63 protein-coding genes (2 of these 63 cut by a window edge) are annotated in these 54,363 nt (G+C 57.8%); 30 read left to right on the plus strand and 33 right to left on the minus strand.

The window, feature by feature from the left end; genetic code table 11:
• From ACRZ96_RS16245 to ACRZ96_RS16265, 5 genes are all read left to right on the plus strand, one after another.
• Positions 1-49 carry the 3' end of a MarR family winged helix-turn-helix transcriptional regulator gene (locus ACRZ96_RS16245; RefSeq protein ID WP_170636552.1) on the plus strand. 401 nt of this gene lie to the left of the window's left edge, so 49 of the gene's 450 nt are visible here — the last part of the coding sequence; the start codon falls outside the window, past its left edge; it ends in the stop codon at positions 47-49.
• Position 50: 1 nt separating this feature from the next.
• Positions 51-692 carry a cysteine hydrolase family protein gene (locus tag ACRZ96_RS16250; RefSeq protein WP_480706477.1) on the plus strand — a complete coding sequence of 214 codons (642 nt, stop codon included), beginning with the start codon at positions 51-53 and terminating at the stop codon, positions 690-692.
• 96 nt (positions 693-788) lie between these two features.
• Complete coding sequence (nth, locus tag ACRZ96_RS16255; RefSeq protein WP_170598366.1) at positions 789-1,433, plus strand: endonuclease III; 645 nt, start codon at positions 789-791, stop codon at positions 1,431-1,433.
• Positions 1,430-2,419, plus strand: a complete 990-nt coding sequence (locus ACRZ96_RS16260) for an adenosine kinase (RefSeq protein ID WP_170466608.1) — start codon at positions 1,430-1,432, stop codon at positions 2,417-2,419. Before nth ends, ACRZ96_RS16260 begins: the two co-directional genes overlap by 4 nt.
• Positions 2,420-2,502: 83 nt before the next feature.
• The gene (locus ACRZ96_RS16265) at positions 2,503-3,840 is read left to right on the plus strand and encodes a serine hydrolase domain-containing protein (protein WP_480706479.1); all 1,338 of its coding nucleotides are present in this window, start codon (positions 2,503-2,505) and stop codon (positions 3,838-3,840) included.
• Between the two features lie 6 nt (positions 3,841-3,846).
• Here the strand turns inward: ACRZ96_RS16265 and ACRZ96_RS16270 are convergent, their stop codons facing one another.
• On the minus strand, positions 3,847-4,332 hold the full coding sequence (locus ACRZ96_RS16270; protein ID WP_170426121.1) for an RNA pyrophosphohydrolase: 486 nt from the start codon (positions 4,330-4,332) through the stop codon (positions 3,847-3,849).
• A gap of 137 nt (positions 4,333-4,469) precedes the next feature.
• On the opposite strand from ACRZ96_RS16270, the gene ACRZ96_RS16275 reads away from it, so the two are divergent.
• The 3 genes from ACRZ96_RS16275 to ACRZ96_RS16285 all read left to right on the plus strand — a co-directional run bounded on the left by ACRZ96_RS16275 (position 4,470) and on the right by ACRZ96_RS16285 (position 7,231).
• Positions 4,470-6,497: an FAD-dependent oxidoreductase gene (locus ACRZ96_RS16275; RefSeq protein WP_480706481.1), complete on the plus strand. Its 2,028-nt coding sequence runs from the start codon at positions 4,470-4,472 to the stop codon at positions 6,495-6,497.
• A gap of 96 nt (positions 6,498-6,593) precedes the next feature.
• Entirely contained in the window at positions 6,594-6,845 is a 252-nt protein-coding gene (locus tag ACRZ96_RS16280; protein ID WP_480706483.1) for a hypothetical protein, read from the plus strand.
• Complete coding sequence (locus tag ACRZ96_RS16285) at positions 6,842-7,231, plus strand: hypothetical protein (RefSeq protein WP_480706485.1); 390 nt, start codon at positions 6,842-6,844, stop codon at positions 7,229-7,231. The genes ACRZ96_RS16280 and ACRZ96_RS16285 overlap by 4 nt, the downstream gene beginning before the upstream one ends.
• A gap of 26 nt (positions 7,232-7,257) precedes the next feature.
• Here ACRZ96_RS16285 and ACRZ96_RS16290 read toward each other — a convergent pair whose 3' ends face one another.
• On the minus strand, positions 7,258-7,698 hold the full coding sequence (locus ACRZ96_RS16290) for a DUF4399 domain-containing protein (RefSeq protein WP_170819197.1): 441 nt from the start codon (positions 7,696-7,698) through the stop codon (positions 7,258-7,260).
• 228 nt (positions 7,699-7,926) lie between these two features.
• On the opposite strand from ACRZ96_RS16290, the gene ACRZ96_RS16295 reads away from it, so the two are divergent.
• A complete protein-coding gene (locus tag ACRZ96_RS16295; protein ID WP_170394766.1) occupies positions 7,927-8,832 on the plus strand; it encodes a LysR family transcriptional regulator in 906 nt (301 codons plus the stop codon).
• A gap of 67 nt (positions 8,833-8,899) precedes the next feature.
• Here ACRZ96_RS16295 and ACRZ96_RS16300 read toward each other — a convergent pair whose 3' ends face one another.
• The 5 genes from ACRZ96_RS16300 to ACRZ96_RS16320 all read right to left on the minus strand — a co-directional run bounded on the left by ACRZ96_RS16300 (position 8,900) and on the right by ACRZ96_RS16320 (position 12,772).
• A complete protein-coding gene (locus ACRZ96_RS16300) occupies positions 8,900-9,715 on the minus strand; it encodes a DUF2189 domain-containing protein (protein ID WP_170514036.1) in 816 nt (271 codons plus the stop codon).
• 148 nt (positions 9,716-9,863) lie between these two features.
• A complete protein-coding gene (locus ACRZ96_RS16305; RefSeq protein WP_480706487.1) occupies positions 9,864-10,763 on the minus strand; it encodes an OmpA family protein in 900 nt (299 codons plus the stop codon).
• Positions 10,760-11,332 carry a peroxidase-related enzyme gene (locus tag ACRZ96_RS16310; protein WP_480814843.1) on the minus strand — a complete coding sequence of 191 codons (573 nt, stop codon included), beginning with the start codon at positions 11,330-11,332 and terminating at the stop codon, positions 10,760-10,762. The genes ACRZ96_RS16305 and ACRZ96_RS16310 overlap by 4 nt, the downstream gene beginning before the upstream one ends.
• A gap of 10 nt (positions 11,333-11,342) precedes the next feature.
• Complete coding sequence (locus ACRZ96_RS16315; RefSeq protein WP_170598347.1) at positions 11,343-12,053, minus strand: GNAT family N-acetyltransferase; 711 nt, start codon at positions 12,051-12,053, stop codon at positions 11,343-11,345.
• The gene (locus tag ACRZ96_RS16320) at positions 12,050-12,772 is read right to left on the minus strand and encodes a molybdopterin-binding protein (RefSeq protein ID WP_170515093.1); all 723 of its coding nucleotides are present in this window, start codon (positions 12,770-12,772) and stop codon (positions 12,050-12,052) included. Before ACRZ96_RS16320 ends, ACRZ96_RS16315 begins: the two co-directional genes overlap by 4 nt.
• A 51-nt stretch (positions 12,773-12,823) precedes the next feature.
• Between ACRZ96_RS16320 and sfsA the strand changes: the two genes are divergently transcribed.
• Positions 12,824-13,525: a DNA/RNA nuclease SfsA gene (gene sfsA / locus ACRZ96_RS16325; protein ID WP_170426107.1), complete on the plus strand. Its 702-nt coding sequence runs from the start codon at positions 12,824-12,826 to the stop codon at positions 13,523-13,525.
• 109 nt (positions 13,526-13,634) lie between these two features.
• Positions 13,635-14,447 (plus strand): type I methionyl aminopeptidase, encoded by an 813-nt coding sequence (gene map, locus ACRZ96_RS16330; protein WP_170394785.1) that lies wholly within the window; start codon positions 13,635-13,637, stop codon positions 14,445-14,447.
• Here the strand turns inward: map and ACRZ96_RS16335 are convergent.
• The 4 genes from ACRZ96_RS16335 to ACRZ96_RS16350 are packed head-to-tail and all read right to left on the minus strand — an operon-like array spanning position 14,435 to position 17,042.
• Positions 14,435-14,614 (minus strand): hypothetical protein, encoded by a 180-nt coding sequence (locus ACRZ96_RS16335; RefSeq protein ID WP_170394788.1) that lies wholly within the window; start codon positions 14,612-14,614, stop codon positions 14,435-14,437. The two genes, map and ACRZ96_RS16335, sit on opposite strands and share 13 nt — an antisense overlap.
• A gap of 25 nt (positions 14,615-14,639) precedes the next feature.
• Complete coding sequence (locus tag ACRZ96_RS16340; protein ID WP_170408526.1) at positions 14,640-15,275, minus strand: HAD family hydrolase; 636 nt, start codon at positions 15,273-15,275, stop codon at positions 14,640-14,642.
• Position 15,276: 1 nt separating this feature from the next.
• Entirely contained in the window at positions 15,277-15,834 is a 558-nt protein-coding gene (gene rsmD / locus ACRZ96_RS16345; protein WP_480706497.1) for a 16S rRNA (guanine(966)-N(2))-methyltransferase RsmD, read from the minus strand.
• The gene (locus ACRZ96_RS16350) at positions 15,831-17,042 is read right to left on the minus strand and encodes an FAD-dependent oxidoreductase (RefSeq protein ID WP_170394796.1); all 1,212 of its coding nucleotides are present in this window, start codon (positions 17,040-17,042) and stop codon (positions 15,831-15,833) included. Before ACRZ96_RS16350 ends, rsmD begins: the two co-directional genes overlap by 4 nt.
• Positions 17,043-17,141: 99 nt before the next feature.
• Here ACRZ96_RS16350 and ACRZ96_RS16355 point away from each other — a divergent pair, with 99 nt between their 5' ends.
• From ACRZ96_RS16355 to ACRZ96_RS16370, 4 genes are all read left to right on the plus strand, one after another.
• Complete coding sequence (locus ACRZ96_RS16355; protein WP_170408529.1) at positions 17,142-17,627, plus strand: peroxiredoxin family protein; 486 nt, start codon at positions 17,142-17,144, stop codon at positions 17,625-17,627.
• A 103-nt stretch (positions 17,628-17,730) separates the two neighbouring features.
• Complete coding sequence (locus ACRZ96_RS16360; RefSeq protein WP_170466621.1) at positions 17,731-17,976, plus strand: glycine zipper 2TM domain-containing protein; 246 nt, start codon at positions 17,731-17,733, stop codon at positions 17,974-17,976.
• A gap of 11 nt (positions 17,977-17,987) precedes the next feature.
• Positions 17,988-18,335, plus strand: coding sequence for an EF-hand domain-containing protein (locus ACRZ96_RS16365; protein ID WP_170394805.1), 348 nt, complete (start codon positions 17,988-17,990; stop codon positions 18,333-18,335).
• 28 nt (positions 18,336-18,363) lie between these two features.
• Positions 18,364-18,672, plus strand: coding sequence for a hypothetical protein (locus ACRZ96_RS16370; protein WP_480814844.1), 309 nt, complete (start codon positions 18,364-18,366; stop codon positions 18,670-18,672).
• On the opposite strand, the gene ACRZ96_RS16375 is transcribed toward ACRZ96_RS16370, so the two are convergent.
• The 4 genes from ACRZ96_RS16375 to ACRZ96_RS16390 are packed head-to-tail and all read right to left on the minus strand — an operon-like array spanning position 18,655 to position 21,412.
• A complete protein-coding gene (locus tag ACRZ96_RS16375; RefSeq protein ID WP_170466627.1) occupies positions 18,655-18,960 on the minus strand; it encodes a 4a-hydroxytetrahydrobiopterin dehydratase in 306 nt (101 codons plus the stop codon). The two genes, ACRZ96_RS16370 and ACRZ96_RS16375, sit on opposite strands and share 18 nt — an antisense overlap.
• Positions 18,957-20,144, minus strand: a complete 1,188-nt coding sequence (locus tag ACRZ96_RS16380) for a GNAT family N-acetyltransferase (RefSeq protein ID WP_480760978.1) — start codon at positions 20,142-20,144, stop codon at positions 18,957-18,959. The genes ACRZ96_RS16375 and ACRZ96_RS16380 overlap by 4 nt, the downstream gene beginning before the upstream one ends.
• A gap of 45 nt (positions 20,145-20,189) precedes the next feature.
• Positions 20,190-20,960, minus strand: a complete 771-nt coding sequence (locus ACRZ96_RS16385; protein WP_170515125.1) for a glycerophosphodiester phosphodiesterase family protein — start codon at positions 20,958-20,960, stop codon at positions 20,190-20,192.
• Positions 20,957-21,412: a RidA family protein gene (locus tag ACRZ96_RS16390; RefSeq protein ID WP_170394820.1), complete on the minus strand. Its 456-nt coding sequence runs from the start codon at positions 21,410-21,412 to the stop codon at positions 20,957-20,959. The genes ACRZ96_RS16385 and ACRZ96_RS16390 overlap by 4 nt, the downstream gene beginning before the upstream one ends.
• 297 nt (positions 21,413-21,709) lie before the next feature.
• Between ACRZ96_RS16390 and ACRZ96_RS16395 the strand changes: the two genes are divergently transcribed.
• Positions 21,710-22,525, plus strand: a complete 816-nt coding sequence (locus tag ACRZ96_RS16395) for an MlaA family lipoprotein (protein WP_170408533.1) — start codon at positions 21,710-21,712, stop codon at positions 22,523-22,525.
• Complete coding sequence (locus ACRZ96_RS16400) at positions 22,515-23,123, plus strand: MlaC/ttg2D family ABC transporter substrate-binding protein (RefSeq protein WP_170408534.1); 609 nt, start codon at positions 22,515-22,517, stop codon at positions 23,121-23,123. The genes ACRZ96_RS16395 and ACRZ96_RS16400 overlap by 11 nt, the downstream gene beginning before the upstream one ends.
• Before the next feature lie 59 nt (positions 23,124-23,182).
• Here ACRZ96_RS16400 and ACRZ96_RS16405 read toward each other — a convergent pair whose 3' ends face one another.
• The 5 genes from ACRZ96_RS16405 to ACRZ96_RS16425 form a co-directional block, all read right to left on the minus strand.
• Positions 23,183-23,992: a methyltransferase domain-containing protein gene (locus tag ACRZ96_RS16405; protein ID WP_480814845.1), complete on the minus strand. Its 810-nt coding sequence runs from the start codon at positions 23,990-23,992 to the stop codon at positions 23,183-23,185.
• A 108-nt stretch (positions 23,993-24,100) separates the two neighbouring features.
• Positions 24,101-25,198, minus strand: a complete 1,098-nt coding sequence (locus tag ACRZ96_RS16410) for an ABC transporter ATP-binding protein (RefSeq protein WP_480814846.1) — start codon at positions 25,196-25,198, stop codon at positions 24,101-24,103.
• Between the two features lie 5 nt (positions 25,199-25,203).
• Positions 25,204-26,103 (minus strand): carbohydrate ABC transporter permease, encoded by a 900-nt coding sequence (locus tag ACRZ96_RS16415; protein WP_170466642.1) that lies wholly within the window; start codon positions 26,101-26,103, stop codon positions 25,204-25,206.
• A complete protein-coding gene (locus ACRZ96_RS16420; RefSeq protein ID WP_039543053.1) occupies positions 26,096-26,968 on the minus strand; it encodes a carbohydrate ABC transporter permease in 873 nt (290 codons plus the stop codon). Before ACRZ96_RS16420 ends, ACRZ96_RS16415 begins: the two co-directional genes overlap by 8 nt.
• Before the next feature lie 57 nt (positions 26,969-27,025).
• Positions 27,026-28,270 (minus strand): ABC transporter substrate-binding protein, encoded by a 1,245-nt coding sequence (locus ACRZ96_RS16425; RefSeq protein WP_170514081.1) that lies wholly within the window; start codon positions 28,268-28,270, stop codon positions 27,026-27,028.
• A 217-nt stretch (positions 28,271-28,487) separates the two neighbouring features.
• Between ACRZ96_RS16425 and ACRZ96_RS16430 the strand changes: the two genes are divergently transcribed.
• Entirely contained in the window at positions 28,488-29,225 is a 738-nt protein-coding gene (locus tag ACRZ96_RS16430) for a response regulator transcription factor (protein ID WP_170514084.1), read from the plus strand.
• Positions 29,222-30,664 carry a sensor histidine kinase gene (locus ACRZ96_RS16435; protein WP_480706514.1) on the plus strand — a complete coding sequence of 481 codons (1,443 nt, stop codon included), beginning with the start codon at positions 29,222-29,224 and terminating at the stop codon, positions 30,662-30,664. The genes ACRZ96_RS16430 and ACRZ96_RS16435 overlap by 4 nt, the downstream gene beginning before the upstream one ends.
• Here the strand turns inward: ACRZ96_RS16435 and fliP are convergent, their stop codons facing one another.
• From fliP to fliF, 4 genes are read right to left on the minus strand one after another with little or no spacing between them, the layout of a single operon-like run.
• Positions 30,665-31,393, minus strand: a complete 729-nt coding sequence (gene fliP / locus ACRZ96_RS16440; RefSeq protein ID WP_480706516.1) for a flagellar type III secretion system pore protein FliP — start codon at positions 31,391-31,393, stop codon at positions 30,665-30,667.
• On the minus strand, positions 31,390-31,677 hold the full coding sequence (locus tag ACRZ96_RS16445) for a FliM/FliN family flagellar motor switch protein (protein WP_170566901.1): 288 nt from the start codon (positions 31,675-31,677) through the stop codon (positions 31,390-31,392). The genes fliP and ACRZ96_RS16445 overlap by 4 nt, the downstream gene beginning before the upstream one ends.
• A complete protein-coding gene (locus tag ACRZ96_RS16450) occupies positions 31,670-32,266 on the minus strand; it encodes an ABC transporter ATP-binding protein (protein WP_480706520.1) in 597 nt (198 codons plus the stop codon). The genes ACRZ96_RS16445 and ACRZ96_RS16450 overlap by 8 nt, the downstream gene beginning before the upstream one ends.
• Positions 32,266-33,855, minus strand: coding sequence for a flagellar basal-body MS-ring/collar protein FliF (gene fliF, locus ACRZ96_RS16455; RefSeq protein ID WP_480706522.1), 1,590 nt, complete (start codon positions 33,853-33,855; stop codon positions 32,266-32,268). Before fliF ends, ACRZ96_RS16450 begins: the two co-directional genes overlap by 1 nt.
• A gap of 119 nt (positions 33,856-33,974) precedes the next feature.
• On the opposite strand from fliF, the gene ACRZ96_RS16460 reads away from it, so the two are divergent.
• The 5 genes from ACRZ96_RS16460 to ACRZ96_RS16480 are packed head-to-tail and all read left to right on the plus strand — an operon-like array spanning position 33,975 to position 38,644.
• Positions 33,975-34,472, plus strand: coding sequence for a flagellar basal body-associated FliL family protein (locus tag ACRZ96_RS16460; RefSeq protein WP_480591566.1), 498 nt, complete (start codon positions 33,975-33,977; stop codon positions 34,470-34,472).
• 9 nt (positions 34,473-34,481) lie between these two features.
• Positions 34,482-34,994, plus strand: coding sequence for a hypothetical protein (locus ACRZ96_RS16465; protein ID WP_480706524.1), 513 nt, complete (start codon positions 34,482-34,484; stop codon positions 34,992-34,994).
• Positions 34,991-35,584: a MotE family protein gene (locus tag ACRZ96_RS16470; RefSeq protein WP_480771857.1), complete on the plus strand. Its 594-nt coding sequence runs from the start codon at positions 34,991-34,993 to the stop codon at positions 35,582-35,584. The genes ACRZ96_RS16465 and ACRZ96_RS16470 overlap by 4 nt, the downstream gene beginning before the upstream one ends.
• Before the next feature lie 46 nt (positions 35,585-35,630).
• Positions 35,631-36,500, plus strand: coding sequence for a flagellar motor stator protein MotA (gene motA / locus ACRZ96_RS16475; protein WP_170408548.1), 870 nt, complete (start codon positions 35,631-35,633; stop codon positions 36,498-36,500).
• Positions 36,497-38,644 carry a tetratricopeptide repeat protein gene (locus tag ACRZ96_RS16480; protein WP_480706527.1) on the plus strand — a complete coding sequence of 716 codons (2,148 nt, stop codon included), beginning with the start codon at positions 36,497-36,499 and terminating at the stop codon, positions 38,642-38,644. The genes motA and ACRZ96_RS16480 overlap by 4 nt, the downstream gene beginning before the upstream one ends.
• 680 nt (positions 38,645-39,324) lie before the next feature.
• Here ACRZ96_RS16480 and betB read toward each other — a convergent pair.
• Entirely contained in the window at positions 39,325-40,779 is a 1,455-nt protein-coding gene (gene betB / locus ACRZ96_RS16485; RefSeq protein WP_480771859.1) for a betaine-aldehyde dehydrogenase, read from the minus strand.
• 191 nt (positions 40,780-40,970) lie between these two features.
• Between betB and ACRZ96_RS16490 the strand changes: the two genes are divergently transcribed.
• A complete protein-coding gene (locus ACRZ96_RS16490) occupies positions 40,971-41,300 on the plus strand; it encodes a hypothetical protein (protein WP_170394874.1) in 330 nt (109 codons plus the stop codon).
• 6 nt (positions 41,301-41,306) lie between these two features.
• On the opposite strand, the gene ACRZ96_RS16495 is transcribed toward ACRZ96_RS16490, so the two are convergent.
• Positions 41,307-41,807 carry a potassium channel family protein gene (locus tag ACRZ96_RS16495; protein WP_480706532.1) on the minus strand — a complete coding sequence of 167 codons (501 nt, stop codon included), beginning with the start codon at positions 41,805-41,807 and terminating at the stop codon, positions 41,307-41,309.
• 64 nt (positions 41,808-41,871) lie between these two features.
• The gene (trhO, locus tag ACRZ96_RS16500) at positions 41,872-42,777 is read right to left on the minus strand and encodes an oxygen-dependent tRNA uridine(34) hydroxylase TrhO (RefSeq protein WP_480706534.1); all 906 of its coding nucleotides are present in this window, start codon (positions 42,775-42,777) and stop codon (positions 41,872-41,874) included.
• A gap of 96 nt (positions 42,778-42,873) precedes the next feature.
• On the opposite strand from trhO, the gene pncA reads away from it, so the two are divergent.
• Entirely contained in the window at positions 42,874-43,467 is a 594-nt protein-coding gene (gene pncA, locus ACRZ96_RS16505) for a bifunctional nicotinamidase/pyrazinamidase (RefSeq protein ID WP_480814847.1), read from the plus strand.
• A 3-nt stretch (positions 43,468-43,470) separates the two neighbouring features.
• On the opposite strand, the gene ACRZ96_RS16510 is transcribed toward pncA, so the two are convergent.
• The gene (locus tag ACRZ96_RS16510) at positions 43,471-44,001 is read right to left on the minus strand and encodes a hypothetical protein (RefSeq protein WP_480771860.1); all 531 of its coding nucleotides are present in this window, start codon (positions 43,999-44,001) and stop codon (positions 43,471-43,473) included.
• 164 nt (positions 44,002-44,165) lie between these two features.
• Between ACRZ96_RS16510 and pncB the strand changes: the two genes are divergently transcribed.
• Positions 44,166-45,458, plus strand: coding sequence for a nicotinate phosphoribosyltransferase (gene pncB / locus ACRZ96_RS16515; protein ID WP_170394888.1), 1,293 nt, complete (start codon positions 44,166-44,168; stop codon positions 45,456-45,458).
• Here the strand turns inward: pncB and ACRZ96_RS16520 are convergent.
• From ACRZ96_RS16520 to ACRZ96_RS16540, 5 genes are all read right to left on the minus strand, one after another.
• Positions 45,455-46,906 carry an aldehyde dehydrogenase family protein gene (locus tag ACRZ96_RS16520; RefSeq protein ID WP_480706538.1) on the minus strand — a complete coding sequence of 484 codons (1,452 nt, stop codon included), beginning with the start codon at positions 46,904-46,906 and terminating at the stop codon, positions 45,455-45,457. The two genes, pncB and ACRZ96_RS16520, sit on opposite strands and share 4 nt — an antisense overlap.
• A gap of 36 nt (positions 46,907-46,942) precedes the next feature.
• Positions 46,943-48,541, minus strand: coding sequence for an ABC transporter ATP-binding protein (locus ACRZ96_RS16525; RefSeq protein WP_480814848.1), 1,599 nt, complete (start codon positions 48,539-48,541; stop codon positions 46,943-46,945).
• Entirely contained in the window at positions 48,538-49,353 is an 816-nt protein-coding gene (locus tag ACRZ96_RS16530) for an ABC transporter permease (RefSeq protein WP_170408556.1), read from the minus strand. Before ACRZ96_RS16530 ends, ACRZ96_RS16525 begins: the two co-directional genes overlap by 4 nt.
• The gene (locus ACRZ96_RS16535; RefSeq protein ID WP_480706541.1) at positions 49,350-50,297 is read right to left on the minus strand and encodes an ABC transporter permease; all 948 of its coding nucleotides are present in this window, start codon (positions 50,295-50,297) and stop codon (positions 49,350-49,352) included. The genes ACRZ96_RS16530 and ACRZ96_RS16535 overlap by 4 nt, the downstream gene beginning before the upstream one ends.
• Positions 50,298-50,452: 155 nt before the next feature.
• On the minus strand, positions 50,453-51,940 hold the full coding sequence (locus tag ACRZ96_RS16540) for an ABC transporter substrate-binding protein (protein WP_170408558.1): 1,488 nt from the start codon (positions 51,938-51,940) through the stop codon (positions 50,453-50,455).
• Positions 51,941-52,111: 171 nt separating this feature from the next.
• Between ACRZ96_RS16540 and panB the strand changes: the two genes are divergently transcribed.
• From panB to glpK, 3 genes are all read left to right on the plus strand, one after another.
• Entirely contained in the window at positions 52,112-52,951 is an 840-nt protein-coding gene (panB, locus tag ACRZ96_RS16545; protein WP_480706543.1) for a 3-methyl-2-oxobutanoate hydroxymethyltransferase, read from the plus strand.
• The gene (gene panC / locus ACRZ96_RS16550; protein ID WP_170514138.1) at positions 52,948-53,799 is read left to right on the plus strand and encodes a pantoate--beta-alanine ligase; all 852 of its coding nucleotides are present in this window, start codon (positions 52,948-52,950) and stop codon (positions 53,797-53,799) included. The genes panB and panC overlap by 4 nt, the downstream gene beginning before the upstream one ends.
• A 70-nt stretch (positions 53,800-53,869) precedes the next feature.
• Positions 53,870-54,363, plus strand: partial view of a glycerol kinase GlpK gene (gene glpK, locus ACRZ96_RS16555; protein WP_480706545.1) — the start only. 985 nt of this gene lie beyond the right edge of the window; the window shows 494 of its 1,479 coding nt (coding positions 1-494); it begins with the start codon at positions 53,870-53,872; its stop codon lies beyond the right edge, outside the window.

A 54,363-nucleotide genomic window follows, 5' to 3' on the forward strand; every position in this document is an offset into this window, starting at 1 on the left:
TCAGCTGGCCCTGACCCGCTATTTCGCAGAACTCGCCAAGGAGGCCTGACATGACCGTCCTTTGGATAATGGCGGCAAGCATCATGATCGCCGTGTTGTACATCCTCTTGCAAATCCGAAAGATTGGCACTCCGACAACCGGAGCCAAAATAGACCTGGCATCGCGGCCTGAAACGGCGCTGCTGGTGATCGATATGCAAACAGATTTTACCTCGATACCCACCTGGGATGACGCACAAATTGAAGGTGTCTTGTCGACGATCCGGTCAACGACGGACAGCGCCCGCCAGTCTGACTGGTCCGTGATTGCCATCCGTCATGAATTCAAGGGACGGCTGGCGAACTTGCTGAACGGGTGGTTCAATCAGGGGCGCGGCAACGCAGGTTCCGACGGAGTTGGGTTGGATCCGCGTCTTGCGCTGAATCCCGATGCCGAGTTTGTAAAATCCGTAGGTGACGCCTTTTCTTCGCCGGGCTTTGAACGGTTCCTGCAAGACAAACGGATCGGAACGCTGGTTCTGACAGGGTTGGACGGGTGTCATTGCGTGAATAAGACCGCGCAGGGCGCGCTTAATCGAGGATATCGGGTTCAGATCGATCCGGCGGCTGTACTGGCAGCTGATCCGAACCGGTGGCAGGGGATCAGGGATCAACTTGCAACGGCGGGGGTGGATTTCCGACTGCAGACGTGAGGCATAGGGATAAATCGACCAAGACCCGCGCCTAGGCAAAACCAAAACGCACCTTTTCAATTGCGACCGCTTGTCTGGCAGGGCATTAAGGCTCGGATGGCCAAACAACTTGGATACCACAAGATCCGCGAGATCTTTACGCGTTTTCACGACGCCGACCCTGAACCCAAGGGCGAGTTGGAGCATGTAAACGTCTATACTCTGGTCGTTGCCGTCGCACTGTCAGCGCAGGCGACCGATGCCGGCGTCAACAAGGCTACGCGCGCGCTATTCAAGATCGCCGACACGCCGCAGAAGATGCTGGATCTGGGCGAAGAAGGTCTGATCGAACATATCAAGACCATCGGCCTGTTCCGCCAGAAGGCCAAGAACGTAATCAAGCTGAGTCGCATTCTGGTCGAAGACTATGGCGGTGAGGTGCCCAACTCCCGCGCGGCGCTTCAATCGCTACCGGGTGTGGGGCGCAAGACAGCCAATGTTGTCCTGAACATGTGGTGGCGATATCCGGCGCAGGCGGTGGACACGCATATCTTCCGCGTCGGTAACCGCACCGGCATTTGTCCGGGCAAGAATGTGGACGCCGTCGAACGCGCCATCGAAGACAACATACCGACCGACTTTCAGCTGCATGCGCATCACTGGCTGATCCTGCATGGCCGCTATCACTGCAAGGCACGCAAACCGCAGTGCCCTACCTGTATCATCCGCGATCTCTGCGAATTTGAGGACAAGACTCTATGAAAACCTACCAACTGACCGGCATCGGAAACGCCGTTGTGGACGTGATTTCCCAAGCCGATGACAGTTTCCTTGAGCTGATGGGCATCGAAAAGGGCATCATGCAGCTGATCGAACAGGAACGCGGCGAGGTACTGTACGCCTCGATGGAAGGCCGGGTGCAGACTCCGGGTGGCTCGGTTGCCAATACCATTGCGGGTGCGGGTGCACTGGGTCTGGATTCGGCGTTTATCGGGCGGGTGCATGATGATGCGCTGGGCCGTTTCTATGCCGATGCGATGAACGAAGACGGGGTGGATTTTGTGAACCCGCCGGTGCCGGGGGGCGAGCTGCCAACCTCGCGTTCGATGATCTTTGTCTCACCGGATGGCGAGCGGTCGATGAACACCTATCTGGGTATTTCGTCCGAGCTGTCTTCTCGGGATGTCTCGGAAGACGTCGCGGGCAACAGCCAGATCATGTTCCTCGAGGGCTATCTGTTCGACAAGGAAAAGGGCAAAGCCGCGTTCCTTGAAGCCGCGCGCAACTGCCATAAGGGTGGCGGCAAGGCGGGCATCGCCATTTCTGACCCGTTCTGTGTAGAACGGCACCGGGTCGATTTCCTGCTGCTGATCGAGAATGAGCTGGATTTTGTAATCGGCAACGAGGCCGAGATCAAATCGCTGTTCGAAACCGACGATCTTGAGGAGGCGCTGGCGAAAACGGCCGAGATTTGCCCTCTGGTCGTTTGCACCCGGTCGGGCGACGGGGTGACTGTTCTGAACGGCAACGCGCGCATCGATGTACCGGTTGAAAAGGTCGTACCGGTGGACGCGACCGGCGCGGGCGATCAATTCGCCGCCGGATTCCTGTTCGGCATGGCGACGGGCCGCGATTACGAGACCTGCGCAAAAATTGGCAACGTCTGCGCACGCGAAGTCATCAGCCATATCGGCCCCCGGCCCGAGGCGAATATGCAGGAATTGCTGCGGGCTGAGGGATTGCTCTGATCCCGCGAAACGCAACGTAACGCTGGTGCGTCACATTTCGGGATGGCTACCCTTTTTTTGGATGTAAGGGGGGGAGCCAATTCATGTTGGGCAGAGCACTCAGGATCACCGCAGGAACATTGGCGTTGGGGCTTGTGGCCGGCGTTGGGTACCTGCTGATCTCTCCGCCCGACCTGTTGCGAGTCGGGACCAACTATTCGGCCAAGATCGTCTGTTCTAACGTGTTCATCGCCGGGCGGGATGCGCAAGAGGTTCTGGCGGTTGATGTGCAGGCGCCCGGGCATCCGTTGCTGAAACACGTCTCGGTCTCGGTTGACCCCGAGGCGCAATCAGTATCTGCAAAGCTACTCGGGATCTTCGCCCCTGCGACCAGCCAATATCGCGAGGGGCTGGGATGTGCGAATACGCATGAGGCCCAACCGGTCAACACCCAGCTAAACACTCTGCCCGCGCTGTCTGATGCACTTTGGCCGGAAGGCACCACAGTGGCCCCAACGCAGAACTCCAAATTGGCAATGGTTCTGTCGGACCCGACCATTCTGGGAGAGGGCTTCCGCGCCGTAGTTGTGGTGCATGATGGCCGGATCATTGGTGAGGCTTATGCGGATGGATTCGACGAAAATACCCCTCTTCTGGGCTGGTCAATGACCAAAACCATAACCTCTGGATTGATTGGAACGCTGATAAAATCCGGTCAGATGAAGTTGACGGATACACTGGTCGACTCATTTCCCGATTGGGCAGAGGACAACCGGCAACACATTACCGTCGAGGATATGTTGACCATGTCCAGCGGCCTGCGATGGAACGAAGGCTATGGTGACGTCTCGGACGTGACTCGGATGTTATATCTGAGCGACGACATGGCGGGGTTTGTCACTTCGCTTGAGGCCGAGGCTGAGCCAAATACTGAATTCAACTATTCGTCGGGCACATCCACCGTCTTGGCGCGGGTCTGGCAGGATCAGATCAAAGATGACAGCTTGTCCTATCCGCAGCGCGCACTCCTGCTGCCACTGGGCATGACCTCGGCCATACTTGAAACTGATGTTTCTGACACCTTTGTCGGCTCAAGCTATATGTACGCCACAGCGCGGGATTGGGCACGATATGGGCAATTCCTGCTGCAGGGCGGCACATGGGAAGGGCAGCAAATTCTGCCCGAAAGGTTCACTGACTGGATGTTCGAACCGGTTGCTGTCTCGGGCGGGGCATATGCCAAAGGTCACTTGTGGCGCGACGTGCCGGGTGGAGAACCCCCGTTCGAAGATGCAGTCTGGATGGCCGGACATGATGGGCAATCGGTCGGGATATTCCCTTCGCGTGATTTGGTGATCGTGCGATTGGGGCTTACACCGTCCGATACCGGTTATTCCCCGCTGCCGCTGGCCAAAGCGGTGATTACGGCGCTTGGTTCCTAACCCGAACTACCCGAGATGCGGCTGAAACGCAGAAAGCACCTGCTGGTAGACGTCCTTTTTGAACGGCACGATCTCATCGACCAGCCGCGTCGTGGTCTGCCATTTCCAGTGGGTGAACTCGGGGTGCTCGGTTGCGATATCGATCTGATCATCCCGGCCTAAGAACCGCATCAGGTACCACTTCTGCTCCTGTCCGCGATACCGGCCCTTCCAGATTTTCGGCACAATGTCATGCGGTAGGTCATAGGGCAGCCAGCCGTCGGTCTCGGCGATGATGTCGACCAGATCGCTGGTTACACCAGTTTCTTCCCAAAGCTCGCGCAGGGCCGCATCGCGCGGGTCTTCGCCCTTGTCCACGCCGCCCTGAGGCATCTGCCAGGCGTCCTTGTGGCGATCATTGCGCTGACCGACAAAGATCAGACCCTCGGCATTCATCAACATCAGTCCCACGCAGGGGCGATAGGGCAGTTTGGCGATTTCATCAGGGGTCATGCGCGGCCTCGTGATTAAGCTTTGCTGCGTCTCTAGCAAGCGCCGCAGTAAAGGCAAAGGGAATGACGTTAGGTTTCGCGTGACAAAGGTGACGCGAAGGTCAATCTGACGGTCAAAGTCGGGAGGGAGAGTTTGCCATGACTGCGTACCCAAACATGCTGGCCCCGCTGGATCTGGGCTTTACCACGTTGAAGAACCGCGTGCTGATGGGCTCGATGCATACCGGGCTGGAAGAGACTGGCGATTGGAATCGGGTTGCTGAATTCTACGCAGACCGGGCGCGCGGCGGTGTGGCGCTGATGGTGACCGGTGGGATTGGCCCAAACCTTGAAGGCTCGGTGCTGCCGGGGGCTTCGATGATGACCAACGATACAGAGGTGGCGAACCATTCCATCGTCACCCGACGCGTGCATGAGGCTGGCGGCAAGATCGCCATGCAAATCCTGCATGCGGGGCGGTACGCCTATGGGCCGAAATGCGTCGCCCCCAGCCCGGTGAAATCTCCAATTTCTCCGTTTCCGCCGCATGAGCTGGACGAAGAGGGCATCGAGAAGCAGATCGGCGATATCGTCAACGCGGCTGTTCTGGCCCAGAAGGCGGGCTATGACGGGGTCGAGATCATGGGCTCCGAGGGGTATTTCCTGAACCAGTTCCTCGTGACCCACACCAACAAGCGCGAGGATCGCTGGGGTGGGTCATACGAGAACAGGATGCGTCTGCCCATTGAGGTGGTGCGCCGCACGCGGGAAGCCGTGGGGAGCGATTTCATCATCATCTATCGCCTTTCGATGATTGATCTTGTGCCCAATGGGTCGACCCATGACGAAGTCGTTGAACTTGCGCAGCGGATTGAGCAGGCCGGGGCAACGATCATCAACACCGGTATCGGCTGGCACGAGGCGCGGATTCCAACGATTGCCACCAGCGTTCCCCGTGCTGCATTTGCGTGGGTTACCAAGAAGCTGATGGGTAAAGTCGGGATTCCAGTGATCACCTCGAACCGGATCAACACGCCTGAGGTTGCCGAAGAAGTTCTATCGACCGGTTGCGCCGATATGGTGTCTCTGGCGCGGCCCATGCTGGCCGACGCGGATTTCGTGAACAAGGCGATTGCGGATGAGGCCGCGAAGATCGCCCCGTGCATCGCATGCAATCAGGCCTGTCTGGACCACACTTTCAGCGGCAAGCTGACCTCATGCCTGGTGAATCCGCGCGCCTGTCATGAGACTGAATTGGTGATCGGCAAGGCCGAGACACGCAAGACAGTGGCCGTTGTCGGCGCTGGCCCTGCAGGTTTGTCCACCGCGATGACAGCTGCCCAGCGCGGCCATGATGTAACCCTGTTTGATCGCGCGGCCGAGATAGGCGGGCAGTTGAACATGGCCAAACAGGTGCCAGGGAAAGAAGAGTTCTGGGGACTGGTCGACTGGTACCGTACCATGATGGACGACCTAGGCGTGACGGTCGAACTGAACCGCGAGGTCAGCGCGGATGATCTGACCGGTTATGATGAGGTGGTCATCGCCACCGGTGTCACTCCACGTGATCCACAGATTCCCGGCCAGGATCGGGACAATGTGCTCAGCTACATCGACGTGCTGCGCGACAAGGCCGAGGTCGGCAGCACCGTCGCCGTGATCGGGGCCGGAGGCATCGGGTTCGATGTCTCCGAATTTCTGCTGGAAGACGGTCACAGCCCAACCACGGACCTTCCATTGTGGATGAAGGAGTGGGGCGTGACCGACCCCGCAGAACACCGCTCGGGCCTGGCCCCCGAGGGCCCGCAGCCCGAAGCACCAGCACGGCAGGTCACGCTGCTGCAGCGCAAGGCGCAGCGTCACGGCAAGGGGCTGGGAAAGACAACGGGCTGGATCCACCGCGCGACGCTAAAGATGAAGGACGTCAGTTTCGTTGGTGGTGTGAATTATGAGCGCATCGACGAGGACGGCCTGCATGTCAGCTTTGGTGAAACCCGCGATGATCCAACCGTGATCGCAGCCGAGTCGATCGTCCTATGTGCCGGGCAGGTCTCGGACCGATCGCTGGCGGATGAGCTGATCGAACGTGGAATGACCCCGCATGTGATTGGTGGAGCAGATGTGGCAGCTGAGCTGGACGCCAAACGTGCGATCAATCAGGGCACACGTCTGGCAGCAGCGTTCTGACGTTGTAATGCCAGTGCGCTGGAGAAAGCCGCCCCGGAAGAGGCGGCTTTTTTCGTTTTCCTTGACTCAGTTGTTATCAATATACATATGTACAACATGAGTCAGAAAATAGAACGCACCCAAACAGGAATTCGAATCGAGAAGCGGCTTCTGAAAGTTCTCAAAGGGCTGGCAGAATCGCTGGACATGACCCTTGGCGACCTGATTGAGGGCATCGCGCTGCACAGCCTTGAGAACAAGCCAGCCTTCTCTGAAGAGACACTGAAGAAGATCAAACAGCTCAAAAGTGTCTACGACTTCGATTGGACAGCCGAAGACAGCCACCGTTTCAAGGAGGATGAAGAATGAGCGCATCGCGATACGCCGACGTCACCATCGCATTTGAAGCACACGCAATCGACAACGCAACGTTCGGACACGCCGAACATGTGCAAGTCGCTTATGACCTGCTACACAAGTATGATTTCATCGATGCCGCAGCGATCTACGCTAAGGGAATTCGCACGTTAGCAGCGAACGCAGGCGCACCGGACAAGTTCAATCTGACAATCACCTACGCATTCATGAGCCTGATCGCAGAGCGGCTGGCCAACACGCAAGCTACTGACTTTAAGAGTTTCGCACAGGAAAATTCCGACCTGATGGCCAAGTCAGTACTCAACCAATGGTATTCTGCGGAACGTCTCAACATGCAGCTTGCCCGCGATATATTCCTGCTGCCTGCCGCCGCATAATCGTGTTTTGCGGCGAAGGTGAATTGTTACTCTACAGTGATCGTAATCACCTCGGACACAATGGGCGTCGCATGAGGGACGTGGCCTGCATCCCCAAGCACCAGCTGCAAAGTATGCTCACCCGCAGCAAGTTCCAAAGTCACCTCGGTCTGACCGCCACCGAAATGAATGTGATTGTCGTCTGCGGGCAGACCGTATGACAGTTCGTCCGCACCGTCTTCTCCCTGACCAAGTGGTGGGCGATCAATCAGGAGGTGATGGTGCCCTGTATTTTCCTTCTCGGTTCCTGCAGGGGCAACGCCCATACCGCTGAGGCCAAAGACTACGGTCACAGGTGATTGCACGGTGTCCCCGTCAGACAGGTTGACGAAATAGACCTTCGCATCTGGATTCGATGGTGTTTCCCCTCCGGCCCACGCAAGGCTGGCGGTCAGACACAGGGTAATGACAGCAAATAGGGCTTTCATAGTCTCCTCCGTGGTCACAAAAATGCCATTCTCATCATAGCACGATTGGAAAAAAGTCCAGAAAACGGGGTTTTGTATCGAAAGGCATGGTCCGCGGCATATAGGCCCGGGCGTTTCCTAGTTGCAAACGATCCGATTCAAAACCCTGATATTATCCCATGTCTGCCCAGTTCTTGCCCAGATTGATCGCGATAAAGAGACAACGAACGGAAGACCTGGGGAACGAGAATGGATCGACTAACTGAAATGGAGGCCTTTTCCAACGTGGTGGACCAGGGTGGTTTCACCGACGCGGCCAAGAAAATGGGCATCTCCAAATCAGCCGTGTCTAAACACGTCTCGAGCCTCGAGGCGCGGTTGGGGGCAAGGCTTTTGAACCGGACAACGCGCCGGGTTTCGCCAACCGAGATCGGGTTGGCCTATTATGATCGCGCCCGTCGCGTGCTGAACGACGCAGGCGAAGCGGATGCGCTGGTGACTTCGATGCAATCTGCGCCTTCTGGTCTGCTGCGGATCTCTGTGGCAACAGATTTTGGCGTCAATCACCTGTCGCCGGTCCTGTCGGACTTCCTATCGGCCTATCCGGACATCACCGTGAACATGGTTCTGAACAACCGCTATGTTGAGCTGATTTCCGAAGGCTTTGACGTGGCCGTGCGCATTGGCGAGCTGGAAGACAGCACGCTGCGCGCCCGTAAGCTGACCGAAACAGTGAAACGCATGGTCGCGTCGCCGAGATATATCGAGCAGTTCGGACGCCCGCAGAAGATCGACGATCTGAACGAACACAAACTGCTGCATTACTCCAGCCAATCCTCGGGCAGCGTGTGGAAGCTGACGGCGCCTTCGGGCGAGAAGCGTCAGGTCCGCACTGCTGGCTGGCTGAGCGTAAATGATGGGCAGTCGCTGCTGAACGCCGCGATCTCGGGGCTTGGGATCGCGCATCTGCCCAGCTATCTATATGCCGAAGCACTGAAATCGGGCGAGGTGGTAGACGCCATGCCATCGCTGCCGGATGAGGTTCAGGGCGTCTATGCGGTCTACCCGCCGGGCCGGTTCACCCAGCCCAAGGTGCGGGCTTTCATTGATTTTCTTGTCGAGTCCTTTGCCGAAAAGGGTCCGATGGATTGGTAGAATTCTCCCTGTGGCACCTAAACGGCCCGTGCTGAATAGCACGGGTCTTTTTTTGTCTAGCGATGCATCAGTTAGTCTCTGGTGATACGGCCCGCTGATACAGGTGCCACGTGGTGTGGCCCAGGATCGGCAGTGTGAAAATCAGCCCCAGAAACGCCGGAACCAGCGACAACAGCATGGTGACCGAGATGATCGCCGCCCAACTGAGCATTACCACCGGGCTTTCAGCGACCACGCGAATGGACGTGAGCATGGCGGAAACAAAGTTGGTTTCCCGATCCAGAAGCATGGGCATGGCCACCACAGTCACCGAGAACAGGACCGCCGACAAAAAAGCGCCGATACAGGTGCCGACCGCCAGAAAGGTCCAGCCTTGCGGTGTGAAGAAGATGGTGTTCATGAACCCTTCGAAATCCGAGAAGGACGCCTTTTGCAGGATGATCGCCAGCCAAAGGCGGATTTGGTAGGTCCATACCCAGAAAATGAACAGGGTGACAAAGGCCATCCAACCCATCTCGCGCTTGCGTTGATGGGCCATGACGCTGAGGATTTCGGACCAACCGAAGCTTTCTCCTTTCTGCATCCTACGGGACATTTCATAAAGCCCGGCGGCCGCAAATGGGGCAACCAGCGGAAAGCCTACGGCGGCAGGAATGATCATCCAGATCTTGCCAAGCCCGACCAGGCACCAAACGAACAGGATGCCGAAAACCGCGTAGAACAGGCCGAAAAAGCCGCTCATGACCGGGTGTGCGAGGAAGTCGGAAAACCCGGCCTTCAGCGATGCGGTAATATCCTCGGCCGTCAGCCTGTTAACCTCGGGCATGGATTGCTGTGGGACCGTGTTATCCGGCGGAGTGGTATCTTCGGTTTTGGATGCCATGACGCATTCCTCCCAAAGCATGGTGACTGGTGGGACTGCCTGCCAACAGGCCTGATGGCAAGACAGACGCACCGATTAGCTGCAAGTGTGCATCAGGCCGCGCCATCAGGGCAAGGGGGACACAGGGCGTCCGCGGTGCTCGCGCCTGTTAGTTGACCAGCAACACCGCCTCGACCCGGCGATTGAGATCGCGGCCCTCGGGCGTAGCGTTAGAGGTGATGGGCGCAAGATAGCCTACGCCCTGCGCCTCGATCCGGTCGGCGGCAACACCGTGCGCTTCGATCAGGCGCGCACGCACGGCTTCCGCCCGTTTGGTGCTGACCGCAATATTGGCCTGCAATGCGCCCGTATCATCCGTGTGCCCTACCAGCGCCAAACGGGTCGAAGGATTGTCGGCCAGATAGCCCGCAAGCAGCGCAAGCGAGGCAAACGGCCCTTCGCCCAGCGCGACTTCGCCGGTGCGAAAGTGCAGGTCATCAAGGATGACATGTCCGGTACTGCTGAGATCGTTTAGCAATCCGGCAGGGCCCTCAACGGTTTCCTCGATCACAAGTGGCTGCGCAGGCTGCGTACCTTGCGGGGTTACCCGGATCATCTGCACATAGCCATCCGGCGGGTTGCGACTGACTAGCAGGCTTAATACCTCCGCGCCCCGGATCGCGGACAGAAAGCGATAATCGTGTATCGCCACATACATGTCGGGGGTCGGCACCACCTCGGTGCCGAAGCGGAAATCGAACCCGCCACAGGAGCGCGCCTCGCATTCGAAGGCGATTTCGAAGCCCTGTTCCTGCAACTGATCCCGTAGCGGCGCGAGAATTTGCAGCGTTGTGCTGGATCCAGCCTGTAGTCGCCATGTCAGCCGCTCAACACGCCCTTCGACGGTGCGCGACGGAACCGAGCCATCGGCAAACTCACCGGTCGGCAAATCATAGCTGTCCAGCGCGCTGGTGCGGTCAGATATCTGCCGGGCGTTGGCAGGCAGCGTCAGTTCCTGCGCCTGCACAGGCACAGCCAGAAGGAGGCTAAGAAACAGGAAACGGATCATCGGAACTGGGCGTGATACTCGGGATTAGGGACCATCGCAGTGGCGCTGGCGACGCGATTGGTCATGTTGAAGAAACCGGTGACATTGGCAATGTCCCAGATGTCGCGATCCGAGAACCCGGCGTCGCGCAATTGCTGGCGATCGGGCTCTTCGATTGTGGTGCTGGCGGTGGTCATCTTGGCGGCGAAATCCAGCATTGCACGTTGGCGCGCGTCCAATTTGGCGACGCGGTAGTTCATGACCAGCATCTCACCCAGCTGCGGATCGCTCGAAAGCTGCCGCACCGCTGCGCCATGAGCCACGAGGCAGTAGAAGCATTTGTTGATCGAGGACACCACGACCGCAATCATCTCGCGTTCCAGCTTGGTCAGCCCGCTATCGGCCAGCATCAGATCATTATACATCGAAGCGAAGGCATTCAGCTTGTCGATATCGAAGGCATAGGCGCGCAGGACATTCGGCACCATTCCCAGTTTCTCAACACAGATATCAAAGTATTTCTGCGTCTCTGACGGTAGTGGGTCCACCATTGGCAGATCCAGGGCAGTGGGCATGTCCTGTTTGGTCAATTCGTCCTCCTCAGACGCGCTGGCGATAGTGGTATTCTCCGACGATCTTCATCCCAAGCGAGTGGTAGAGGCCATTGGCCCCCGCGTTCGCCTTGGTACAGATCACGCTAAGCGTCTGCGCGCCATTGTCCAGCGCCCAAAAGGCCGCGGCGCGCATGGCCCACTGGCCCAACCCCTTGCGGCGGTGATCCGGTAGGATTTCCAGCGCGTGAACCATCGCGATACCTTCATGGATCGCCACGAAGCCGGTTCCTGCGGGCTGATCGCTGTGGCGCAACAAAAGGCCGGTCTTTGGGCCCGGTGCCCGGTACATGATCGCAATCCGTTCGGGGCCGATACCGCCCTGCGCCCAGATCTCACGCATGATGGCCAGCGGTTCCCAGATGTTGAAAACAGTCACGCGCGGGATCGGGATATCGGTCAACTGCTGCGCCGGGCAGGAATAGATACTAACCGGATCAAGGATGTCGTAGCCGCGTTGCGCAAGCATTGCATCCAGCGCCTCATCTCCGGGCCGCAGGCAGAAGATGCGTTTTTGACCCATCGCCTGCATGGCGCTTTCGGCCGCATCGATATCGGCGCTGGTGACGTCCCCGGTGCGATTGGCGGCAGAAACGCGTGAACCTCCGCCCTGTCCTTGCCGCAGTCGAAATGGGCCTTGCGTTTGATAGCCGGCGGCAGGCCATGTGCCATCGACAACGGCGGCCCAATCGGGATTCAAAGCTCGATCTCTTTCGCAAGGCGGGTCATGGCGGCATCGATCCGTCCACCCTCGGTGCCGCGCACGACGACGTTGGCTCCGAAGACGCCATTCGTCTGAAACGGATAACAGCCGATCGAAAGATCGCCGAAGTCTTTGGCCAGTGCGGCCAAAGTTGCTGCAATATCGCCTTCACCCCGATCCACACGCAGCGTCTGCGACAAAAGCGGGCTACCTCCGATGAGCGAAGGCAGAACACTCGCAACCATGGCCTGAAAAACCAAAGGCACCCCGGCCATGACATGGACGTTGTTGATGGTAAAGCCGGGCGCGGTCGAGACCGGGTTGTCGATCAATTCGGCCCCTTCCGGAATACGCGCCATGCGCAGGCGAGCGTCGTTCAGTTCCAGCCCGGATTTCTCGTAATGCGCCTCAAGCAATGCACGCGCGTCGTCGCGAACATCGATATGCACGCCAAAGGCACGGGCGATGCAATCGGCAGTGATATCATCATGGGTCGGGCCGATGCCGCCGCTGGTGAACACATGGTCATGGGCATCGGACAGTGCCTTGACCGCCGCCTCAATCGCGGGCGCGTCATCGCTGACAATGCGCACCTCTTTCAGGTCAATGCCGTGTTTGGTCAGCTCTCCGGCAAGATAGTGCATATTGGCATCGCGGGTGCGGCCCGAGAGGATCTCATCCCCGATCACCAACATTGCAGCGGTTGGATTGGCCATGACGCGCCCTCCCTCTTGATCGACCGTTAGGGCAGGTATAGGCCCTTGGCCATGCGATTTGAAACCCCCCTTGTCCCCGCTCGACTGATCCGCCGCTACAAACGCTTTCTGGCAGACTGCAGGCTGGAAGACGGGCGCGAGGTGACAGCCCATTGCGCCAATCCGGGCTCAATGATGGGGCTCGCAGAACCGGGTGAGAAAATCTGGCTGGAGCCCAACGACGATCCGAAGAAAAAGCTGAAATACGGCTGGCGGCTGGTCGATCATGAGAACGGGCATTTCACAGGGGTCGACACATCAGTCCCCAACAAGGCGCTTCGGTTGGCGCTCGAGGCGCGTGAAATCCCCGAGCTGGCCGCCTATGAAACCGTGCGCCCCGAGGTCAAATACGGTGAAAACAGCCGTATCGATTTCCTGCTGACCGGGCCGGGCCTACCCGATGCTTATGTCGAGGTCAAAAGCGTCACCCTCTCACGCCAAGCGGGCCTCGCCGAGTTTCCCGACAGCGTCACCGCACGCGGCACCAAACATTTGGGCGAACTGGCAAAGATGGCCGTACAGGGCCACCGGGCGATCATGCTTTATTTGGTGCAAAGGACCGATTGCGATCGGTTTGCACTGGCCGATGATATTGACCCAGCCTATGCGGCGGCGTTTGAGGCGGCGATAGGGGTTGAACGCTTTGTCGTTGGAACTCGGATCACGCCCGAAGGCGTCTGGGTTGAGCCCGCTCGGCAATGGGGCGCGGGCTAGAAACTTCTTTGATAGACCCTATTTACTAGTTGAAAACCGAGCCCTCTGGTACTTTCTGCACAAGCAGCGTAAAAGAAGTGCTGCGTGAAATATTTGGAGTCCCGCACCGATGAAAGAACATCGTGGCCGTCTGACCAAAGACGGTATCCGCATCTATGAACAGAGTGACTTTGCCGGCATGCATGCGGCAGGGGCGCTGGCTGCGCGGATATTGGATGACATTGCTGAACATGTTTTTGTCGGCCAGACCACCGGTGCGATTGACGGGCTGATCACTCAGATGGTCGAGGATGCAGGTGCGGAATCGGCAACCATTGGCTACAAGGGTTATCAGCACGCCAGCTGCATCAGCGTGAACCACGTGGTGTGTCACGGCATTCCGGGTGACAAAAAGCTGAAGGATGGCGACATTCTGAATATCGACGTGACCGTCATCGTTGATGGCTGGTTCGGTGATACGTCGCGCATGTATGTGGCGGGTAAACTGCCGCGCAAGGCCGAACGGCTGATTCAGGTGACCCACGACGCACTGTTCAAAGGTATCGAGATGGTCAAGCCGGGCAATACCTTCGGCGATATCGGCCACGCCATTCAGGCCTATGTCGAGGCGCATCGGATGAGCGTTGTACGCGATTTCTGCGGCCACGGTCTGGGCCGGGTGTTCCACGCGCCACCAAATGTCCTGCACTATGGTCGTCCGGGTACCGGAGCTGTGTTGGAAGAGGGCATGTTCTTTACCATCGAGCCGATGGTCAATCTGGGGCGTCCTGAAACCAAGACACTGTCCGATGACTGGACTGCCGTGACCCGCGACAAATCGCTGTCGGCGCAGTTCGAGCATTCGGTCGGTGTGACCGCAGATGGGGTTGAGATTTTCACCTTGTCACCGGGCGGCAAATATCACCCGACCTATTCGTCCTGATCGGTCGCCTGATCGCGTAATAGCTTCAGCAGCAAGGTTTCATCCCGCCACGGGATGACCGCGTCGTGAATGAACACCGGCGCGCGCATCGGTTTGGGCGGAGGCCCAGTTGTGGTGTCGGCGTCTTTCGAAAAAGCCCAGAGCGGAGGTGTGATAGCGCGGTCCATGGACCAAGCATAACACGTTTATGGCTCAAAGTCCCAAAAGCTTGGGCGCATGTAACATGTCGGAGAACACTTCGGCCCCTAGTTCTTCCAATCGCGCACCATCATCATGGGCCGCATAGCCCAGGCAGCGCATATTGGCGCGCATTGCTGCGGTGACACCGTTTTCGCTGTCTTCGATCACAACCGGCACCGTTGCGCCGAAATGCTGGGCAGCGGTCAGGAACAGGGTCGGGTCGGGCTTGCCCGTTCCAAGCACCTGAGCCGAAAACATCACATCTTGAAAACGCTCCCAAAGACCATTCTGGCCCAAAGTGATCTTCATTTTCTCAGGCCGCCCATTTGAGGCGACACAGTAGGGAATGTCGCTTGCATCCAGTTGCGCCAGCAATTCACGGATACCCGCGACCAGAGGCGTGCCTGCTTTCAGCGTCTCGTAGATTTCCGCATAGATTTGATCAGTCCAGTCATCCGGCAGATCAGCCCCCAGCTCGCGCGCCTTGTCGCGCACACCGGTCATGGTGCCGCCAACAAACAGGGACATGCATTCGGCTAAGGACAAGTGCAGGCCATGGCCAGCGAGATTGTCGACCATGACCTGATTGGACAAAACCTCGCTATCGACCAGAACGCCGTCGCAATCAAAGATAACCAGATCGTGCATCTCAGCCCCCTGTGCGCCACATTAGCGAGATATGCGTGTCGCCATATTTCCGCGTGTCGTGCAGCGTAAAGCCCTCGGGCGCAGTCATTGGGGTGCTTTCTTCCCAGACGATCAGAGCGTCATCAGACAGCCAACCACCTTGGGTGGCGGCGGCCAGTGCCCTTTGACCCAGAGCTTTTCCGTAAGGCGGATCCAGAAAAACCAGATCACAAACAGCGCCCGGGTTTTCGCCCAAACGGATCGCATCCCGCCGGATCAAAGTGGTCTGGCTGGCACTGCCAGTTAGGGCGATATTCTTGCGGATCAGACTCTGCGCGACCCTCCCATCATCGACAAACGTGACGTGGGACGCGCCGCGAGACAGCGCTTCAAGTCCCAATGCACCGGTGCCCGCAAACAGGTCGAGAACCTGCAAGCCGTCGAAGTCGATCTGATGATTTAAAACGTTGAACAGGCTTTCCCTTACCCGGTCAGTGGTCGGGCGAAGATGCGCACCGGCATCGCCTTTGCCAACCGAAGTCAGAGCCCGGCCCCGGAAGTCTCCGGCGATGATCCTCACGCTTTGAGCAGCGGTTTCAGGTCCGCTTCTGGGTCGGCAACAACAGCCGGATCAGCGGTCTTGCCCGCATCAATCAGGCGTTTGCCAACCATATAGGCGCGCGGGTCATTCATCGCGTCGACCGCGATCAGCTGATCTCCCTTGTAGTACCAGAAGGACACCGTCGCGCCCTCACCCTTGCGAGTCACCACACGGTCATAGCCGGTATTCAGCCCGGCGATCTGCAGCTTGACGTCATACTGATCGGACCAGAACCAAGGTGTTGCGGTGTAATCCTTAGCTGCGCCCAGCATGTTCTGGGCCACGATTTCGGCCTGATCGATCGCGTTTGGCACGCTTTCCAGGCGGATACGGCCTTCGCCATGCGGGAACGACGCGCAATCGCCCGCCGCCCATATCGACGGATCTGAGGTGCGGCCATGGGCGTCGGTCTTGATGCCGTTATCCAGCTCTAACCCGGCCATTTCAGCCAGTTGAGTCGACGGCGCGATGCCGACGCCGACGACAACAAAATCCACCTCAAGTTGGGTGCCATCGGTCAGGACGGCGCCCGTCACCTTGCCACTTTCACCAACCAGACGATCCAACCCGACGCCCTCACGAATGTCGGCCCCGTATTCGGTGTGCAGCGTGCGAAAGTAGTCGCTTGTCTCTTTGGCCGCGACACGCTGAAGGATGCGGTCGGCCATCTCGACCAAGGTCACCCTGACCCCGCGCTTGGCACAAACGGCGGCGGCTTCAAGCCCGATATAGCCGCCACCAACGATCAGCGCGCGGGCGCCATCCGATACCCGAGGTTCCATCTCGTCGATATGGGCGAGATCTCGCACCACATGGACACCCTCAAGATCGCCCCCGATCGCTGCGGGCAGGCGGCGTGGGTCGGACCCAGTGGTCAGCGCCAGTTCATCATAGGTGATCACCTCATCGCCGAGGATCACCGTCTTGGCCTTTGGATCAATCGCCGTCACACGTTGACCCAACCGTAGGGTGATGTTGTTTTCGGCATAGAAGCTCTCGGGCCGCAGGAACAGGCGCTCCAGCTCCATCTCGCCCAGCAGATAGGCCTTGGACAAGGGCGGGCGTTGGTAGGGCAAATGCGGCTCGGCTCCGATCAGGGTGATGTCACCTTCGAACCCGTCCTTGCGCAGCCGTGCTACCAAAGAAGCACCGGCCTGCCCTGCCCCGATCACGACAATATGGCTCATGTTTCGCTCACCCTGCAGAATTCACGTGGTTACTTTGTTTCGACCACCTATATTGCGGCAAAGCCCGACTCTGCAAATCCAAATGACAGGAGCGTAAAAATGATTGCAACAGGTGACATGCTGCCCGAGGCCACGCTGATCCAGATGGGTGCCGAAGGCCCCGAGGAGGTTCGGATTTCAGACAAGACCAAAGGGCGCAAGGTTGTGATCTTCGCTGTACCCGGTGCGTTCACCGGAACCTGCACAACCGCTCATGTACCAAGCTTCATGCGGACCAAGGACCAGTTCGATGCCAAGGGTGTAGAAGAAATCATCTGTATCTCGGTCAACGACCCTTTCGTGATGGGCGCCTGGGGAGAAAGCACCGGTGCAACAGCGGCCGGGCTGACCATGCTGGCCGATGCAGCGTCCGAGTTTACCAAGGCCATCGGCATGGATTTCGACGCCCCGCCCGTAGGCCTGATTGCACGCTCCAAACGCTATGCAATGCTGGTTGAAGACGGCAAGGTTGTGGCGATGAATCTGGAAGAAAACCCCGGTGTCTGTGAGGTCTCGGCTGGTGAAGGCCTGCTTGATAGTATCTGATCCCTGTCGGCCCCGGTTTGACCGGGGCCACGTGAAACGCATTTAACTTGATGCAACGCCCCGATGCGCCAATACTTGGCCCATACAACTAGGGAGTTCATTGATGCGACTGAAATTTCTTACATTGTTTCTTGGCACCGCCGGGGCCCTGGCGGCGTGCGGACCTGCACCCACACCCCAACAACAGGCTGCGCGACAGCACGAGATCGCCTGCCTGAGTGGTACCATAGGCGGCGCCCTGATCGGTGGAGTGATCGGCAATCAATTTGGCGGTGGTTCAGGCAAGACCATCCTGACGGCGGCGGGCGCCGCTGCGGGTGGCGTGTCTGGCGAACGTTACGCGTGCTGAGGAGATTTGAGATGAAACGAGTATTGATTATCACCACCGCATTCCTGATGGCTGCTGCTGCAAACGCCGAGACTGTCGCAGAACTGCACGAGGCCGAGTTGAATAACATCGACACCAACAATGACGGCTTCCTGTCCAAGGACGAATTCAACGCCTTCTCGGACTATGCATTTCAGGCAATGGACGAAGACAAGAACGGCACTCTGGGCCTGAGCGAAGCAAAACCGTTCTTGGATATCAAACAGTTCGAAGCCGTTGACCGGGATGGCGACAGTCTTATCTCAAAGGCAGAGTATGTCAGCCAGATGCAGAACGATTTTGACGCTGCGGATAAGGATGGCAACGGTCTCTTAGATTAAACGCCAACTTGGTTGGCAGGAGCGTGTCATGAATAAATGGATCTGCCTCGGTAGCCTGGTGGTTTTGGCCGCATGTGACGTACAGCAATCCCCGGTGATCAGCGGCCCTGATGGTCAGGCGCAGATTCAGATCAATACCAGCGGTCTGACCTGTTATGAAAATCGGTGTCTCGACATCAATCCGTCGGCCCGCAGCGTGCGGTCCGTCGGCACCCGTACGATCAGAATTCCGGGCAATATCAATGTCAGCGACGGCACGATCACCCCGGCAGAATTCAAGCAGCTGGGAACGGCAACATTGCTGGCCGGTGGGACGGGTTCACGCGGAGACCGTTAGCAGGCTGTCCATCTTACGCGCCAGCTTGGCGTCTTGTGCAGACAGACCGCCAACATCATGGGTCGACAGGACCACCTCGACCGTGCGGTAGACATTCGACCATTCGGGGTGGTGGTTCCATTTCTCGGCCCAGATCGCCACCTGCGTCATCCAGCCAAAGGCGGCGACAAAACTATCGAAGATGAAGGTCTTGGTGATCGCATCGCGGTCTTCGACCATGGTCCAGCCATTTCTGAACAGCGGGTCCAGCAGCGGGCCGCGGGTCTCGGTTGACAGAAGTTCGGTCATTGCTGTTCCTCCGGGTTCGATTTCCTGAACGGACCATAATCCGTCAGAATCTCGATCTCTTCTCCCACTGCGTGGGACTCGGCGTCCAGATATTTCTGAACCGCATCAGCAAAACCCGGATCGCCAACCCAGTGCAAGCTATGCGTGCGGGTTGGCAGATAGCCTCGCGCCAGCTTGTGCTCGCCCTGCGCACCGGCCTCAACCCGCGCCAGACCTTCCGCAATGGCAAAGTCGATCGCCCTATAATAGCACAGTTCGAAATGCAGGCAGGGGTGATGTTCGACACAGCCCCAATACCGGCCATACAGCGTTTCCCGCCCGACAAAATTTAACGCACCGGCGACGGGGTATCCATTGCGTTCGGCCAGCACCAAGGCGATGTCATCCGTCATAGTTTCCTGAGCGATATCAAAGAATTGTCGCGTCAGGTAGGGTGAGCCCCATTTTCGCGCGCCGGTATCCTGATAGAACCGCCAGAACGCGTCCCAATGCTCGGGTCGCAGATCATCGCCGGTGATTGTTCGAATCTGCCCACCGAAATCACAGGCCTGCGTGCGTTCCTTCTTGATATTCTTGCGTTTGCGCGAGGACAGCGCAGCCAGAAACTCGTCAAAATCGGCGTAATCATCATTGAGCCAGTGAAACTGCTGCGAGTGACGCACCATCAGGCCCATCTGTTCCCCTGCCAGCGCCTCGGCCTCGGTACAGAAGGTCGCGTGCAGGGAAGAAATTCGATTCTCGGCGGCCAGTTGCACCGCTCCTTGCACCAGCGCCGAGATCCCGACAGCATCGTAGCCGGGTCGCACCAAAAAACGCCTGCCAGTCGCGGGTGTGAAGGGCACCGCGATCTGCAGCTTGGGATAATATCGCCCGCCCGCGCTTTCATAGGCATGAGCCCAGCTATGGTCGAAGATGTATTCACCCTGGGAGTGCGACTTGGCAAACATCGGGGCTGCCGCAATCAGCATCCCGTCCAGATAGGCTGTCAGGTATTGCGGCTGCCAGCCAGTACCACGCCCGACCGAGCCGCTTTCTTCCAGGGCATGCAAAAACCGATGTGTCGTGAACGGATCAAGCGGTCGCCCGCCATCGGCAACCTCAGGGCAGGCGCAACTGTCCCAGTCGCTCGCGGAAATCTGCGAGACCGATGTCAGAACCCGAACCTCAATCTGTGCCTGATCCATATCCCCTCCGCGCTGCACCTTTATCTGTGATCGCGCGCGCCGGGATCAAGCGGGATGTTCGGCCAGATAGCCTTCGAACGTAACATTATCGGCAACCTTGCGTGCCTCTGCTTCTTGTTCAAGCGAACGCACGGTCCAGCACAGGATCGGCACACCCTGTGCCTTCAACTCAGCGACCCGGGGGCGGTCAAGATCGATGACTTCATGGCTGATAAAGCTGGCTCCAACGCGGTCGAAATCCGGGATGTTGCGCAGATGATCGCAGACGGCTTGCGGCAGAAGCTCGACCTTGGGCTCATAAGAGCTGGTAACGAGACCGCGCGGCAAATGTGGCGCAAGGCGTGCAATCTCTGCGACTGAATGCGGGTTGAACGACATCAACGCGACCGGGCCTTCATAGTCTTTCAGTGCGCTTACAACATCTGCTTCCAAAGCGCCGATATCGGGGCCCATTGCACCATCTTGATCCTTCAGCTCGATGAGCAAGGGCACCCGTCCTGCAACAATGGCCAGCACCTCTTCGAGCGAGGGGATACCTTCACCGTCAGAATGCAGAAGCGTCTGGGCCCGCGCTTGTGTCTCGGTGATCTGTTGGATCGGTCCGGGCTGCCCGGTCAGACGTGTCATGTCATAGTCGTGAAACACCATGGCCCGATTGTCACGGGTGCGTTGCAGATCAATCTCGACCCCATAACCGGCGTCAATTGCGGCACGAATGGCGGCCCGGCTATTCTCGGGCCGCTGATCAGAAATGTCATGCAGCGCGCGATGTGCTATCGGGCGCTGCAGGAACTCAGACGGAAGGGACGGTTTCATTGAACCTCGAAAATACCCTCGATTTCAACGGCAACACCCAAAGGTAATGAGGCTGCGCTGACGGCCGAGCGCGAATGACGACCGGCGTCGCCCAGCGCTTCGACCAGGAAGTCGGAGGCCCCGTTGATCACCTTCGGCTGTTCTGTGAAATCAGCGGTCGAGTTTACAAAACCGGTCAGCTTGATCACGCGCACCAGCTTGTCGATATCGCCACCACAGGCCGCCTTGACCTGAGCCAACAGGTTGATGGCGCAGACTTTGGCTGCAGCGGCGCCTGCCTCAACATCCATATCATCACCGAGCTTACCAGTGATCAGATCATCCGCCTTGGAGATCTGGCCCGACACGTAGACAATGTTGCCAATGCGCACGAAAGGAACGTAGTTCGCTGCCGGAGCAGGTGCGTCCGACAGGCTGACACCCAGGCTGTCCAGTTTTGCTGCGATGCTCATGTGGATTATCCTCATCTCATAGTGATTCCGCGCGGACGCTAACCGGGAAAACCTGTTTCCGAAAGCGTGAAAGCGGGATTTTTCCCATTGCCTGCAAACTGGGCAGGTCTTCTCTTATTCAGGAAGTGTTGAATTCGTGTCACTTTACGTCGCCCCATCGGCTGAGGTAAACGCGAGTTGTTGTTTCAAATCCTGCGCGAAACCTCTATGTGAGACCAATTGCGCCACCAAGGGTGCAAAGGCTGTATTGATTGAAGGCCCGGATACCGCTGGGCAATTTTCGGAGTAACGAAGACAGTGCCAAGTTACATTCGTCTGAAGCACCTGATCATATTCGGCATCCTGACGGTCCTATCGGCATGCGCGACGCAGCCTCAGGACGCAGCGGCGCGGGGTGAGATTTTTGACCCCTATGAAGGGACCAACCGGGGCATTCACAAGTTCAATCTGGGTGTGGACCGATTCCTGTTCCGACCGGCCTCGAAAGGCTATGTGAAGATCGTACCAGATCCGATGGTTACCAGTTTCAATCACTTTGCCGAAAACCTGACGATGCCCGGGCAGGCGCTGGACTATCTGCTGCAAGGCAATCTGAAACAGTCCGGCAATGCGCTGCTGCGCTTTCTGATCAACTCGACCGTGGGCGGCTTTGGCCTGTCAGCCCCGGCGGATGAGCTGAACCTGCCGCCTGTTGATACTGATTTCGGCGAAACCCTGCATGTCTGGGGCGTGGGCGAAGGTGCTTATGTGGAACTGCCCTTCTACGGCCCGTCCACCGCGCGCGATGCGGTCGGCGTTGTGGTCAACCTGTTCTCGAATCCGATCAACTTTAGCCCGACCCGCCCGGTCGACAATATTGGTGTCTATGCCGAGGTCGTGCGGCGGATGGGAGATCGCGGTCGGTTCTCGGATACAGTTGATTCGATTCTGTACGAAAGTGCAGACAGTTACGCGCAAGCGCGCACGATCTACCTGCAAAATCGCCGCTTTGAACTGGCAAGGGATGATGAAGACGCCTATTTGGGTCTGTATGACGATCCCTACGCCACCACCGGGACCGACCCTGTCAGAGACCCCTATCTTGACCCGTACGAGGACCCCTATGCCGAATAACCTGTTGAACCGACGCCGTTTTGTGGCCACCGCCCTGACCGGGATGACAGTTGCCGCATTGCCTCTGCCCGCGTTCGCGCTGACCGAAGCGCAGGCCAAACAGCTGGTCAACAGCGTTGTGGCCGATATCACGCGTATCATTGACTCGGGTAAATCCGAAAATGCCATGCTGCGTGATTTTCAAAAGATCTTTGTGCAATACGGTGATGTGCCGATCATGGCCCGCTATGCGCTGGGGGCGGATGCACGCACAGCCTCATCCGCACAGCTGCGTCAGTTCACCAAAGCGTTCGAAGGCTATATTTCGCGCAAATATGGTCGCCGGTTCCGCGAGTTCATCGGCGGTGAGGTCACCGTGCGTAACGCGCGCAAGATCAAGACCGGATACGAGGTCAGAACCTCGGTCAAATTGCGCGGCTCATCCCCGTTCGAAGTGACATTCCTGGTGTCCGACAAATCGGGTCGTGGAAAGTTCTACAACATGTTCATCGAAGGTGTGAATTTGTTGCTGACCGAGCGCACAGAGATTGGCGCAATGCTGGATGCGCGCGGCGGCGACCTGAATCGCCTGATCAAGGATCTGAAAAAGACTGGCTGATCAGAGGTATTATCCTACGCCGGCCACCGCTCGACCCGTTCGCGCGGTGGCTTTTTTGTTCAGGTTGCAGGCTTGCGCGCGATCTGGCTGACATAAGACATGTAGCCAAAAAACGTGTTTGCAGACACACGCGCCCGGGCCTCGGATTTCAGCGCCTGTGCCGTTTCAGGCGCCAACAACCCGGTCTCGGCCATTCGATCCGCACCACGGTCGATAACGGTCAGAAAGTAAGTCGCCTCTCCTTCGGCCACATAACCGTGTCCCCGGCGACGGCCCAACTCAAAACCTGCTTGAGAGAGTGCACCGCCAATCTGGCGCATGATCCAGAGGTTGGTGACGTTCTGATTGATCATGAACCGAATGAGTTGATCCAGAGGATCAAAATCGGCAATCTGCGCTGTGGCGGTATCGTAGTCCCCATCGCAAATCGCGAATATCCCGCCCGGTTTCAGTATCCGAAAGGCCTCGGAAACCACATCTTCGGGGCCGGGTACATGGCACAACAGTGTATGCGCCAGAACAAGGTCTGCTGAGCTATCTTCAAGCCTGGTTGCCTTTGCATCGCCGGTTTCAAAAACAAGATTGCTCTCGCTGGCGAAGCTGTTTCTCGCACGTTCGACCATAACCGGTGAGGGCTCAATGCCGAGCGCGCGCTCCACCCCGCCAACTGACAGCAGCTCTTGCGTGATGTGCCCGGTGCCTGAACCCAGCTCAACCGCGAACCCGCCCTCAGGGACAATCAAATCAATTAGATAGCTATCCCTGATCTCTTTCTGCGCTGGCTCCAGACACCGCGCTTCCATAGCTTCGGCGATACGCTCTTGGACCGAGGTATCCTGCCCGGCCAGATCGGAATACGGATCGGACATAGCGCGCCTCCCTTCGCTACGTCCCAAGATAGCATATTTCAAATTTACCGGCCAAAACCGACTGTGATTGGTATGGCCCACCCCGGGTTGGTGCGGGCCAACGGCAACTTAATTCAGCCGTTCACCCGTTTCCTTGGCAAAGTAGGACACCTTGCTCATGTCGAACGCCAGGTTCAGCAATTGACCGGCCTGCGCGCTGGTTTCAGCATGCAGCCGCGCCGTGACCTGCTTGCCACCCAATTCCGACACCACATAGGTATCTGCCCCTGCGGGTTCGACCATATCGACCATGCAGGCGGCTTCCTGCACGCCTGCGCCAGCGCGGAACCCCGCCTCGGCGATATCTTCAGGGCGTAGACCAAGGATGACATCCTGCGGCAGAGACAAGTCGCGTGTATCGTTCAGAACCAGCGTTTCACCGGATTCGCGCGCGATCGAGATTTGCGTTCCCGAGCCATTGTTCGATGCCTGTGCCGGGATCAGGTTCATCGCAGGTGAGCCCATGAAATCCGCCACAAACAGGTTGGCCGGGTTGTTGTAGATCTCAGCCGGAGTACCGATCTGCTGCACGACCCCGCCTTTCAGGACCACGATCTTGGTGGCCAGCGTCATCGCTTCGATCTGGTCGTGGGTAACATAAACTATGGATGCGTCCAATGTCTGGTGCAGCTTCTTGATCTCGGTCCGCATCTCGACCCGCAGCTTGGCGTCAAGGTTCGACAGCGGTTCATCGAACAGGAACAGCTTGGGGTCGCGCACCAACGCCCGGCCCATCGCGACCCGCTGACGCTGACCACCCGACAGTTGGCTGGGGCGGCGGTTCAGCAATGGCTCGATCTGCAGCAAGGAGGCGACGTCTTTCAGCTTGGCTTCCTGCGTGGCCTGATCGACCCCGCGCACTTTCATGCCGAAGGTGATGTTCTTGGCCACCGACATGGTCGGGTACAAAGCGTAAGACTGGAACACCATCGCGATGTCGCGATCCTTGGGGCTTACATGGGTCATGTCGTTGCCGCCGATGGACAATGTGCCACCGGTGATCTCTTCCAGTCCCGCAATGCAGTTCAGCAGCGTAGACTTACCGCAGCCCGAGGGGCCGACAAGCACCAGGAAGTCGCCCGGTTCAATCGAGATGTTGATGTCTTTCAGAATCTCGGTCGCGCCGTAATTCTTGTACAGATTGTTAATATCAAGGATGGGAGCCATGGGTCTTATCCCTTCACTGAGCCAGCGGTCAGGCCGCGGATGAAATACTTACCGGCAACGACATAGACGAGCAGCGTCGGCAGCCCCGCGATGATCGCGGCAGCCATGTCGACGTTGTATTCTTTGACGCCGGTGGTGGAGTTTACGATGTTGTTGAGCGCCACGGTCACGGGCTGTGTCCCCGCCTGGCTGAACGACACGCCAAACAGGAAGTCGTTCCAGATCTGCGTGAACTGCCAAATGACGGTCACCACGATGATGGGCAGCGACAGCGGCAGGAAGATCGACCAGAAGATCCGCATGAACCCGGCCCCATCAACGCGCGCTGCTTTGGTCAGCTCAGCCGGAATGGTGACATAGTAGTTGCGGAAGAACAGCGTGGTGAAGCCCAGGCCGTAGATCACGTGGACGAAGATCAGGCCCGGAATGGTTCCGGCAATCCCCATCATGCCCAGCAGACGCGCCATCGGCAGCAGAACAACTTGGAACGGGATGAAGCAACCGAACAGCATCAGCGAGAAGATGATATTGGCCCCTTTGAACCGCCATTGCGCCACGACATAGCCGTTCAGCGCACCCAACAGGGTCGACAAAAATACCGCAGGCACCGCGATCAGAACCGAGTTCCAGAAATAGGGTCGCAAACCTTCACACTGGATACCGGTACAAGCGCCGGACCATGCGGTTTTCCAGGCGTCGAAGCTGACCTCTCGCGGCAGCGAAATCAGGCTGCCGGTGCGGATTTCCTCAAGGCTTTTCAATGAAGTCGTCAACATCACGAAGAGCGGCATCAGGTAATACAGTGCAAACAGGCCAAGCAGGATATAAAGCAACCAACGCAGGGCAATCTTGCCCGTAGCGCTTTGGGTGCGGGTTTGTGTTTGGGGCATCGACAGATCAGTCATTTTTCGCCCTCAGCTCTGAGTAAAGATAGGGAACCACGATGGCAAAGACGACCAGCATCATGATCATCGCGGACGAGGCCGCTTGACCAATATCGCCGCGCGAAAATGCCATGGCGTACATGTAAGTAGCGGGCAGATCGGTTGCGTAGCCCGGACCGCCACCAGTCAGGGCGATGACAAGGTCGAAGCTTTTGATTGCGAGGTGCGCCAGCACGATGAAAGCAGACAGGAAAATCGGGGCCATCGAAGGGATGATGATCGCCGTATAGATGCGCCACGTGGGGATACCATCGACCTGTGCGGCCTTGATGATCTCGCCATCGACCGAACGCAAACCGGCCAAAAACAACGCCATGACGAAGCCGGAACTCTGCCAGATCGCGGCGATCACGATAGTGTAGATCGCATAGTCAGGGTTCACCAGCCAGTCGAATTCGAAATTCGGAAAGCCCCAGCCCTGCACCATGGATTCGATGCCCAGGCCCGGGTTCAAAATCCACTTCCACGCCGTACCTGTCACAATCATCGACAACGCCATCGGGTACAAGTAGATCGTCCGGATCGCGCCTTCGACGCGGATCTTCTGATCCAGCAGGATGGCCAGCAACAGGCCCAGTACCATCGCGATCACGATGAACAGCGCACCAAAGATATAAAGGTTGTTGATCGCCGTATCCCAGCGGGGAGAGTCGAACAGGCGTTCGTACTGAATGAAGCCTTTGATCTCGTATTTCGGCAGTAGTTTCGATCGGGTTAGCGACACCCATGCGGTCCATCCGATAAATCCGTAGACAAAGATCAATACGGCGATGAACGACGGTGCCAGCACCACCTTGGGCAGGTGGTTTTCCAGCCATTCGGACATTTTAGCCTCCGGGGAAAGATGCTCTGCCCCTCACTATAGGGGGCAGAGCGTATTGGATCAGTAGCTGTTTGCTACCGCGTCCGCCAGTTGCTGAACCGCGTCAGCCGAGGACATATCCGAGTTGAAATGTGCGGTCACAACATCCGTAATCGCACCGGCCTGCGACCCGCGCAGCGCCATGCCATGGGCATAAGACGGCAGCAGCGAACCGCCTGCCGAGGTCGAACCCATATCTTCGGCCGAGATTTGCGCGCAGATGTCGAACGCATCCAGCGCCACATCAGTCCGCGCAGGGATCGAACCCTTGTTCAGGTTGAACACTTCCTGGAATTTCGGCGCGACGATCAGCTTGGCCAGCAATTCCTGACCAGCGCGGTTGTCGTCACCTTCCACTTCGAACATGGCGAAGCTGTCGACGTTGTACAGATATCCGTCGCCGGGGGTCGAGGCACACAGGAAGTCTTCGCCGGGCTTCTTTCCAGCCGCCAGGAATTCGCCCTTGGCCCAGTCACCCATGATTTGGAAGGCTGCTTCGCCATTCATAACCATAGCGGTGGCAAGGTTCCAGTCGCGGCCTGAGAAGTTTTCGTCCACATAACCGCGCAGGGTGCGCATCTGATCAAAGACCTGAACCATGGTGTCCGAGGTCAGCGCCTCGGGGTCGAGATCGACAAAGGCTTTTTGATAGAATTCGGGGCCACCCAGACCCAGCGCAACCGCTTCGAACACTGTGGCGTCTTGCCATGCCTGGCCACCATGGGCCAAAGGGATCACTCCGGCAGCCTGCAGTTTTTCGGCAGCGGCGTTGAACTCTTCCCATGTTGTGGGCATTTCAATGTCGTTGGCGGCCAGAACGTCAGCATTGGCCCAAATCCAGTCGATGCGGTGCACGTTCACAGGTGCTGCACACCACGTACCTTCGCACATCATGTGGCCTGCAATCGATGCTGGCAGCACATCGGCCCAGCCTTCGGCTTCTGCCACGGATGAAATGTCTGCCAAAACGCCCTCTTCATACCATTCCTGAATGGCAGGTCCTTTCAGCTGAACAGCAGTCGGCGCGTTACCCGCAAGAACCCGGGCCCGCAGCGCAGTCATGGCCGCATCGCCGCCGCCACCTGCGACCGGCATATCGGTCCATGTGCCGCCGTTCGAGGCGAACTCTTCCTGCAGAACCGCGACCGATTTCGCCTCACCACCGGACGTCCACCAGTGCAGAACTTCGGCCTTTGGTTCAGCCACAACAGCCGACCCGGCCACTACGGCCAATGTCGACACGGTGGCAAATGCAAAACGCTTCATTTTTTGTTCTCCTCCCTGAGAATTCGGTGCCACCCCAAGGGCGGCCATACGCGATATAGCGCTAACAGATTGCCGCCTGGCAACGCAGAATGCGATGCAATATCCTGACAAGGTGGAAATTTTCACCGCTTTTGTTACCCCGTGTTACGTTGGCCTTGAATCCGTTTCCATTCGTTACAATTGGCGGCGACGGAGAACCCTGAGGAGGAGAAACAGAGTGGGCATTCCCCGGCTCCTGGTGGTGGACGACGATTCGGAGATGCGGTCGATGATGACCCAGTTCTTTCAGCAGAACGGGTATATTGCTCTGCCTGCCAGTTCCGAAAGTCAAATACGCACGCATCTAACCTCGGGGCGGATCGACCTGATCCTGTTGGACGTGATGCTGGGCGATGAAAACGGCGTCGAGATCTGTGCCCGGTTGCGGGCCGAACAGGATGTACCGATCATTCTGGTCTCGGCCCTGTCGGCGGATCATCAGCGCATGGCAGGATATGAGGTTGGAGCAGACGATTACATCGCCAAACCATTCAACCCGCAACTGTTGCTGGCCCGCGTCCGTGCGGTGATGCAACGCGCCCGACGCACGCCTTCGCTGGCATACCGCCGCCGCACGCGCACCTTTCACTTTGACGGCTGGGTCTTTGACGGCAAACGGGACGAGGTGCATTCGCCCGAAGGCTATCTGGTTTCCCTGTCCCAACGGGAGACCGCCCTGCTGAAGGTTTTGCTGGCGAACCCGCATATTCCGCTGACCCGTGATGAGATCGCCGCCGCACTGGATGTAACCGGTGAGGCCGACAAGCCCGAGGCGCAAGGCCGTGCCATAGATATGCTGGTGGGGCGGTTGCGGTCGAAAATCGAGGCCAACCCGAAAGACCCCCAGATGCTGCGCACCGAGCGCGGTGTTGGCTATCTGTTTACCGCTGACGTTATGGTGGATGAGGACGCATGACCCTGCGCCTGCGCAGTATTGGGTGGCTCTGGACCCTGTCCGCCTTTGTCGCGGGGCTGGTGGCTGCCGGGATGTGGTTCACCTCGGCACAGGCTTGGAACCGGTATCAGACCGCAGCATTTGTTGCCGGTTTCACCATATACGAAGACTTGCGAACGGGGATGGCGCCGCCACCCGGCCTATTGATCAACCCATTGCCAACCGAGGCAGCCGCGCTTGCTGATAGGGGAGCGTTCCAGCAAATGCCCGGCTTTGCGGATCGCCGCTTTGTCACCAATCTGTCGATTCTGACCGACAGTTCAGCCCCCCTGAGTGGCCGCGAATTGACGCTTGCGGTGTTATCGGATCGACTGGTCTATCCGGTTTCAGACATCGTATCTGGCAGCGATCAGACCGGCCCCGAGAAGATGGGGAACCTGACCCGTCTGTTGGCCACATATTGCAGCGAACCTATCCTGATCGCGCAATTCGGGCGCGGAGTCTGGCAGCAAGTCGACGGCACCGAAATCTGGGGCTGTAAGGCTGCGCCGGTTGATCTGCGTTTGCCCGCGATATTGCTGGGAATTGTGTCCTTGGCGGTGCTTCTGACCTCGGTCGGGAATGTTTCTGACAGTTTCGCACGTTTCGCTCAGGCACTAGGCGACCGCCGACGTCGCGGCGGGCCGCAAAGCTATGACGCGGACGGGCCCGAAGAGCTGCGCGATATCGTGACTGCGGTGAATGATCACCTGGATGCCGAACGTGCGCAGCTTGAGAAACGCGCCATTGTACTGTCGGGCGTCAGCCACGATCTGGGGACACCTGCAACCCGCGTCCGGCTGCGTGCGGCGCTGATTCCCGATGGCGAGTTGCGCGAAAAGCTCGAGGCCGACGTGGACCAGATGACCGGCATGATAGAAAGCGTGCTTACTTACACGCGATCGGAACTCAGCGTCGAGGAACCGCGCCAGATATCGCTGACCTCGCTGGTTGAGTCGCTTGTGGCCGATTATCAGGATATGGACCGGCCTGTGTCGTTGAAAGCCGTTGATCCCGTTATCGTCGAAAGTGCGTCGTCTGTTTTCATGTCACGCCGTGGGCATGCGTCGCTGCCGGAAACGCGGCGCATCCTGGTGACGGGTCAGCCCATCGCATTGAAACGAGCTTTGTCCAATCTGATCGATAATGCCCTGAAATACGGTCGTCACGCCGAGGTTGAACTGGAAACCGATGCTCAGACCGCCACGATCGTCGTCGAGGACAAGGGCACCGACCTATCGGTCGCGGATATCGAGGCGCTACTGGCACCGTTCCAGCGCGGATCAAACATCGGATCTTCGGACGGGTTCGGATTGGGCCTGACAATTGTCAGCACCGTTGCCGAACAACATGGCGGAACGCTGAGTTTCGAGGCCGGAGATCAGGGTCTGCGCGCCCGACTACAGATCACACGGCAATAGTCATGGCGCATAGCTGCGCACCAAGGCGCTGGCGATCAAGGCCCAGCCATCAGCGATGACGAAAAACGCCAATTTGAACGGCAGCGAGACTGTAGCCGGGGGCACCATCATCATTCCCATCGACATCAAAACCGCTGCGACAACGAGATCGATTATCAGGAAAGGTAGGAAAATCAGGAACCCGATCTGAAAGGCCCGCGCGATTTCCGACAACATGAAGGACGGCATCAGCACGGATAACGGGGCCTCGGGCGATAGTTGGATCGCAGCATCATCCGGGCGCAGGTCTGCCATGGCCTGAAACGTGTCGACATCAATGCGCGCTGCCATAAAACTGCGAAACGGCACCAGCGCGCGTTCCAGCGCAGGCTCTACGTCAAGCGTTTCCTCGACCATCGGCTGAATCCCGGTCTCCCACGCCTCGGTAAAAACCGGCTCCATGACGAAATAGGTCAGAAACAGCGCCAGACTGACGATCAACATATTTGGCGGTGACTGCTGCAAGCCGATTCCTTGCCGCAGGATCGCCAAAACCGTGATCAAAAACGGGAAACAGGTGATCATGATCGCCAGTCCCGGTGCCAGGCTGAGCACCGTGATCAGCAAAATCAACTGGATGGTCCGGGCCGAGATCGACCCGCCCTCGCCCAGGGACAGCGACAGTTCTTGCGCCGCGCCACCGGAGGGTATGACCAGCAAAAATGCCAACCAAAACAGGTGGCGCATCATCCGATCCCGTTCTGTAGATCTGAGATTTCGGTCAGCCGTACAGCCAGTTGCCCGGCCTGATCGCCCTCCATCTCTTCCAACAGACCGCGCGCGACCAATTGATCCCCGACATAGAGGTCAACCGGATCCTCGATCCGCTTGTCCAGTGTCAGTACGGCATTTTCACCCATGCTCAACAGGTCACGGATCAAAGGCCGCGCACGCCCGACTGAGACGGTGACTTCGATCGGAACAGTCTCGAACGGGTTGGGTTTTTCGGGTTTCGGTGGTTGAGGATCACTCATTTGACAAAGCCTCTTTTGCTTCAAACAGATATGCGTCGAACGCTGCAGCAATGGATGAGAGCAAGGCAGCGCAGTCCACCTCGCGTTGGGCGATCCCCACCTGCAATCGCGCCTGTCCCGGCTGGAGCGAGACATCCTCGATGACCTGGGGACGCGGCGAGATATCCTGCGGCAGCATCGCCTCGACCTGATCCGAAGTGCCCGCCGGAACAGTCAGCTGCAGTGGCTGGCCGACCTGCTCACGCGCCATGTCGCAAATCTGCTCGGTCAATCGCTTCGCAAAGCCATGCTCGATCGTCTCAGGCAGAATAGTCTGAACCAGGCTCTGGAACATCGGTTCCAGCGACAGGGTCATGCGGGTCAATGCTTCTTGATAGGTAAAGGACAGGTCGGATAACGTCACCGACAGATCGGAGCTTAGCTGTGTGCCAGTCTGTTCCTGCGCCTGAACCGCATCTTCCCAGCCCGCCCCATAGCCTTGTTCAAATGCAGCAAGCCGCTGTTCTTCCAGTGCGTCTTCATCCAGTAGATGTACGGCCACCCCAGCCGCAGGGGCAGTGAAGTCTTCAAGAAGATGAGCGATCGACATCACACCTTCTCCCCGCCTTCTTCAAGCCAGCTGCGCAGGATCTCAACCGTCTCTTCCTGCTTGTCGCCGATCATGGCGCGCAAACGGTCAACGGGATCCTCGCCGCGGGCAGCGGCAATCGCCGGAACACTCGGCTGCGCCGCATCCGCGAGCGGTGCAAAGTCCTGCACATCTGCGGTCGCAATTTCCCCGGTCAGGGAAGGCGCTGGGGCGACCTCGACTGGTGCACCTGCTGGCAGCAGCGCCGATGCTGCAGATTTCGTCAGAATTGGCCGTATGACAAACAGACCCAAAACAAGGGAAACCAGCGCCAAAACCACCATCTGGATTAGCGACATAGCGTCGATATGCATGTTCTGCCAGATCGACCCGGACACCAACTCGCCCTGGGGTTCAACCATGGGCAAGTCGAGCGATTTCAGTGTGATGACGTCGCCGCGTTCAGCATCAAACCCGACCGCAGAAGCCACAAGCTCTTGCAGTGCATCAAGCTCGGGCTGCGGCATGGGTTCAAAAATCTCGACGCCATCTGTACCTGCCGCTCGAACACCATTGACCAGCACCGCGACAGTCAGACGTTTGATCGCACCTGGCGCGCGATGAACTTCCAACTCGGTCTCTGACACCTCATAATTCACCCGTTCGCGGGTCTGAGTGGCATTCGAATTGGATTCATCGCCTCCTGCCCCGTCGCCATCCGGCAGATTCGACGCCACTGTCACATCCGCCGACTGATTACGCGCACTGTCCGACCGTTCTTCAACATCCGTGCTGATCGCAACACGGCCTTTGGGGTCAAAGCGACGTTCCCGGATAGACTCGGTTTCGGTCACCGTATCTACGCTGACCTCAACCACCGCGTTGCCGACCCCGACCCGGGCTTCGATCAGACGTAGAACTTTCTCACGCAATTGGCGCGCCTTATCATCTGCAGTATCGGCTGCCACCGCCGTGTCCTGCGCGCCAATCACGGCCCCGTTTGAATCAATCACAGTGACGTTTTCCGGTGCCAGCCCGCTAACCGCCGACGCCACTAAAAACCGGATCGCCTTTGCCTGATCTCCGTTAATCGGTGCACCCGACGGGACCAGATAAACCGAAGCGGTTGGTGCTATGCTGCGCTGAAACGGGTTGGAGGAGCTGTTGGCGATGTGCACCCGGGCCTTGCTGACATGCGGGCTGCCCACGATCGTGCGCGCCAGCTCCCCTTCTTTTGCGCGCCAATAGGCGGCATCAAACATCTGCGACGTAGTGCCAAAGCCGCTGAGCGAATCCAGCAGTTCGTAACCGCGATTGCCGTTCGCAGGCAGGCCCTCGCTGGCCAAAGTCATCCGCAACTCATCCCGCTGAACGCCGGGGACGTAGATCGAGCCACCCCTTATTTCATAGGTCACACCAAGCTGGTCCAGCGCCCGCACGATATCCCCTGCCGCACCGCTTTCGAGCCCCGCATAAAGCAGCGTCATCGACGGCGCTGTCACAATCCGTGACATCGCAAGCACACCCAGAAACACCAGTGCCACGGCACCGGCCACGATAATTTGTTTGCGCCTGTCCAAACTTGCCCAGACAGTTCCGATCTGCTGCACGCTTACCTCCGACTCACCGACATTCTGTGCGGCTCTGCCCTTGTTTGGACGATTGCCCTTAACAATCGGTTAGTCCCTGAGGGGTTATGACGGTTGCCGAACAGATTCATGAGGACGGCATGACCGACGCAACTGCAGATGAGGCGGAAGCCCCTAAAAAATCAGGGAAAAAAGGCTTTCTGCTTGGGCTGATTCTGGCTATCGCGGGCGGTGTTGGCGGCTATTTCATAACTGCATCCGGCCTGCTTCCCATAGGTGGGTCCGAGATGGTGAAAGAGGCCAAAAAGAAAGGCGAAGACGCTTCCGTAAAGGCACTTCCCGATGTGAAATTTGTCGATCTTCCGCCGGTGATAATCTCGGTCAAGTCAGATGATTCGCGACATTTGAAATTTCACGCGCAGCTTGAAGTGAACGCGGGCTACGCCGCCGAGGTTGAAAAGATGCAGCCGCGAATCATGGACGTTCTGAACAGCTATTTGCGCGCCCTTGAGTTAACCGATCTGGAAGATTCTCTGGCTTTGATGAGGATCCGCGGACATCTGCTACGACGCATTGGGATCGTCGTGGGCGAAGGCCGTGTGCGTGACGTTCTGGTCATGGAATTTGTACTGAATTAGGAGGCGATGGTGGAGTTGATTGCCGATATTCTTCTGGTTGCGGGCGCTCTTGGGGCTGGTCTGTATTGTTTCGTTCTGTCGCGACGCCTGAAGCGGTTTACCGATCTTGAGAAGGGTGTGGGTGGCGCCGTTTCCGTGCTGTCCTCGCAAGCAGAAGAGTTGCGAAAATCGCTGGATAGCGCGCGTCAGGCTTCGGATGATTCCGGCACCGCGTTGCAGACGCTGACCGAACGGGCGGAAACCGTCGCACAACGGTTGGAGCTTATGATGGCCTCGATGCACGATGTCGTTCAGGAAGAGCCCTCTGAGCCGGACGTTCCCATGGATCAGCCAGATGACGCACCTGCTCAGGACAGGTCTGAGCAGCCCGGCGAAGCACAAGAAACTGCATCCGATCCGTCTGGTGAACCAACTGAGGTCTCGACTGAGCCATCGGACACGCCACAAGAGCCGCCCGCAAAGAAACCAGAAGGCCTGATGTTTTTTCGGCACGCCGCTCCATCTGGCGGAGCAGCGAAATGAGTCGCAACCGGGCAAAAGCGCCTGATCGCCGAGCGCGGGGCGGTGTTCTGACCGTCATTTCCTTGCTGATGGTCGGCTCTGCGATTATTCGCATCGGGCTTGAGGCCGGGCCTGCACTTGCCCGCGGCGCAGAACCAAACATGGCCTCGCCGGTCGATGGTGAACGCAAAGAGGCGAATGCGGCAGATCTACAATTGCTGCTTACGGAACTATTGCGCCGTGAAAAGACTCTAAACCAGCGTGAAAGCACGATTTTGGACCGGGAACGGGCGCTCGACATTGCCGATCAGGCCATCGAAACCCGGCTCACCATGCTGGAGGACGCCGAGAACACTCTGCGTGAAACGGTGGCGATTGCCGAAAAGGCCGCCGAAAACGATCTGACACAACTGACTGACGTGTATCAGAGCATGAAGCCCAAAGATGCCGCCGCGTTGTTCGAAACGATGGACGCGGTATTCGCCGCTGGCTTCCTGTCTCGCATGCCACCGGAAGCTGCCGCTGAAGTTATGGCCGGTCTCAGCCCCGAGGCTGCTTACACCATCAGCCTGATCATGGCCGGGCGCAATGCACGTGCCCCACAGGAATGACCCTCATGGCCATATCTATCTGCACCCTCAACGCTGGAGACCTTTCATGATCGGGCTCATCGGAATTGCCGTCATCTTTGTCATGGTATTCGGCGGCTACCTTGCCGCAGGCGGAAAGATGGCCATCATTATGAAATCACTGCCCTTCGAGATGATGATGATCGGAGGGGCCGCAGTCGGCGCATTTCTGATCAGCAATGATATCGGCGGCGTAAAACACACCGCCAAGGATATCGCGAAAGTTTTTAAAGGACCCAAATGGAAGCCCGAGGATTATCGCGATCTGTTATGCTTGTTATTCTCTCTGATCCGGATCGCACGCGCGAACCCGGTCGAGGTAGAGCAGCACATTGAAGAGCCAGGAAGCTCATCGCTATTTTCCGCATATCCCAAGATTCAAGCCGACAAAGAAGCGGTGGACCTGATCTGTGACACCATGCGCTCGGCGGCGATGAACTATGACGACCCGCACCAGGTTGAGGAGGTGCTGGAGAAGCGGATGGAGGCGAACTTCCACCATGCCATGCATTCAAGCCACGCGCTGCAAACCGTTGCTGACGGGTTGCCCGCTCTGGGGATCGTGGCCGCCGTTCTGGGTGTGATCAAGACGATGGGATCAATCGACCAACCACCGGAAGTCCTAGGTAAGCTGATCGGCGGCGCGTTGGTTGGGACGTTTCTGGGGGTTTTTCTGGCTTATGGATTGGTGGGCCCTTTTGCGGGCAAGCTGAAATCTGTTGTCGAAGAAGACAACCACTTTTACCAACTCATCAAAGAGGTTCTGGTGGCTAATCTTCACAACCACAACGCGGCCATGTGTATAGAGGTCGGCCGCCAGAACACACCGACCCACAACCGGCCCGGTTTCTCGGAACTTGAAGACGCGCTTAAGGAACTCAAGCAGGCTGCAGCATGATCCGCGCATTGTCTTTGGTCTTGCTCACATGGGGCACAAGCGCGTCAGCACAGGCTTTGACCGTGCGATCGGGCGAGCATGAGGGATACACGCGTCTGGTGGTACAGGTCCCCTCTGGCACCGGTTGGATGTTGGATCCGGTCGAGAACGGCGCGCGGCTGAGCATTGGCATCGATAATGCGACATTCAACACTTCAGCTGTCTTCGACCGCCTGTCGGGGAACCGTCTGCAATCGCTTCAACAGGCCGGGCCAGGTGCAGCGTTGGAGATGACATTTGGGTGCGACTGCGTGGCAACGGCATTTCTGCATCGCCAAACTATGGTTGTCATAGATATCGCACCCGGCCAGGGTACACCTGCAAATGACCCGGTAGAGCCAGAGGCGCTTCCCAGGACTGCAAGTATCCCGGCCCCAAAACCCTTACCTACTGATATTCCAGCCACCGAACTGGCCTTGCCTTTGCTGCAGTTAAATCAACGAAATTTTGAGGAGCAGTTGGCATCACGTATATTGCAAAGCGCTGATCGAGAGGTTGTTGATCTTGAACTGGCAGGTGTCGGACGCAGGGAATCGTCCAGTTTTGGTCCGCTGCGATCTTCGGAAAAGCTGGTGCCAAATCTGCGACTGTCTTCAGTGCTCGATGAGATTTCGGGGCTGGGCAATCTGGCAGTTCCTCAGATTGATAGAAAACCGGAATGTATCACGGTCAGCGAACTGGGTTTTGAGACATGGTCGGGCGCTCGATCATTTTCCGAGGATGTGGCCGAATTGCGGGTCGGGCTATTTCAGGAATTCGATCGTGTCGACCAGGCGTATGCAATGGATTTGGCGAAGCTCTATACGTATTTCGGGTTCGGTGTAGAAGCGCACCAAGCCCTGTCTTTGTTGTCGGAGACCTCGGTTGAGCAGCGCAGAGTAGCGGCCATCGCATCAGTGATGGACGGGTTGCCTGCACCGACGCCGAACCCTTTGGAAGGGCAGCAAAGATGTGATGGTGCCGCCGCACTCTGGGCGCTTTTGAGTGAGGGTAAACTTCAATCCGATGCGCATGTGAAAGCGATCGAACGCAGTTTTGGTCGGCTGCCGTGGCATCTCAGGCAACATCTCGGCCCGGATATCGCCGAGATGTTTGTCTCGGCAGGCCGGCTTGAAGCATCGCGCCGGATCTTGCGTGCGGTCGAACGGATCTTAGAGGACGAACCCGCTGATGTAACCTTTGCCCAAGCCAAAATCGCGGATGCTGCAGGGGATACCGATACCGCGGAAACGCTGTTGACCGAGGTCATATCGGCGCCCGATGCCGCGACCGATGCGCCGTTGGCACTTGCGCGGTTGATCGAAAAGCGGTGGTCGGACCGGGGTACGGTCTCGCCCCGCGACCTCGATTTAGCTGCAAGTTATGCGCGCGAGCTTCGGAAGTCCGAACTTGGCCCGATGTTGGCGCGTGCTCACGCTTTGGCGATGGCTTTGTCCCAGGATTTTACCGGAGCTCTTGCCGGTTTTGAGGATGTCTCAGATTCCGACGAATGGCAGAGGACACGAGATCAGGTGTTCCAATTGCTGGCGGAGCGGGCGGACGACATTACTTTCCTGCGCCATGTGATGGAATTGAAGGACAGGCGACGCAACGCGCTGGCGGTCGAAACTGCCGTGTCCATGGCAGAGCGATTGGCTGACCTTGGGTTTTCAGCGCAGGCTTACGCGCTGGCAAACCGACCGCAAGATCGGGAACGCAGCCGTGATCGTGCTCGGCTTCGGGCAAAGGCGGCTCTGATGGACAACCGTCCCCGTCAGGCGCTGCTGGAAATCGCGGACGATTCCTCGGACACCGCGCAAGAGTTGCGCGCCCAGGCCATGATGCAAACACAGGATTTCGATGCCGTCGCGCGCGCATTGCAGGCAGGCGGGAAGCACGAGATGGCCGATCGATACAACTGGTTGGCGGGCTCCGGCGGTGCGGATGAAGAGAGGTCAAACACCTTCACCGATTTGTCCCGCATCCGAACATCCCTGATCAAGCCGGTTGCGCGACAGCCGGACAAGCCATTGTCGGACGCCGCAATGCTAATACAGGACAGCACCATCGCACGCGCGCAGATCACTGAAATGCTTGAGACAGTGCGCGCAATCGACCCGAACTGAACCTTGGAAGTCTGTTCTTGCAGAGACAAGTGTAACTGCTTTGGCCTGTAGGCTGATAGACGCCAAAATCAGCCTCTAACAAAGGTATTGAATTCATTTGGACTTCCTATGCGCCAATCCATGATGCCCATGGGACAGTGGCGGTAAACTCAGTGAACGTGTCGAAGATCTACAGCTGGCTCAATGATCATTCAGGACCACCGCACGCGTTCAAGTGTGCTGGTTCTCGGACAACTCCATCTGAGATTACGATCACCACATCTGCCCTTGGTAAACCGGGCCGAGTGACTCGGACTTTCTGAAACCGTATTCCAGGGCACTACGGTTGCCACATCGGGATCCGGCAGACCCGCCCCAGAAATGTGTTCAGCCCAGATGCGAACATGCACCGCCAAAACAATCGCTACAATTGGCATTGCGTATTGTGCCGGGGACATGGTCTGGGGTTGGCCCGAAAATAGCTCACCCTTTCCAGCATCGCCACGTCAATCCAACCAAACTTGGCCAGATGATAAAGGATCAAACTGCACCGATCACAAAAGCTTGGGCGTGTGTTTTCACAGGCTGATCTCCGGTTTGCGGAGGAGGCGTCTTGAGGAATTTAGTCATATGTACGAGCCAGCATGTGCTCTGTCCCCGACGTGAACCATCAAGAACAGAGACTATTCAACCGGATTTACTCAGTATGGGGCCTCCATATCATTCATCGAGACGTAGACTGTCTTCATCTCGCTGAAGTGGTTGATTGCCAGTTTCGAGTTCTCGCGACCGACGCCCGACATCTTGGAGCCGCCGAAAGGCGCCTCTACCGGGGCCAGGTTATATGTGTTGATATAGCAAGTTCCCGCCTCAAAACCTGCCACGATGCGGTGGGCGCGGGTCAGGTCGTTGGTGAAGACGCCGGCGGCCAGACCGAATTCGGTGTCATTGGCACGGGCCAGAACCTCTTCTTCGGTGTCGAAGTCCAGCACCGACATCACCGGGCCGAAAATCTCTTCGCGCGCGATTGTCATATCGTCCTTAACATCGGCAAAAACCGTGGGCTGCATGTAGAAACCATCGCCTTCGACCCGTTCGCCGCCATAGATCAGCCGCGCGCCTTCGGCCCTCCCCTTTTCGACATAGCCAAGCGCGATATTCATCTGGTTTTCGCTGACCATCGGGCCAAAGTTGACCTCTTCATCCATCGGGTCGCCGATTTTCGCCGTAGCAAGGCGTTCAGACAGGCGCTTAAGGAACGCTTCCTTGATTCCCTTTTGCACAAAAACTCGAGTGCCGTTGGAACAGACCTGTCCCGAGGAGTAGAAATTTCCCAGGATAGCGCCTGACACGGCATTTTCGATGTCGGCGTCGTCGAACACGATCATCGGGGACTTGCCACCCAATTCCATGGTGACATGTTTCATGCCATCGGCGGCAGCAGCGTACACCTTGCGGCCCGTTGGAACCGACCCTGTTAGCGAGACCTTGGCCACTCGGGGGTCGGTCACCAGGCTGGCGCCTACATCACCGTAGCCCTGAACAACGTTATAGACGCCTTTGGGTGCACCTGCCTCGATCAAAATCTCGGCTACTTGCAATGCCGACAGCGGAGTAGTCTCGGAAGGCTTGAAGATCATTGTGTTTCCGCACGCCAACGCCGGGGCACCCTTCCAGCAAGCGATCTGCGTCGGGTAGTTCCATGCCCCAATGCCCACACAAACGCCGAGCGCCTCGCGGACGGTATAGACAAAATCCCCGTCTGCCAGAGGGATATGTTCGCCGGTCAGCGAGGCCGCCAGACCGCCAAAATACTCCAGCGCATCCGCGCCGCTGGTAGCGTCGGCCACCAGCGTTTCCTGCAAAGGTTTGCCGGTATCATGGGTTTCGATGATCGATAAGTCACGATTGCGATCCCGCATGATCTCGGCCGCGCGTCGCAGCACACGGCCTCGCTCGGTGCCCGATAGGGCAGCCCAAGCCGCTTGGGCCGATTTTGCGCTGTTTAGAGCCTTTTCAACAATCTCAGGCGTGGCGGAATGTAGCCGTGCGATGACCTCTCCAGTGGCGGGGTAGATAACGTCGATGGGCGCGCCATTGGTGTCCTCGACATACTCGCCATTGATGAAATGGCTGGCCTTGGGTTGAAACTTCATGCCGGTTCCCTTTGTGTTCAGAAATCTCTTTAGGCAAAGAGATCGCGTGCGTTGAGGATCGAATTATCGATTATTGACTGATCAGTCAATCAAGCCGCGAATTGGCAGGTTCTCGCCTAATCCAAAGGGTCTTCCCTTGAAACGAAAGGTTAATGTTCTATTTATGTTCTACATAGTCAGAGGATTACCCGATGGCCCAGAACATGCGAAATTCCGCCCTGAGCGGCCCAACAAACGACTATCACCTGCTGCCAGTTACAGATCGGCAGATGCGCTTTGCCCGCGCCATCGCGCAACAATCAGCGCTTGAGATTCCGGTCGAGGCGCAGCGTGACCGCAAATCCCTGTCAGACTGGATTTCAGCCCATAAGCCGCATGATCCGTCGCCCTTTGCAAACTACCCAACAGGTAAGCAGGTTGCTTTTGCCGAACGTATCTCGCGCAGCAAGCGCCGCCCGATCCCGTCCGAATGTTTCCGCGACAAACAAATGATGTCGCGCTGGATCGATCATAATAAATAGATCGCTCTATTTGCCGTGGTTGCGCGCGTATAGCGCGACGGCGGCGGCCACAAACATGCCCAACAGGATGTAACCCGTCACAGCCTCGGCCACAGCCAGCCCACGGCAAAAGCCAGTTGGGGACATGTCCCCATATCCGACCGTTGTGAAGGTGACGTATGAAAAATACAGAATATCGGCTGGCCCTTCGGCGCCGATCACACAATGGTCGTTATATCCAAACGCGCCGTAGACGGCTGCGAACAGGAATGGCACGACCTGGATGAAGGACACCCCCATCAGGAACAACAACCTCCGGGGGGATTTCACCTGGGTCATGTAGTACCAGGACTGCGAGGCGATCCAGATCAGAAGGCCTACCGAAGAAAGAGTGCCAATGGTGTCGCCTGCTGTGGCTTCGTTCAGGCGCGACAGGCCGTACCATGCAAGAAAGCTGGCCAAGACCAGCCCAGCCGCCGCCAACAGGGTCGATTTCCATTCTTCCAGGGTTCGCGGTTCGTGGGTCATGGGCGCTCCGTCGGTTGGGCTTGCGCACAATCATCCGATTTCAAACGCGGCCTGCAAGCTGATTTCAGTCAGAACCCAGATGTTCCTCGCCCCGCGCGCGGGCCAGCTGTATCTGCTTTTGCCGCTCGCGGAACCGCGCCTTGTCCTGTTCCGATGTCTCATCGATGCACCGATGGCAGGATACGCCATGCTCGTATTCAGGGCGTTTCACATCTTCGGGCAGGATCGGACGGCGGCAGCCATGGCACAGCTTGTGCGGCCCCTCGACCAGACCATGACCAACCGAGACGCGGTTGTCGAAGACAAAACACTCACCCTGCCAAGTGCTGTCCTCGGGCGGCGTTTCTTCCAGATACCGCAGGATGCCGCCTTTCAGGTGATAGACATCCTCGACCCCCTGCCCCAGCAGGTAGTTGGTGGACTTTTCGCACCTGATGCCTCCGGTGCAAAACATCGCAACGCGTTTGTTGTGAAAGCGATCCTTATTCTGTTCCCACCACGCCGGGAAATCGCGGAAACTGGCCGTGTTAGGGTCTATTGCACCCTCGAATGTGCCAATCGCCACCTCGTAATCGTTGCGGGTATCGATCACCACCACATCATCCGAACGGATCAGCGCGTTCCAGTCCTCAGGCTCGACATAATTCCCGACATTTGCGCGTGGATCGACATCGGGCTGGCCCATCGTCACGATCTCTTTCTTCAAGCGTACCTTCATCTTGCCGAAGGGTGGATGGTCCGAGGTCGCCTCTTTCCACTCAAGATCCGCGCATCCTGGCAGCGCGCGTATATGCGCCAGCACCGCATCAATCCCGGCGCAGGGCCCGGCAATGGTGCCGTTGATCCCCTCCTGCGCCAGCAGCAGGGTGCCTTTTACCGACTGCGCGCGGCAAAGCTCCTGCAAGGCAGGGCGCAGCGCATCGGGGTCGGGAAAACGCGTGAAATGATAGAGGGCAGCGATTGTGTACATGTGGGCGATCTAATGCCCTTGGCAAAAACACACAAGAGACCGCATTGACGATCGCAGCAGTGCACCATACCGATAATACAATCGAAGGAGGCCGATATGTCCCACGCGCTGCTCGTGATTGATGTTCAAAATGACTTCTGCCCCGGCGGTGCACTTGCCGTAGCCGGAGGGGATGAGATCGTCGCACCGATCAACGCAATCATGGATACATTCGATACGGTGATCCTGACGCAGGATTGGCACCCGGCGGGGCATTCTTCATTCGCCAGTTCTCATACTGGCAAAGCGCCGTTCGAGATGATCGACATGCCTTATGGCCCTCAGGTCTTGTGGCCCGATCACTGTGTTCAGAGCAGCGCAGGCGCGAACTTCCATCCGGATTTGCGAACAGATGGCGATCTGATCATCCGCAAGGGATTTCGCAGCGCTATCGATAGCTATAGCGCGTTTTTCGAAAACGACCATTCCACGCCCACTGGTCTAAAAGGCTATCTTGAGACGCGCGGGATCACGCAGCTGACCATGGTCGGTTTGGCGACAGATTTCTGCGTGCATTATTCGGCGGTAGATGCGGCACAGCTGGGGTTTGATGTCACTGTCTTAAGCAACTTGTGCTGCGCCATTGATATGGACGGATCTTTGGCTGTCGCAGAACAGGCCATGCGCGCAGCAGGTGTGACACTGGCCTGAGGATCAAAGCGCGGCACCATGCTCGGCCAGCAGTTTCAGAAACACAAACAGGATCACGGCAAGACCTAACGCGAAACCGATACGCCCAGAAACCGTGCGACGCTTTGGACGCACTGGTCTTGGGCGTGGCGCTTGCAATGGTCGCTCGGGCATTTTCCGGTTCACGGTCCCGGGCTTTGCGGTCCTGATATGGCCCAAGAAGTGATGGAAATCGAACTCACCACTATACTCTCCCTGGATACCCATATTCCGGATATTCGCAAAAAGCCGCTTTAGGATCAGGAGGCGATCTTCAGCGTCTTCTGGCCGAAAATAACCGCGGGCAAGATGCCCATCAGACTCGTTCAGGCTAAATCCTGATTCCAGAAATATTCTGCGAATCTTGGGCGATGCAGCGCGCAAAGCGTCTGCCGTCTTGATATCCCTGAACCGCGCCCGCACCGGGGGCCGCCCAGTTATCGATGTTTGCCCATGCTCAGGATCAACCTCATCCGGAGCTATTGCAACAATGTCAAAATCGTACTCGAGACTCATTCACTAACTTCAACCTTCAGTTCCATCCCCACCCCTCACTAAAGCGTGAAGGAAACCCACAATAAGCCCGTAATGTGTTCTGTCGTGGGCATTGTTCCCAATTCCGCGACTCTTGCCATTTCGTGCTCCGATTGATCTAACAACGGAAATTGCAGGAGGTCCCCATGGTCGATATCGCGACGCGGGTCTACAATCATAAATGGAAGATTGACCCGATTATCCGGTCATTGATCGACACAGATTTCTACAAACTGCTGATGTGCCAGTCAGTGTTTCGAAATAAGCCCCAAACCGATGTGGTGTTTTCGCTGATCAACCGGTCGAATCACGTGCCATTGGCCCGTTTGATCGATGAAGGCGAGCTGCGCGAGCAGTTGGATCACATCCGCTCGCTAAGTCTGAGTCGTGGGGAAAGCACGTGGTTGCGGGGCAATACATTCTACGGCAAGCGTCAGATGTTCCGCCCGGATTTCATGGAATGGTTCGAGAACCTGCGCCTGCCCCCTTACCATCTGGAGCGTAAGGGTGATCAGTATGAGCTGACCTTTGAGGGTAAGTGGCACGAGGTCATGCTATGGGAGATCCCGGCGCTGGCCGTACTGATGGAATTACGCTCACGCGCGGTTCTGAACGATATGCGCCGGTTCGAACTACAGGTGCTCTATGCCCGTGCAATGACACGCGTATGGGAAAAGATAGCCCAGCTTCGCACTATTGAGGGGCTTGGGATCGCGGATTTCGGCACGCGGCGGCGGCATTCCTTCCTTTGGCAGGACTGGTGTGTGCAGGCCATGATTGAAGGTTTGGGATCGTCCTTTACCGGAACGTCCAACTGTCTGATCGCAATGCGACGCGAAGTTGAGGCTATTGGCACCAACGCACATGAACTACCTATGGTGTATTCTGCGCTCGCCGAAGACGACGCCGCGCTTGCCCAGGCGCCCTATGACGTCCTAAGCGACTGGCACGAGGAACATGATGGAAATCTGCGCATCATTCTGCCCGACACGTATGGCACCAAAGGGTTTCTGGACCGCGCGCCTGACTGGCTGGCAGGCTGGACCGGCATTCGCGTTGACAGCGGCGACCCCGCAACCGGCGCAAAAATCGCAATAGACTGGTGGAAATCACGCGGCGAAGACCCGACGCAGAAGCGGGTTATTTTCTCGGACGGGTTAGATGTGGACAAGATACGCGAATTGCACGCTCAGTTCGCGGATCAAACCAATGTCTCGTTCGGCTGGGGTACGTTGCTGACCAATGACTTCCGCGAACTTGTACCGAATGACGCATTGGCTCCCTTTTCGCTAGTCTGCAAGGCGGTCTCGGCCAATGGCTACCCGACGGTCAAACTATCTGACAACCCGGAAAAGGCGATGGGACCCGCCGAGCAGATTGAGCGGTACAAGCGCGTCTTTGGCGTTGGAGCGCAGGAGCCGATCGAAGTGATCGTTTAGCCGTGGTAGGCCGCAACCGTCTTGAGCTGCGAGAACCCATAAAGCGCCTCGAACCCTTTTTCGCGGCCATGGCCGGATTTTCCAACGCCGCCAAAAGGCAGCTCGACACCTCCGCCCGCGCCGTAGTTGTTAATGAACACCTGCCCCGAACGCAAACCCTTGGCCAGCCGCATCTGCCGCCCACCATCTCGGGTCCAGACGCTGGCAACAAGGCCATATTCGGTGCTATTTGCTATGGTTAGAGCCTGTTCTTCGGTGTCAAACGGGATCAGAACCTGTACGGGGCCAAAGATCTCATCCCGCGCCAAGGCATGATCGGGCGGCACATCCGAGAACAATGTGGGCCGGACATATGCGCCGGATTCGGGTGCGCCAGCCGCAATCTGGCCCTCGGCGGCAATCGCCAAGTCCGAGCCTTGGTGAAGGAAACCGGTCACGATTTCTTTTTGCCGTGTTGAGATCAGCGGACCAACGCGCAAATCCCGGATCGCCGGACCGACGGTAAGCTCTTGGTATGCCAAGGCCATACGGGATTTCACCGCATCATAAACACCACGCTGCACCAGAATGCGCGACGAGGCCGAGCAGGTCTGGCCCGCATTCTGTATACCCGCATTCACCAGATACGGCAGCGCGGCATCCAGATCGGCGTCATCGAAAACCAGTTGCGGCGACTTGCCGCCCAGTTCCAGTGTCACCGGAACAACGTTTCGACCCGCCGCCTGCTGAACCAACGCGCCTGTCGCGACCGAACCGGTGAATGAAATGTGATCCACACCCGGGTGTGCCGACAGGGCCGCGCCCGCCTCAGCCCCCAGGCCGGGCACCACATTCAGGGCACCAAGCGGAAGGCCCGCCTGTATCGCCAGATGCGCGAAGGCCAGTGCGGTCAGGCAGGCCTCTTCCGCCGGTTTCAGAACACAGGCGTTACCCATTGCCAGCGCCGCCCCGACAGAACGGCCAATGATCTGCATCGGATAATTCCACGGCACGATGTGGCCGGTCACACCGTGCGGCTCGCGCAACGTGTAGACGGTATAGCCATCCAGATAGGGAATGGTCTCGCCCATCACTTTATCCGCAGCACCACCATAAAATTCGCAATACCGCGCCAATGCTACCGCATCTGCCCGCGCTTGGGTCAACGGTTTGCCGACATCCATCGCCTCTAGCTGTGCCAGATCATCCACTCGGTCCAGAACCAGTTGCCCCAGTCGGGTGAGGATACGCCCTCGCTCCAGGGCCGTCATGCGACCCCAATCGCCATCGAACGCGGATCGGGCGGCCCGCACTGCAGCGTCAATATCGGTTTGGCCACCTCGAGCGATCTGGCAAATTTCGGAACCGTCCGAGGGATTCACCAGCGGCAAGGTTTGACCTGACGCGGGCATTTTCCATTCTCCGCCGATTAGGCAAAGGTTGGGATCGAACCAGAGGGGGTTAGTCATCGGAAGCTCCAATATCAGGCTCTATACAAGGGTTTTTCATGCAGCGCCTCGTCCAGTCTCCGGCAATTTCGGTGCCGCATTGATCAGAGTTCTTGTGTAAGGATGCTGAGGCTCTGTGAAGACTTGCTCGGTTTCACCCTGTTCCACAATCTTGCCGGCCTGCATCACCAACACACGGTCGGTGATGGTTCGAACCACGCTCAGGTCATGGCTGATGAACAGGTAAGTCAGATCGTAAGCCGCACAAAGCTCGGCCAGCAGGTCGAGAACTTGGGCGCGGACCGAGACATCCAGCGCCGAGACAGCCTCATCAAACAAGATCAACTCGGGTCGAATAATCAGAGCGCGCGCAATAGCGATACGTTGCCGCTGCCCACCCGAGAATTCGTGAATGTAGCGGCCCGCATCATCGGGGCTTAGGCCAACGGCGGTAAGCATCTCAGCGACGCGATCCTGCCGTTCAGAACCGGTTGGCGGGGTGTCCAGCAAATGAAATGGCTCGGTGATCAGGCGCGCGACCCGATGGCGGGGATTGAAGCTGCCATAAGGGTCCTGAAACACCACCTGCATCTTGCGTCGCACTGCCAGATTGGGTTTGTGGCCGGTGAAAACAGGCTGACCATCAAGGGAAATTCGGCCTTGCTGCACCTCCTCCAAGCCCAAAATAGCTCGTGTTAGGGTCGATTTTCCACAACCGGACTCTCCAACCAGCCCTAAACGCTCCCCCCGATTCAGGGTAAAGCTGACCTGATCGACGGCCCGATGATGACCGGGCGTGGCAAACAGGCGCGTTCGGGGCAGACGGTAGTCCCGCACCACGTTCTCGACCTCAAGCAACGCTCGCGGTGCAGGAGAGGTCGGCAGGTTGACTTGATGCCCCGAAGCTTCGAACAGCATACGGGTGTAAGGGTGCTGCATATGGCGCAGGAGATGATCTGTTGCGCCCGTTTCAACAACCTCCCCATGCCGCATGACCACAATCTGATCCGCCATGTCTGCAACCACCGCCAAATCATGCGTGATCATCAGCAGACCCATGCCATACTCCGACACGAGCCCTTTTAGCAGATCAAGGATTTGCGCCTGCGTGGTCACATCAAGCGCCGTTGTCGGCTCATCCGCGATCAACAGTCGGGGGCGCAGTGCAATCGCCATGGCGATCACCACTCGCTGGCGCTGACCGCCTGACAGTTCGTGAGGATAACGCTTCAACGGAAACCTGTCGGTTGGCAATCCAACCCGGGCCAGAACCTCTTCGGCCCGAGCGCGCGCTTTGGCCGGGGGCATGGCCTTGTGGATCAGGATAGTCTCCATAACTTGATCGCCGATGGTCTTCACCGGGTTCAGGGCAGTCATCGGCTCTTGGAAAACCATTCCGATCGCAGCGCCCCGCAGCGCACAAATCTCGGCCTCAGACCGGTTCAGCAGGTTCTGGCCCTCTAACTCTAGCACCCCATCTACTTCGGCATCGTTTGGCAGCAACTGCATCACGGCAAAGGCTGTCATTGATTTGCCCGAACCGCTTTCTCCGGTCACAGCCACGATCTGCCCAGGGGCAATCGACAGGTTAATCCTCTTTAAAATCGGCGTGCCGTGGATAGCCAACGAGAGGTCCTTGATCTGCAAAAGACTCATGCGCGGGCCACCCGTATCCGAGGGTCCAACCAATCGCGCAAGCCATCACCCAGAAGGTTCAGGCCAAGAACCGTCACGATGATGGCAAGACCCGGAATCAGAGCCAAATGCGGGGCAAAACTAACCATCGTCTGCGCATCGGCCAGCATTCTGCCCCAGCTTGGCGTAGGGGGTTGCGCACCAAGACCGACATAGGACAGCCCAGCCTCGGCCAGAATGCCAAGTGAGAACTGGATTGTTCCCTGAACAATCAGCAGATTGGCGACATTGGGCAGGATATGTTCAGCCGATATCCGTGCCGCGCCTTTGCCTGACACGCGGGCGGCAAGGATAAACTCGCGCTCCCAAAGAGACAAAGCTGCGCCTCGGGTGATGCGGGCAAAAACGGGGATGTTGAAGATACCGATGGCGATGATCGCGTTTATGGCCCCGGCACCAAAGACGGCGGTGATCAGAATGGCGATGACGAGAGAGGGGAATGCAAAGACCAGATCATTGCCGCGCATGATGAATTCATCTAGCCACGATCCACTGCGCGCAGCGGCAGCCAGACCCAAGGGAACTCCCAGCGCCATGCCAATCCCGACCGCGACCAGCGCCACCGCTATCGAGGTGCGCGCACCAACCATGATCATCGAGAACATGTCGCGTCCGAAATGATCGGTACCGAACCAGTGCTGTGCGCTGGGTGGCTGCAGCTTGGCCGGAATGCTCAGCGCGGCGTGGTCGTATGGGGTCCAGACAAAGGACACCAGCGCTGCCAGCACCACCAGTGAGGACAGCGTTGCGCCAAGGATCAGGTTGCGGCTCATGTCCTGCTCCTCAGCCTTGGATCGACTGCGGCATAGGCCAGATCGACAAAAAAGTTCACCATGATGACGGCAAAGACCAGCAGCATAACGACCGATTCCACGACGATCAGATCGCGCGCCGATATGGCCTGAAAAACCAGCCGCCCGAGGCCAGGTAGATAAAACACCTGTTCGATGATGATCGAACCCGCCAGCAGGAAGGAAAATTGGAGTCCAATGATCGTCAGTACCGGGATCAGAGCATTCCGCACTCCGTGTCGCCAAAGCGCCTGCCGACGCGAAAGGCCCTTGGCGCGTGCGGTGCGCATAAAATCCTCGGCCAGAATATCCAACAGAGCCGAGCGCATAACCCGCGCAAGGATCGCCGCTTGCGGCAGGGCCAATGCAATGGCTGGAAGGGTCAGCGAATGTAGACCGATCCAAATGCCGTTCTCCCACCCTGCAAACCCGCCGGCATTGAACCAACGCAAGTTGATGGCAAAGACCAGCACCAGCATCATCGCGAACCAGAAATTTGGCACCGCGATACCAAGCTGAGTCGCACCCATCACGGTCAGATCACCCGGTTTGCCGCGCCGTGAGGCTGCGTAGATACCGGCGGGGAAAGCAATCAGCGTGGACAGGGTCAGCGCGTACAAAGCCAGCGGCAATGACACCCACAATCGATCTGCGATCATCTGCGACACGGGTGTGCGATAGGTGTAGGACGTACCAAAATCCCCTACCAGCATCCCGCCGACCCAGTTAAAGTACCGCTCGATCTTCGAGACATCGAGGCCCAGTTCAGCTCTCAGCGCAGTCAATGTATCGGCCTGCGCGTTCACGCCCAGCATGAACGACGCCGGATCACCGGGCGCGACCTCGATCACTGCAAAGATGACAACCGAGGCGACGGCCAGGCTCAGGATCAGCGACAGCAGACGTTTGAGGGCGTAGCGGAGCATTTGGAAACGTTAGGGTCACATCCCGTGTGGGTCCAGCGCCTAAGGCACGAGAAGATAGACAAAAAGAAACCCGCCAAGCCAGAAACCTTGTGGGTTTCATGGTGCAACAGTTCGCGCCGGGGCGCTGGCCATCGCCCCGGTCCAACTCTGTTCTTCTATTCGGACCAACTGATCCCGGTCAGATCGATCGCTGCCGTGGGTGCGTTTTCCCATAGCCCCTCAACACCGGCCTTGGCCACGCCAAGCTTGGCAAGTTGAAACAGGTACCCGTTGACGTAATCGGTCGAAATCAAGCGCTGTGCCTCACCCAGCAAACGTGTGCGCTCATCAGGGTCCGTGGTCGAATTCAGCGTGTCCATCAATGCCTGAAAGTCGGTGCTGTCATATTGGAAGTAATAGTCGGGCCGGGCATAAATACCGATATCCATCGGCTCGGTATGGCTGACGATGGTCAGGCCAAACTCCTTGCCCTTGAACACGCTTTCCAGCCACTGCGCCCATTCCACATTGATGATCTCGGCGGTGATGCCAATATCAGCCAGTTGCGCAGCGATGATTTCACCCCCGCGTCGGGCGTAGGAAGGCGGCGGCAAGTGCAGCGTGGTCTCGAACCCATCGGGATACCCGGCCTCGGCCAGCAGCGCCTTGGCTTTTTCCGGGTCATAGGCCGAATTGCCGGTCAGATCGACGTAAGCCGGATTATGCGGAGCAAAATGCGTACCGATGGGTGTGCCATAGCCGAACATAGCCCCATCAATGATTGCCTGCCTGTCAATCGCGTGGGCCAATGCCTGTCGGACCAATATGTCATCAAACGGGGCTTGTTTGTTGTTGGTCGACAGAATGGTTTCCCCCTCGGTCGAGCCGACCAGAACCTGAAAGCGCGGATCAGCCTCGAATTGCGGCAGATTCTCGGGTGCGGGGAAGTTGTCGAACACGTCTACATCCTCGGCCATCATGGCGGCAAAGGCGGCGGTCGGATCCGAGATAAACTTAAACGTTGCGGTCTCTAACGCGGGCTGTTCGCCCCAATAGTCGGGGTTGCGATTCAGGATGATGCTGTCACCCTGCAGCCAGTCAGAGAAGGTGAAGGCCCCCGTGCCAACCGGGTTGGTCTTGATATTCTCGATGCTTTCGGGCGCAACGATCACCGCGTCACCCCAGGCGAGATTGAAAAGGAAGTTCCCGTTTGGCTCATTCAACGTCACCTGAACGGTCAGGGGGTCCACCACCTCGACACTTTTAATGCCCGCAAACAAAGCCTTCTGCGCGTTGGCGCTGTCTTCTGCCGTGGCGCGATCAAGGGTAAACTTGACGTCCTCGGCATCCATCGTTGTGCCATCGTGAAATGTCACACCGTCGCGCAGCTTGAATGTGTAAACGGTACCGTCATCCGAGATTTCCCAGCTTTCGGCCAGCCCCGGCACCACCGAGCCATCCCCCATGAACCGGGTCAGGCCTTCGAAGATATTGGTGTAGACAACCGAATCGATAGCCTGCGCCGCAGCGCTGGTCGGGTCCAGATGCGGTGGCTCAAGCTGCATGGCGATGGTGATGTCAGATTTGGCCATGGCCTGCGTGGCAAACAGGCCCGCGCCAAGGACCAGGGCCGACGCGAACGAGCGAAAGCGCTGCTTTGTCATGAAAATCTCTCCCCACTGAAATTGGCTAGCCCTGCTTTTTTCGGGCCGATCTGCGACCAATGTCCTCGCAAACCCGGGGTCAATCAAGGAATTGTTGGCGCAACCGGGGTTTCTTTGCGCCTGCCGCATCTGCTATGCCGCGCTGCAACATGAACCCTGCGAGGAGCGAGCATGAGCGCCACCGCCCGCAAGAAAGCCCCGAACGCCGAGGATATCCGCGCCCGGAAAGGTACTGATCCACTGGTCTCGTTGACCGCCTACACAACACCGATGGCGCAGTTGATGGATGCGCATTGTGACTTCGTTCTGGTCGGTGACAGCGTCGGCATGGTGTTGCACGGGTTGACGTCGACTCTTGGTGTGACGATGGAGATGATGATCATGCACGGCCAGGCCGTTGCCCGTGGTCTGGACAAGGCAATGATGGTGATCGACATGCCTTTCGCCAGCTACGAGCATGACCCGGCTCAGGCATTCCGCAACGCAGCCCGGCTGATGTCGGAAACAGGAGCTGGGGCGGTTAAGCTGGAAGGTGGCGTCGAGATGGCTGAAACCATCCGGTTTCTGGTCAAACGCGGGATCCCGGTGATGGCACACATTGGCCTGACACCGCAGTCGATAAACACTTTGGGTGGCTATAAGGTACAAGGGCGCGACGAACAGGCCGATGCCGTATTGGCCGACGCCCGGGCCGTCGCCGACGCAGGCGCGTTTTCGGTCGTGTTAGAGAAAGTTCCGCAGGGTTTGGCCAACTGGATTACCGCTGAGATTGCGATCCCCACAATCGGCATTGGTGCCTCGGCCGGGTGCGACGGGCAAATTCTGGTGGTGGACGATATGCTTGGCTTTTTCACCGCCTTCAAACCGAAATTCGTCAAACGCTATGCTGATCTTGGCCCGCTGGCCGAAGCCGCCATTGCTGAATACGCAGCCGAGGTTCGTGCGCGAAGCTTCCCGGCAGACGAACATGTCTTTGCCGATGCCGTACCCGACAAAGGACCCAAGTCATGACCGCGCCTATTCTGCGTCGACTGGCAGACTTGCGCGCTCTGACCCGTGATTGGCATCTGAATGGTGAGGTGATCGGAGTTGTCCCCACCATGGGTGCGCTGCACCAGGGGCATCTGTCGCTGGCCGAAGCCGCGAAGACGGCTTGCGACCGGGTGATCGTGACGATCTTTGTAAACCCCAAGCAGTTCAACAACCCCGAAGACCTCGCCAACTATCCGCGCACCGAACAAGAAGACGCGAAAAAGCTCGCGCCTTACAACGTCGATGCGATATACGTGCCCGACCCGGATGAGATTTACCCTGATGGCTTCGCCACCACAGTCTCGGTCTCGGGTCTGACCGACGCGATGGAGGGAGAATTTCGCCCGGGTCATTTCGATGGTGTGGCAACAGTTGTCGCCAAGCTGTTCCTGCAAACGCAAGCGGATCGAGCCTATTTCGGGGAAAAAGACTATCAGCAGCTTATGATCGTCCGCCGGATGGCCCGCGACCTCGATATCCCTATCGAGGTGATTGGTTGCCCCACGGTGCGTGAACCTTCGGGCCTAGCAATGTCTTCGCGCAATCAAAGGCTATCCGAGGATGGTCTGGCCATCGCAGCCGAAAAACATCGTATCATGCGTGCAGTTGTTCAGGCGCTGGAAAACGGCGAAGAATTCGAAGCTTTGGCTTCTCAGGCACAGGCCGATCTTTTGGCCGCCGGTTTCAACGAAGTGGAGTATCTGCAACTACGCTGCGCTGAAACGCTGGAGCCTATGACCCATGCCAAACGACCCGCACGACTGTTTGCGGCAGCCTTGGTCGACGGCGTGCGGCTGATCGACAATCTACCGGTGTCTCCGGTCTGATTTCCCCTCTGGCACGTTTGGTTGTGTTTGCGCTAAAGTCCTGCAAAACCAAAGCGGGAGGGGCGCAGGAATGACCTATATTCTGGCAATCGATCAGGGCACCACATCGTCTCGTGCAATCCTGTTCGACGCGCAAATGCAGCGCGTCGGCACTGCGCAGCACGAGTTTACACAGCATTTCCCACAGGAAGGCTGGGTTGAGCATGATGCCGAGGAGATATGGGACAGCGTTCTGACGGTTTGTCGTGAAGTGATGCAAACGACAGGTGTATCCGCGGCACAGATCGCTGGTATCGGGATTACCAACCAACGCGAAACCACTGTCATCTGGGATCGCGCCACTGGGGCCCCCATTCACAACGCAATCGTCTGGCAGGACCGTCGCACCGCTGAGATTTGCGAGCGTCTTCGCAAAGCGGGATGCGAGGATGACGTAACTGCCCAGACCGGTCTGCTGCTAGATCCTTATTTTTCGGGCACAAAGGTCAAATGGTTGCTGGATACCGTCCCCGGCGCACGCGACCGTGCTGCCGCCGGAGAACTGCTGTTCGGCACAATCGATAC

Source organism: Ruegeria sp. CF1 (assembly GCF_056537445.1).

Bases quoted from the DNA above. Each gene is read 5' to 3' on its own strand.
- ACRZ96_RS16250 (WP_480706477.1), top strand. From the start codon at position 51: ATGACCGTCCTTTGGATAATGGCGGCAAGCATCATGATCGCCGTGTTG.
- ACRZ96_RS16520 (WP_480706538.1), bottom strand. From the start codon at position 46,906: ATGACTAACCCCCTCTGGTTCGATCCCAACCTTTGCCTAATCGGCGGA.
- ACRZ96_RS16355 (WP_170408529.1), top strand. From the start codon at position 17,142: ATGATTGCAACAGGTGACATGCTGCCCGAGGCCACGCTGATCCAGATG.
- ACRZ96_RS16285 (WP_480706485.1), top strand. From the start codon at position 6,842: ATGAGCGCATCGCGATACGCCGACGTCACCATCGCATTTGAAGCACAC.
- ACRZ96_RS16530 (WP_170408556.1), bottom strand. From the start codon at position 49,353: ATGAGCCGCAACCTGATCCTTGGCGCAACGCTGTCCTCACTGGTGGTG.
- fliP (WP_480706516.1), bottom strand. From the start codon at position 31,393: ATGATGCGCCACCTGTTTTGGTTGGCATTTTTGCTGGTCATACCCTCC.
- ACRZ96_RS16470 (WP_480771857.1), top strand. From the start codon at position 34,991: ATGAGTCGCAACCGGGCAAAAGCGCCTGATCGCCGAGCGCGGGGCGGT.
- ACRZ96_RS16300 (WP_170514036.1), bottom strand. From the start codon at position 9,715: ATGGCATCCAAAACCGAAGATACCACTCCGCCGGATAACACGGTCCCA.
- ACRZ96_RS16435 (WP_480706514.1), top strand. From the start codon at position 29,222: ATGACCCTGCGCCTGCGCAGTATTGGGTGGCTCTGGACCCTGTCCGCC.
- panB (WP_480706543.1), top strand. From the start codon at position 52,112: ATGAGCGCCACCGCCCGCAAGAAAGCCCCGAACGCCGAGGATATCCGC.
- ACRZ96_RS16425 (WP_170514081.1), bottom strand. From the start codon at position 28,270: ATGAAGCGTTTTGCATTTGCCACCGTGTCGACATTGGCCGTAGTGGCC.
- ACRZ96_RS16320 (WP_170515093.1), bottom strand. From the start codon at position 12,772: ATGGCCAATCCAACCGCTGCAATGTTGGTGATCGGGGATGAGATCCTC.
- ACRZ96_RS16260 (WP_170466608.1), top strand. From the start codon at position 1,430: ATGAAAACCTACCAACTGACCGGCATCGGAAACGCCGTTGTGGACGTG.
- ACRZ96_RS16270 (WP_170426121.1), bottom strand. From the start codon at position 4,332: ATGACCCCTGATGAAATCGCCAAACTGCCCTATCGCCCCTGCGTGGGA.
- trhO (WP_480706534.1), bottom strand. From the start codon at position 42,777: ATGTACACAATCGCTGCCCTCTATCATTTCACGCGTTTTCCCGACCCC.
- ACRZ96_RS16510 (WP_480771860.1), bottom strand. From the start codon at position 44,001: ATGAGTCTCGAGTACGATTTTGACATTGTTGCAATAGCTCCGGATGAG.
- ACRZ96_RS16290 (WP_170819197.1), bottom strand. From the start codon at position 7,698: ATGAAAGCCCTATTTGCTGTCATTACCCTGTGTCTGACCGCCAGCCTT.
- pncA (WP_480814847.1), top strand. From the start codon at position 42,874: ATGTCCCACGCGCTGCTCGTGATTGATGTTCAAAATGACTTCTGCCCC.
- ACRZ96_RS16275 (WP_480706481.1), top strand. From the start codon at position 4,470: ATGACTGCGTACCCAAACATGCTGGCCCCGCTGGATCTGGGCTTTACC.
- ACRZ96_RS16380 (WP_480760978.1), bottom strand. From the start codon at position 20,144: ATGGATCAGGCACAGATTGAGGTTCGGGTTCTGACATCGGTCTCGCAG.
- ACRZ96_RS16445 (WP_170566901.1), bottom strand. From the start codon at position 31,677: ATGAGTGATCCTCAACCACCGAAACCCGAAAAACCCAACCCGTTCGAG.
- ACRZ96_RS16390 (WP_170394820.1), bottom strand. From the start codon at position 21,412: ATGAGCATCGCAGCAAAACTGGACAGCCTGGGTGTCAGCCTGTCGGAC.
- motA (WP_170408548.1), top strand. From the start codon at position 35,631: ATGATCGGGCTCATCGGAATTGCCGTCATCTTTGTCATGGTATTCGGC.
- ACRZ96_RS16410 (WP_480814846.1), bottom strand. From the start codon at position 25,198: ATGGCTCCCATCCTTGATATTAACAATCTGTACAAGAATTACGGCGCG.
- ACRZ96_RS16420 (WP_039543053.1), bottom strand. From the start codon at position 26,968: ATGTCCGAATGGCTGGAAAACCACCTGCCCAAGGTGGTGCTGGCACCG.
- ACRZ96_RS16360 (WP_170466621.1), top strand. From the start codon at position 17,731: ATGCGACTGAAATTTCTTACATTGTTTCTTGGCACCGCCGGGGCCCTG.
- ACRZ96_RS16375 (WP_170466627.1), bottom strand. From the start codon at position 18,960: ATGACCGAACTTCTGTCAACCGAGACCCGCGGCCCGCTGCTGGACCCG.
- ACRZ96_RS16415 (WP_170466642.1), bottom strand. From the start codon at position 26,103: ATGACTGATCTGTCGATGCCCCAAACACAAACCCGCACCCAAAGCGCT.
- nth (WP_170598366.1), top strand. From the start codon at position 789: ATGGCCAAACAACTTGGATACCACAAGATCCGCGAGATCTTTACGCGT.
- ACRZ96_RS16480 (WP_480706527.1), top strand. From the start codon at position 36,497: ATGATCCGCGCATTGTCTTTGGTCTTGCTCACATGGGGCACAAGCGCG.
- betB (WP_480771859.1), bottom strand. From the start codon at position 40,779: ATGAAGTTTCAACCCAAGGCCAGCCATTTCATCAATGGCGAGTATGTC.
- ACRZ96_RS16535 (WP_480706541.1), bottom strand. From the start codon at position 50,297: ATGCTCCGCTACGCCCTCAAACGTCTGCTGTCGCTGATCCTGAGCCTG.
- ACRZ96_RS16490 (WP_170394874.1), top strand. From the start codon at position 40,971: ATGGCCCAGAACATGCGAAATTCCGCCCTGAGCGGCCCAACAAACGAC.
- ACRZ96_RS16335 (WP_170394788.1), bottom strand. From the start codon at position 14,614: ATGGACCGCGCTATCACACCTCCGCTCTGGGCTTTTTCGAAAGACGCC.
- pncB (WP_170394888.1), top strand. From the start codon at position 44,166: ATGGTCGATATCGCGACGCGGGTCTACAATCATAAATGGAAGATTGAC.
- ACRZ96_RS16405 (WP_480814845.1), bottom strand. From the start codon at position 23,992: ATGTCCGATCCGTATTCCGATCTGGCCGGGCAGGATACCTCGGTCCAA.
- ACRZ96_RS16295 (WP_170394766.1), top strand. From the start codon at position 7,927: ATGGATCGACTAACTGAAATGGAGGCCTTTTCCAACGTGGTGGACCAG.
- ACRZ96_RS16540 (WP_170408558.1), bottom strand. From the start codon at position 51,940: ATGACAAAGCAGCGCTTTCGCTCGTTCGCGTCGGCCCTGGTCCTTGGC.
- ACRZ96_RS16495 (WP_480706532.1), bottom strand. From the start codon at position 41,807: ATGACCCACGAACCGCGAACCCTGGAAGAATGGAAATCGACCCTGTTG.
- ACRZ96_RS16305 (WP_480706487.1), bottom strand. From the start codon at position 10,763: ATGATCCGTTTCCTGTTTCTTAGCCTCCTTCTGGCTGTGCCTGTGCAG.
- ACRZ96_RS16365 (WP_170394805.1), top strand. From the start codon at position 17,988: ATGAAACGAGTATTGATTATCACCACCGCATTCCTGATGGCTGCTGCT.
- panC (WP_170514138.1), top strand. From the start codon at position 52,948: ATGACCGCGCCTATTCTGCGTCGACTGGCAGACTTGCGCGCTCTGACC.
- ACRZ96_RS16525 (WP_480814848.1), bottom strand. From the start codon at position 48,541: ATGAGTCTTTTGCAGATCAAGGACCTCTCGTTGGCTATCCACGGCACG.
- ACRZ96_RS16280 (WP_480706483.1), top strand. From the start codon at position 6,594: ATGAGTCAGAAAATAGAACGCACCCAAACAGGAATTCGAATCGAGAAG.
- sfsA (WP_170426107.1), top strand. From the start codon at position 12,824: ATGCGATTTGAAACCCCCCTTGTCCCCGCTCGACTGATCCGCCGCTAC.
- ACRZ96_RS16265 (WP_480706479.1), top strand. From the start codon at position 2,503: ATGTTGGGCAGAGCACTCAGGATCACCGCAGGAACATTGGCGTTGGGG.
- ACRZ96_RS16340 (WP_170408526.1), bottom strand. From the start codon at position 15,275: ATGCACGATCTGGTTATCTTTGATTGCGACGGCGTTCTGGTCGATAGC.
- ACRZ96_RS16350 (WP_170394796.1), bottom strand. From the start codon at position 17,042: ATGAGCCATATTGTCGTGATCGGGGCAGGGCAGGCCGGTGCTTCTTTG.
- ACRZ96_RS16400 (WP_170408534.1), top strand. From the start codon at position 22,515: ATGCCGAATAACCTGTTGAACCGACGCCGTTTTGTGGCCACCGCCCTG.
- ACRZ96_RS16385 (WP_170515125.1), bottom strand. From the start codon at position 20,960: ATGAAACCGTCCCTTCCGTCTGAGTTCCTGCAGCGCCCGATAGCACAT.
- map (WP_170394785.1), top strand. From the start codon at position 13,635: ATGAAAGAACATCGTGGCCGTCTGACCAAAGACGGTATCCGCATCTAT.
- ACRZ96_RS16370 (WP_480814844.1), top strand. From the start codon at position 18,364: ATGAATAAATGGATCTGCCTCGGTAGCCTGGTGGTTTTGGCCGCATGT.
- ACRZ96_RS16460 (WP_480591566.1), top strand. From the start codon at position 33,975: ATGACCGACGCAACTGCAGATGAGGCGGAAGCCCCTAAAAAATCAGGG.
- ACRZ96_RS16450 (WP_480706520.1), bottom strand. From the start codon at position 32,266: ATGTCGATCGCTCATCTTCTTGAAGACTTCACTGCCCCTGCGGCTGGG.